Source organism: Bacillus sp. AFS002410, from assembly GCF_002556365.1.
Lineage (GTDB): Bacteria > Bacillota > Bacilli > Bacillales > Bacillaceae_G > Gottfriedia.
Genome location: NZ_NUEU01000086.1, coordinates 1 through 47,138, shown reverse-complemented (window position 1 = coordinate 47,138; position 47,138 = coordinate 1). Strand labels below are relative to the sequence as shown.

Annotated in this window: 53 protein-coding genes and 2 pseudogenes; 15 read left to right on the top strand and 40 right to left on the bottom strand. The window is 31.2% G+C overall.

What is annotated here, in order from left to right:
• Positions 1-152: pseudogene (locus CN692_RS27255) on the top strand (hypothetical protein); the annotation flags it as partial.
• Positions 153-216: 64 nt separating this feature from the next.
• On the opposite strand, the gene CN692_RS21990 reads toward CN692_RS27255, so the two are convergent.
• The 3 genes from CN692_RS21990 to CN692_RS21980 all read right to left on the bottom strand — a co-directional run bounded on the left by CN692_RS21990 (position 217) and on the right by CN692_RS21980 (position 4,551).
• Positions 217-1,101, bottom strand: a complete 885-nt coding sequence (locus tag CN692_RS21990; protein WP_098121264.1) for a DUF3307 domain-containing protein — start codon at positions 1,099-1,101, stop codon at positions 217-219.
• 31 nt (positions 1,102-1,132) lie between these two features.
• Positions 1,133-1,900, bottom strand: a complete 768-nt coding sequence (locus CN692_RS21985) for a hypothetical protein (RefSeq protein ID WP_098121263.1) — start codon at positions 1,898-1,900, stop codon at positions 1,133-1,135.
• Positions 1,901-2,184: 284 nt separating this feature from the next.
• Entirely contained in the window at positions 2,185-4,551 is a 2,367-nt protein-coding gene (locus CN692_RS21980; protein ID WP_179874514.1) for a glycoside hydrolase family 65 protein, read from the bottom strand.
• A 156-nt stretch (positions 4,552-4,707) separates the two neighbouring features.
• Here CN692_RS21980 and CN692_RS21975 point away from each other — a divergent pair, with 156 nt between their 5' ends.
• Entirely contained in the window at positions 4,708-5,490 is a 783-nt protein-coding gene (locus CN692_RS21975) for a DUF1189 family protein (RefSeq protein ID WP_098121262.1), read from the top strand.
• Positions 5,491-5,514: 24 nt separating this feature from the next.
• Here the strand turns inward: CN692_RS21975 and CN692_RS21970 are convergent, their stop codons facing one another.
• The gene (locus CN692_RS21970; protein WP_098121261.1) at positions 5,515-6,540 is read right to left on the bottom strand and encodes a LacI family DNA-binding transcriptional regulator; all 1,026 of its coding nucleotides are present in this window, start codon (positions 6,538-6,540) and stop codon (positions 5,515-5,517) included.
• Between the two features lie 34 nt (positions 6,541-6,574).
• On the bottom strand, positions 6,575-6,703 hold the full coding sequence (locus tag CN692_RS26845; protein ID WP_257144092.1) for a hypothetical protein: 129 nt from the start codon (positions 6,701-6,703) through the stop codon (positions 6,575-6,577).
• Positions 6,704-6,833: 130 nt separating this feature from the next.
• Between CN692_RS26845 and CN692_RS21965 the strand changes: the two genes are divergently transcribed.
• The 4 genes from CN692_RS21965 to pgmB all read left to right on the top strand — a co-directional run bounded on the left by CN692_RS21965 (position 6,834) and on the right by pgmB (position 10,653).
• On the top strand, positions 6,834-8,117 hold the full coding sequence (locus CN692_RS21965; protein WP_098121260.1) for an ABC transporter substrate-binding protein: 1,284 nt from the start codon (positions 6,834-6,836) through the stop codon (positions 8,115-8,117).
• 80 nt (positions 8,118-8,197) lie between these two features.
• The gene (locus tag CN692_RS21960) at positions 8,198-9,142 is read left to right on the top strand and encodes a carbohydrate ABC transporter permease (RefSeq protein WP_098121259.1); all 945 of its coding nucleotides are present in this window, start codon (positions 8,198-8,200) and stop codon (positions 9,140-9,142) included.
• Between the two features lie 23 nt (positions 9,143-9,165).
• A complete protein-coding gene (locus CN692_RS21955; RefSeq protein ID WP_098121268.1) occupies positions 9,166-9,981 on the top strand; it encodes a carbohydrate ABC transporter permease in 816 nt (271 codons plus the stop codon).
• A 15-nt stretch (positions 9,982-9,996) separates the two neighbouring features.
• Complete coding sequence (gene pgmB, locus CN692_RS21950; RefSeq protein WP_098121258.1) at positions 9,997-10,653, top strand: beta-phosphoglucomutase; 657 nt, start codon at positions 9,997-9,999, stop codon at positions 10,651-10,653.
• A gap of 147 nt (positions 10,654-10,800) precedes the next feature.
• Here the strand turns inward: pgmB and CN692_RS21945 are convergent, their stop codons facing one another.
• Together CN692_RS21945 and CN692_RS21930 are read right to left on the bottom strand one after the other, a co-directional pair.
• Complete coding sequence (locus tag CN692_RS21945; RefSeq protein WP_098121257.1) at positions 10,801-11,739, bottom strand: uracil-DNA glycosylase family protein; 939 nt, start codon at positions 11,737-11,739, stop codon at positions 10,801-10,803.
• Between the two features lie 1,478 nt (positions 11,740-13,217).
• Positions 13,218-13,913, bottom strand: a complete 696-nt coding sequence (locus CN692_RS21930) for an ATP-binding cassette domain-containing protein (protein ID WP_098121254.1) — start codon at positions 13,911-13,913, stop codon at positions 13,218-13,220.
• Positions 13,914-14,476: 563 nt separating this feature from the next.
• On the opposite strand from CN692_RS21930, the gene CN692_RS26840 reads away from it, so the two are divergent.
• Together CN692_RS26840 and CN692_RS21920 are read left to right on the top strand one after the other, a co-directional pair.
• Positions 14,477-15,829 carry a L,D-transpeptidase family protein gene (locus CN692_RS26840; protein ID WP_142317564.1) on the top strand — a complete coding sequence of 451 codons (1,353 nt, stop codon included), beginning with the start codon at positions 14,477-14,479 and terminating at the stop codon, positions 15,827-15,829.
• Between the two features lie 324 nt (positions 15,830-16,153).
• Positions 16,154-17,269, top strand: coding sequence for an RNA-guided endonuclease InsQ/TnpB family protein (locus tag CN692_RS21920; protein ID WP_098121266.1), 1,116 nt, complete (start codon positions 16,154-16,156; stop codon positions 17,267-17,269).
• A gap of 423 nt (positions 17,270-17,692) precedes the next feature.
• Here CN692_RS21920 and CN692_RS21915 read toward each other — a convergent pair whose 3' ends face one another.
• The 7 genes from CN692_RS21915 to CN692_RS21885 form a co-directional block, all read right to left on the bottom strand.
• The gene (locus CN692_RS21915) at positions 17,693-18,169 is read right to left on the bottom strand and encodes a GNAT family N-acetyltransferase (RefSeq protein WP_098121253.1); all 477 of its coding nucleotides are present in this window, start codon (positions 18,167-18,169) and stop codon (positions 17,693-17,695) included.
• Positions 18,170-18,250: 81 nt separating this feature from the next.
• Positions 18,251-18,742, bottom strand: a complete 492-nt coding sequence (locus tag CN692_RS21910; protein ID WP_098121252.1) for a hypothetical protein — start codon at positions 18,740-18,742, stop codon at positions 18,251-18,253.
• Positions 18,743-18,763: 21 nt separating this feature from the next.
• Positions 18,764-19,381 (bottom strand): hypothetical protein, encoded by a 618-nt coding sequence (locus CN692_RS21905; protein ID WP_257144091.1) that lies wholly within the window; start codon positions 19,379-19,381, stop codon positions 18,764-18,766.
• A gap of 74 nt (positions 19,382-19,455) precedes the next feature.
• Entirely contained in the window at positions 19,456-19,659 is a 204-nt protein-coding gene (locus CN692_RS21900; RefSeq protein WP_098121250.1) for a hypothetical protein, read from the bottom strand.
• Between the two features lie 493 nt (positions 19,660-20,152).
• A complete protein-coding gene (locus CN692_RS21895; protein ID WP_098121249.1) occupies positions 20,153-20,500 on the bottom strand; it encodes a DUF6054 family protein in 348 nt (115 codons plus the stop codon).
• 24 nt (positions 20,501-20,524) lie between these two features.
• Positions 20,525-21,052 carry an orotate phosphoribosyltransferase gene (gene pyrE, locus CN692_RS21890; RefSeq protein ID WP_098121248.1) on the bottom strand — a complete coding sequence of 176 codons (528 nt, stop codon included), beginning with the start codon at positions 21,050-21,052 and terminating at the stop codon, positions 20,525-20,527.
• A gap of 1,061 nt (positions 21,053-22,113) precedes the next feature.
• Positions 22,114-23,022 (bottom strand): DMT family transporter, encoded by a 909-nt coding sequence (locus CN692_RS21885; protein WP_098121247.1) that lies wholly within the window; start codon positions 23,020-23,022, stop codon positions 22,114-22,116.
• 155 nt (positions 23,023-23,177) lie between these two features.
• Between CN692_RS21885 and CN692_RS21880 the strand changes: the two genes are divergently transcribed.
• Complete coding sequence (locus CN692_RS21880) at positions 23,178-24,062, top strand: LysR family transcriptional regulator (protein ID WP_098121246.1); 885 nt, start codon at positions 23,178-23,180, stop codon at positions 24,060-24,062.
• Positions 24,063-24,235: 173 nt separating this feature from the next.
• On the top strand, positions 24,236-24,703 hold the full coding sequence (locus CN692_RS21875; protein WP_098121245.1) for a hypothetical protein: 468 nt from the start codon (positions 24,236-24,238) through the stop codon (positions 24,701-24,703).
• A 147-nt stretch (positions 24,704-24,850) separates the two neighbouring features.
• Here the strand turns inward: CN692_RS21875 and CN692_RS21870 are convergent, their stop codons facing one another.
• A complete protein-coding gene (locus CN692_RS21870; RefSeq protein WP_179874513.1) occupies positions 24,851-25,513 on the bottom strand; it encodes an O-methyltransferase in 663 nt (220 codons plus the stop codon).
• A 123-nt stretch (positions 25,514-25,636) separates the two neighbouring features.
• Here CN692_RS21870 and CN692_RS21865 point away from each other — a divergent pair, with 123 nt between their 5' ends.
• Positions 25,637-26,524, top strand: coding sequence for a LysR family transcriptional regulator (locus CN692_RS21865; RefSeq protein ID WP_098121243.1), 888 nt, complete (start codon positions 25,637-25,639; stop codon positions 26,522-26,524).
• A gap of 218 nt (positions 26,525-26,742) precedes the next feature.
• On the opposite strand, the gene CN692_RS21860 is transcribed toward CN692_RS21865, so the two are convergent.
• Both CN692_RS21860 and CN692_RS21855 read right to left on the bottom strand, forming a co-directional pair.
• Complete coding sequence (locus tag CN692_RS21860; protein ID WP_098121242.1) at positions 26,743-27,705, bottom strand: aldo/keto reductase; 963 nt, start codon at positions 27,703-27,705, stop codon at positions 26,743-26,745.
• 25 nt (positions 27,706-27,730) lie between these two features.
• The gene (locus tag CN692_RS21855; RefSeq protein WP_218923566.1) at positions 27,731-28,186 is read right to left on the bottom strand and encodes a MarR family winged helix-turn-helix transcriptional regulator; all 456 of its coding nucleotides are present in this window, start codon (positions 28,184-28,186) and stop codon (positions 27,731-27,733) included.
• Positions 28,187-28,389: 203 nt separating this feature from the next.
• On the opposite strand from CN692_RS21855, the gene CN692_RS21850 reads away from it, so the two are divergent.
• Positions 28,390-29,241 carry a hypothetical protein gene (locus CN692_RS21850; RefSeq protein ID WP_098121241.1) on the top strand — a complete coding sequence of 284 codons (852 nt, stop codon included), beginning with the start codon at positions 28,390-28,392 and terminating at the stop codon, positions 29,239-29,241.
• Positions 29,242-29,443: 202 nt separating this feature from the next.
• Here CN692_RS21850 and CN692_RS21845 read toward each other — a convergent pair whose 3' ends face one another.
• The 20 genes and pseudogenes from CN692_RS21845 to CN692_RS21755 form a co-directional block, all read right to left on the bottom strand.
• Positions 29,444-29,761 (bottom strand): hypothetical protein, encoded by a 318-nt coding sequence (locus CN692_RS21845; RefSeq protein WP_098121240.1) that lies wholly within the window; start codon positions 29,759-29,761, stop codon positions 29,444-29,446.
• Positions 29,762-29,811: 50 nt separating this feature from the next.
• Entirely contained in the window at positions 29,812-30,150 is a 339-nt protein-coding gene (locus CN692_RS21840; RefSeq protein WP_098121239.1) for a hypothetical protein, read from the bottom strand.
• Between the two features lie 405 nt (positions 30,151-30,555).
• Entirely contained in the window at positions 30,556-31,056 is a 501-nt protein-coding gene (locus tag CN692_RS21835; protein ID WP_257131575.1) for a DUF3916 domain-containing protein, read from the bottom strand.
• A 145-nt stretch (positions 31,057-31,201) separates the two neighbouring features.
• Positions 31,202-31,393 carry a hypothetical protein gene (locus CN692_RS21830; protein ID WP_098121237.1) on the bottom strand — a complete coding sequence of 64 codons (192 nt, stop codon included), beginning with the start codon at positions 31,391-31,393 and terminating at the stop codon, positions 31,202-31,204.
• A gap of 6 nt (positions 31,394-31,399) precedes the next feature.
• Positions 31,400-31,687 (bottom strand): hypothetical protein, encoded by a 288-nt coding sequence (locus tag CN692_RS21825; RefSeq protein ID WP_142317563.1) that lies wholly within the window; start codon positions 31,685-31,687, stop codon positions 31,400-31,402.
• A 326-nt stretch (positions 31,688-32,013) separates the two neighbouring features.
• Complete coding sequence (locus CN692_RS21820) at positions 32,014-32,247, bottom strand: CPCC family cysteine-rich protein (RefSeq protein WP_098121235.1); 234 nt, start codon at positions 32,245-32,247, stop codon at positions 32,014-32,016.
• Between the two features lie 146 nt (positions 32,248-32,393).
• Complete coding sequence (locus tag CN692_RS21815; protein ID WP_098121234.1) at positions 32,394-32,714, bottom strand: hypothetical protein; 321 nt, start codon at positions 32,712-32,714, stop codon at positions 32,394-32,396.
• A 384-nt stretch (positions 32,715-33,098) separates the two neighbouring features.
• Positions 33,099-33,488, bottom strand: coding sequence for a hypothetical protein (locus tag CN692_RS21810; protein ID WP_098121233.1), 390 nt, complete (start codon positions 33,486-33,488; stop codon positions 33,099-33,101).
• Positions 33,489-33,511: 23 nt separating this feature from the next.
• Positions 33,512-34,114, bottom strand: coding sequence for a hypothetical protein (locus CN692_RS21805; protein WP_098121232.1), 603 nt, complete (start codon positions 34,112-34,114; stop codon positions 33,512-33,514).
• A 402-nt stretch (positions 34,115-34,516) separates the two neighbouring features.
• Entirely contained in the window at positions 34,517-34,975 is a 459-nt protein-coding gene (locus tag CN692_RS21800) for a hypothetical protein (protein WP_098121231.1), read from the bottom strand.
• A 258-nt stretch (positions 34,976-35,233) separates the two neighbouring features.
• Positions 35,234-35,488: pseudogene (locus tag CN692_RS27250) on the bottom strand (CPCC family cysteine-rich protein); the annotation flags it as partial.
• Positions 35,489-35,754: 266 nt separating this feature from the next.
• Positions 35,755-35,913, bottom strand: coding sequence for a hypothetical protein (locus CN692_RS26300; RefSeq protein WP_179874512.1), 159 nt, complete (start codon positions 35,911-35,913; stop codon positions 35,755-35,757).
• 392 nt (positions 35,914-36,305) lie between these two features.
• Positions 36,306-36,698, bottom strand: a complete 393-nt coding sequence (locus CN692_RS21790; protein ID WP_098121229.1) for a hypothetical protein — start codon at positions 36,696-36,698, stop codon at positions 36,306-36,308.
• A gap of 94 nt (positions 36,699-36,792) precedes the next feature.
• Positions 36,793-37,101, bottom strand: a complete 309-nt coding sequence (locus CN692_RS21785; RefSeq protein ID WP_098121228.1) for a hypothetical protein — start codon at positions 37,099-37,101, stop codon at positions 36,793-36,795.
• Positions 37,102-37,269: 168 nt separating this feature from the next.
• Entirely contained in the window at positions 37,270-38,109 is an 840-nt protein-coding gene (locus tag CN692_RS21780) for a hypothetical protein (RefSeq protein WP_098121227.1), read from the bottom strand.
• A gap of 172 nt (positions 38,110-38,281) precedes the next feature.
• Positions 38,282-38,593, bottom strand: coding sequence for a hypothetical protein (locus tag CN692_RS21775; protein ID WP_098121226.1), 312 nt, complete (start codon positions 38,591-38,593; stop codon positions 38,282-38,284).
• Between the two features lie 146 nt (positions 38,594-38,739).
• Positions 38,740-39,132 carry a hypothetical protein gene (locus tag CN692_RS21770; RefSeq protein WP_098121225.1) on the bottom strand — a complete coding sequence of 131 codons (393 nt, stop codon included), beginning with the start codon at positions 39,130-39,132 and terminating at the stop codon, positions 38,740-38,742.
• Between the two features lie 166 nt (positions 39,133-39,298).
• On the bottom strand, positions 39,299-39,613 hold the full coding sequence (locus CN692_RS21765) for a hypothetical protein (protein ID WP_098121224.1): 315 nt from the start codon (positions 39,611-39,613) through the stop codon (positions 39,299-39,301).
• 55 nt (positions 39,614-39,668) lie between these two features.
• The gene (locus CN692_RS21760) at positions 39,669-40,034 is read right to left on the bottom strand and encodes a hypothetical protein (RefSeq protein ID WP_098121223.1); all 366 of its coding nucleotides are present in this window, start codon (positions 40,032-40,034) and stop codon (positions 39,669-39,671) included.
• A gap of 170 nt (positions 40,035-40,204) precedes the next feature.
• The gene (locus CN692_RS21755) at positions 40,205-40,474 is read right to left on the bottom strand and encodes a hypothetical protein (protein WP_098121222.1); all 270 of its coding nucleotides are present in this window, start codon (positions 40,472-40,474) and stop codon (positions 40,205-40,207) included.
• A 431-nt stretch (positions 40,475-40,905) separates the two neighbouring features.
• Between CN692_RS21755 and CN692_RS21750 the strand changes: the two genes are divergently transcribed.
• Together CN692_RS21750 and CN692_RS21745 are read left to right on the top strand one after the other, a co-directional pair.
• Complete coding sequence (locus CN692_RS21750; RefSeq protein ID WP_098121221.1) at positions 40,906-41,766, top strand: RCC1 domain-containing protein; 861 nt, start codon at positions 40,906-40,908, stop codon at positions 41,764-41,766.
• A gap of 175 nt (positions 41,767-41,941) precedes the next feature.
• Complete coding sequence (locus tag CN692_RS21745) at positions 41,942-42,871, top strand: LCP family protein (protein ID WP_098121220.1); 930 nt, start codon at positions 41,942-41,944, stop codon at positions 42,869-42,871.
• Positions 42,872-42,966: 95 nt separating this feature from the next.
• Here the strand turns inward: CN692_RS21745 and CN692_RS21740 are convergent, their stop codons facing one another.
• The 3 genes from CN692_RS21740 to CN692_RS21730 all read right to left on the bottom strand — a co-directional run bounded on the left by CN692_RS21740 (position 42,967) and on the right by CN692_RS21730 (position 45,722).
• Entirely contained in the window at positions 42,967-43,773 is an 807-nt protein-coding gene (locus tag CN692_RS21740) for a protein phosphatase 2C domain-containing protein (RefSeq protein WP_098121219.1), read from the bottom strand.
• Between the two features lie 383 nt (positions 43,774-44,156).
• Positions 44,157-44,921, bottom strand: coding sequence for an SDR family NAD(P)-dependent oxidoreductase (locus CN692_RS21735; RefSeq protein ID WP_098121218.1), 765 nt, complete (start codon positions 44,919-44,921; stop codon positions 44,157-44,159).
• Between the two features lie 51 nt (positions 44,922-44,972).
• A complete protein-coding gene (locus tag CN692_RS21730; RefSeq protein ID WP_098121217.1) occupies positions 44,973-45,722 on the bottom strand; it encodes an SDR family NAD(P)-dependent oxidoreductase in 750 nt (249 codons plus the stop codon).
• Between the two features lie 112 nt (positions 45,723-45,834).
• Between CN692_RS21730 and CN692_RS21725 the strand changes: the two genes are divergently transcribed.
• Positions 45,835-46,743: a LysR family transcriptional regulator gene (locus CN692_RS21725; protein WP_098121216.1), complete on the top strand. Its 909-nt coding sequence runs from the start codon at positions 45,835-45,837 to the stop codon at positions 46,741-46,743.
• The last annotated feature ends 395 nt before the right edge of the window (positions 46,744-47,138 follow it).

Sequence of the window (47,138 nt, the reverse complement as noted above, 5' to 3'; positions counted from 1 at the left end):
CTTTTGTGGGTGTTAGTACATTGATTCCATGGGCGTTGATTCCTGCGGCTGCTATTTGTAATGTTAGTCCGTTTGAGTTAGCTAGACGGAATTTGTTTCCTGTTTTAATTGGGTTGGCTGTTACTACTGTTGTTGCGATTTTCTTGATTTAACTTAAAAATATAAATACCCCATCAATGTAAGAAACACTACATTAATGGGGTATTTACTTTTTGTTTATTTAAGCACACCTTTTAAAATAAATCCAAAAGTGATTCCAAATAGCATTGATGTTAATGTTCCAAGTAAAAAATATTCTGCCCAATCTCGATCATCCATTTGTTTAAATCTTGCAATGGATTTTGCTGTTACGATAAATGCAATTGCTGGAAATGCATCATTAAAAGTTAATAAAACTACTAAAATCCTTTCAATATAGCCAATGACCTTTCCTCTTGTTAAATCATGGTTTTTAATAATCATATAGTTATATTCTTCAACTAAGCTTTTTGAGAAAATTGGACTTTCTTGTGCGACATCTTCTTTCCTCTCATTTTTAAATAAATACTTCCCCTCAAAAGTCGCTAATTGATTTGGCATACTTCCTAAAAGAAATTTTATAATATGACCACTAACACTTGTAGTTAAAATCAATATAATGACAATCGTTATAAACGTATTCATTTGATTTAATTGATACCCATTATTTGTAAATATCTCTATTACTCTATTAATAAAGAAACTAAATTTCATACCAAAATATAGTTTACAAATAACGATAATTGTTAAAAGATGCAATATTTGATCGATAATAAAAAAATACAAATCACTATTAAAATGTTCAAAATATTTTCGAGTCTTTCCTAAATCTAAGAGTTTAATCTTTATGTAATCTATTAAATAATGCAGTACTACTATTGAAAGAACTGGAAGCAAAAATAGTCTTGTGAAATTTGAAAAATTAAAATGTAAAAACCATATTAAGCCAAGTGTGATTAGCGTTAATATAAAGTGATGCATTATATGAAGGTTTAAATATTTATTCTTATTCCGAACCATTTTATCCGTTTGAAAGTAAAAATCAGCTATTAAATGTGATAGAAATAAGCTTAAAAAAATCATATTTCATTTTCCTTTCTAAAGGTAAACCAAATTACAATAATTCAACAATGTTCTCACTTATTAAGCTTTTAATTTTTATATTTAAATCGTTGCTAATAGTTTTCAAGTCTTGCGTTTCTTTAGGATTTGTTCGTTTTTGTATCGAATTAAGTACTAATTGAATTTCGTCAAATGTATTCAATATTTCTCCACTATTCCCTTTTCTAAAGTGGCTGGAAATCGTTGCAGGAGTTTTATCTAAAATTGAAGCAATTTTCTTTTGCCTCATAAATATTAAGTACAATGAACAAATAATCTCCTGTAGATCAGTTTGATTCTCAATTAATGTATTTTGTAATGTTAATAACAAGTTAAACATCTTTTCAAACTCAAATAGTTCGTCCTCATTATTTAAATCGGTTAATTTAAAACTAAACTTAGGTCTATTTGAGGTTCTTTTTAAACTCTCATTTGCTAAACGTGCCTTTTTTAACAAAGGATGAATCCATGTTTCTAAATCAATTTCATCTAATTCCAAATTTATATTTCCAAACGTTAAACCAAAATATGGTTGATTGTCTTTATATTTCCAAATTCGACTTATATAGAATGCAAGAACATATGCACTAGAATAGTGATTACTAACTAATACTATTTCATCTCCCATACGGTGCTTTACGATTGTTTTTACAACCCCGTCTGTCCACTCGTTAATCATTTCAACTATTTCTTTTAAATACATAGATAATTCTTGACCAAATACCTCATCATAAGATGAATTACTTACATCCATAATAAAAATAGACACAGGAGTTTTCATAAAAATTCCATCCTTTTCAAATTAAGCATTAATAATAAATCAGATTAAATAAACTAATTATTTATAAATTAGACTATTTAATCTAATTATATCTTAATAAGATAATATAACCTAATTTTTCTGGTAGGAATCTATTTAAGTAATTGTGAAATTTCTATGAAACTCTACCAAATTTCATTTGATAAATAGTCGTAATTGAAATCATAATTTAAAAAAGAGAACTAACCCCACAAAAATAATGAATATTTTTTGTTTGATCAGATCTCAATTAAATTAATATTTACTTACTGATAAACCTTCACACATATCCGACTCCTCAAAACATACTCCTCATCAAAAACTCTCAATCTAATAAACTCATTTACAGAACTAACCTTCTCAACCCACACTTCCTCATGAGTAGCAACCACCTTCAAATCATCCCCATGCCAATTAAACGAAAACTCCAAACTCTCCCAATCAACCGGTATCCTAGGTGAAATTCTTAATTCCCCATTCAACATACGGACTCCCCCAAATCCATTTACTACGCATTGCCAAATCCCACCTAGTGATGCCGCGTGAATCCCATGATCGCTTGTTTTCATATTAGGTCCAAGATCTATTTCCGCTGCACGTTTAAACAGTTCATATGCCATTTGGTCATCCTTCATATCACATGCCAACACACAATGAGTAGATAATGATAAAGAAGAATCATGTAATGTCTTCGGTTCATAATAGTTCCAGTTAGCTCTTTTTACATCTTGATTAAATAAATCTTCCAGTAGATAAAATAAAATCATAATATCTGCTTGCTTAGAAACTTGTAATTGATTTACTTGATCGAGGTTGTAATCCTTAAACATCGATCCTATGTTTTCTTGATTTTTATATTTTGATAAATCAATTGTCTTTAACGTTAAATATGTATCATCCTGTGGAATTACTAAATCCTCTTCCCGAGGGCCCGGTAAATATATTTTTCTAGCCTTTGCTTCCCATATTAAATAGTTCATCCCTAAATCTAGTTTTCTGCTAAGCTCAGAAAATAAAATTGGTTCGTTTTTCTCAAGTTTATTGAAGTATTCCATTGCCTTTTTTATATTCCAATAAGCCATATAATTCGTAAATGCATTATTGTCCACGTGCTCTTTATATTCATCTGGACCAACAACTTGATTAATATGATACTCCTCTGTTTCGTCATTCCATTCTAAACGCGAAGACCAGAAGATTGCTGTGTCAAAAATGATCTCATAACCGTATTTCTGCATAAAATCAACATCATTTGTGATTTGGAAATATTGCCATGTTGCATATGCAATATCAGCTGTAATATGTTGTTCAATGAAACCAGACCAAATTTTTGTGGCTTCTCCTGTTATAATATCCGCGGCACCCCAAATTGGCGTCACTTCTCCGTCCTCTAACCATGCAGATTCCCAAGGATACATCGCACCTTCATATCCATTTTCCTCGGCTTTTCTACGAGCACCTTCAATCGTATGATAGCGATATTCTAATAAGCTTCTCGCTTTAGTTGGATTCGTATAGATAAAGTATGGTAGGACGAAAGTTTCTGTATCCCAAAAAGTGTGACCTTTATAGCCTTCACCTGTTAATCCTTTTGCGCCAATATTCATTCGGTTGTCATGTACAGGTGTTGAAACAGTCAAATGATACTGCGCAAATCGAATCGCTAATTGATCAAAATCATAATTTGAATTGATTGTAATTGGCGTATTGTCCCATACTTGTTCTTTCCAAGCTTTTACATGGGATTGAAACAGTTCATCATAATTTTGTGTTCCCAATTCTTTTATATGATTTAAGGATTTAGTCATTAAACGATCCAAGCAATAGGATTCTTCCATCCACTCTCTATCACGGCTTGTGAACACATTCGTAATTTTTTCAAATACGATTTTCTCGCAATTATTCACTTGTATTGGTTTAAAGTCTTGAAAGATTTTTCGCCTTTCCATCGAAATCATTGCATCACTCTCGATGACTTCATCACCTATTTTCACTGAATGGTAAGAATTGAAAACAAAGTCAATTTCTGACTCAGTTGTTGTTTGTACTAATTGCATATACTTCCCATCGTACAAACGCTTTTGTCCTTCAGTAAAATGCTGTGCACCGCTATTCGTCACTTGTGCATTAATCCCAGAAGTGACCACTACCTCAGCACAATTATTCAAAGGAGTAATTTCAACTTTTTGAGCAATTACATGCAAATCATCCAATGAAACAAATCGTCTAAAGACTATCTCAAAAACGCTACCTAATGGTGAAACCCATGTAATTTTACGAACTAATTCAGCGTTTTTAAGATTCAATGAACGTTTATATTCAACGATTTTTCCTTGTTTTAAATCAAACACTTCATTATTTAATTTTAGATCAAACCAAAGAACATCGGCTGCATTTGGAAGCTCGGTCACCTCGTTTTCATCAAACTTATTAAACGTACCAGCAACAAATAAATTACGAGTTTCATTTACATACCGTTCCTCCATCGCTGCCCGCTGACCCATATAACCATTTCCTAAAGCAAAAATAGCCTCACATTTCCCCAAGTACTCAGGATGAAATTCCGTCTCTGTAATAATCCAATTTTTGTATTCACCAGAACCGCTTTGATAATCCATAATCTTATTCGTCATCAACATACTCCTAACTTTAAATTAATCGATAAAATCAAATTCATCTTAATCAAAACGTTTTGGAATAACAATGGATATTTATTGAACTTTTTAATTTTTACTGTTATATAATTAAATTATTAACAAACAAAACGTTTTGGAAAAAGGTGAAAAACTATGACTCTACTTGATCAATTTATTGCTAGTTTAGGTTTTCAAATTTCAAAAATAGCAAGTTTTCGATTTCAATCATTTTGGAAAGCTCTCTTTTATTTACTCATTTTGATTTTACTTTCAGGCTCTATTATTGCTGCCACAAAACTTTCAAAATCAGAGTCGATTGCTAAACAAATTCAAAATTTGCCGAATGATTTCATAATCAATTCAGAAGGGGCTACATCATTAAACGAAGTCCTTCAAATCAAATTACCTCAAGTCGATACAGTCATTGTCTTAGGAGAAAACTCCTCACAACAAGTCTCGTTACAAGGCTTTAAAAATGTAATTTATTTAGATGCGAAAAACTGGTCGGTTGGTAGAGTTAGTTATCCAACAAAACAATTGAACTATGAATACTTCCCTTTTTTGAAAGATAAAGAATTAACTAAAAGTGACCTTATTCAAATTAGTAAAAATCTCGATGAAACAATAAAAACTTTTACTCCACTCTATCAATATGTTCATCTATTTTTAAATTTGATTGTTCACTTGCTTCTCATCAGCATACTCGCTTTCGCAGGAAGTAGTTTCAGAAAACTTCTGCCAATTACATACAAAGAAGTTTGGATTATAACTTGTTACGGTATAACTGCTCCAATTCTCGTTAAAACTTTCATCGAACTTTTAGGCTTTACGATTCCGATGTTGACAACTTTTTACTGGATTGTAGTCGCCCTCTTTTCAATATTGACTATTAGACATATTCATCTTTCAGAAGAAATAGTTAATCAAGCATCATAAAAAAAGAGATTGATCAATTATTGATCAATCTCCTTTTATTAAAGTAACAACGGATTCCCTTAAAATTAAATCATTTTTTACTTCAATGACTCTTTCTGAATCCTTTTCTTCAAAAATATCAATTAACAGATTGGCTGCAGCAACTCCCATCTTATACGGGTACTGCCCTACAGTCGTCAAACTTGGCGTCACATATTGTGATAGTAAAATATTATCAAATCCAATAATCGATAATTGTTCAGGAACAGCTAAACTCAATTCCCTAGCAGCTTGCAATGCTCCAAGCGCCATTACATCACTTGCACAAAAAACTGCTGTTACTTCAGGGAAATTCAAAAGTAATGTAATCATTGCTTGCTTCGCTTTATCTTCTTCAAATTCTCCGCTTACAATCAATTCTTCACGCAATTCGATACCGTGTTCTTTTAATGCCGCTTCATATGCTTGCTTTCGAACTTTACTAACATGAGCGTGTTCAGTTCCGTTTAAATAAGCAATGTTTTTATGACCAACTCGAAGTAAATATTTTACTGCATTTTTAGCACTTTCAAATTGATTGGATGTGACGTAACCGTTCTGTTCTCCTTCACATGGTATATCTATTAGTACGCAAGGAGTTGAACTATTAACTGCTTCTTCCAAATATGGATCATTCATTTTTAACCCTTGAATAATGACCCCATCCAACTGTCTTTCGGCACAAATTTGTTTATACGTTTTATTTCTTTGCTTTGTAGTTGTCGTACTTAATAACACAAACTCGTATTCAGTTTTTGCGAGATAATCCGACACTCCACATAATATTTCAAACATAAATTGATCTTTAATACTCTCACGTTTTATATCCGATACAATAAATCCAATTGTTTTCGATTGTTTCATGACTAAACTACGAGCCAATATATTTGGGCTATATCCTAGTTCATCTGCAACTTGAAAAATTTTATTTCTCGTTTCTTCATTTACATCAGAATAACCATTTAATGCTCGTGAAACTGTCGTAATTGAAAAGCCAGTTGCTTTAGAAAGATCTTTTAATGTAACTGCCAATGCTAACACTCTCTTTTCAAGTTAATCTTGTATTTTAAGTAAATTGACCTAAAGGTTTTGAATCAATAATTTTTACTAAATTGTTATTTCTATACTTACTAGAATAAATGATTTCATCGTATTCTTCAATGACATCTAATTCATTTTGTAAAAAAATAGACATAAATTCACGAAATATCCGAAACGTTTTGGATATATAATGAAGTTGCTTAATGACAGTGATTGCGTTTTCAATCCCACCATTTTAAGCAATTAATTTTTTACTAAAACATATATTTCAGGAGGTTTTTTTAATGAGATTTTGGAAACCTGCAACAACTTTATTAGTATCCTCAATGCTTCTAGTTTCTGCTGGATGTGGTAACAAAAGTGACAACGAAACTAAGGATTCAGGCACCAGTTTAAAAGGGAAAACAATCTCGGTTGGTTCGTGGAAAGGAACGGAAGCCGAAGTAACGACTTGGGATAAAATTCTTAAAGACTTTGAAACAGATACTGGTATTAAAGTTCAAAAGAAAATTTATAACGACTACGCAACTCAATTACAAACTGACTTAATCGGCGGTACTGCTCCAGATGTATTTTATGTTGATTCAATGTTAGTTCCAGAATTATCCGCACAAGGTGTATTCGAACCTCTAGATAGCTACATAGATAAAACAAAAGATTTTAATAAAGATGATTTCTTCAAACCAGCTTATGATGCTTTCACAGGTAAGGATGGAAATCAGTATGGTATCCCGAAAGATTTCTCAACATTAGGCCTCTATTATAATGAAGATTTACTGATGAAAGCTGGTTTAACACCTGATGATATTCCAACTGATTATAGTAAATTACCTGAATTCTTAAAAAGCTTACAGCAAAAGCTTCCTAAGGGCGTTGCAGCAGGAACAACAGCCGCTGAGTTAGCACGCCATCTATTTATTCTCCAATCAAACGGCACTGATATTACCGATGACAAAGGCTATGCAGTTTTAACAAAACCTGACCAACTCGCTGCAATTGAGCCACTAATAACTGCATACAAAGATGGATCAATTAAACGTCCCGCTGACCTTGGACAAGGCTGGTCTGGTGATTCATTTGGAGCAGGAAAAACAGCTTTAATGGTTGAAGGAAACTGGGCGATTGCTCACTTAAACCAAAACTTCCCAGATGTAAAATTCGGTACAAAAGAAGTACCTAAAATTAATGATAAAAACGGATCAATGATGTTTACAGTAAGTTACTCTATGAACTCAAACTCAAAAGAAAAAGATGCTGCATGGGAATTTATTAAATACGCAACTGGTAAAAAAGGAATGAAAACTTGGTCTGAAGGTACTAGAACATTACCATCAAGAAAATCAGTTTCAGAAGAACTAAAATTCGGTGAAGATAAAATACTTAGCCCATTTATTGCCGCTGGTACATATGCAACACCATGGCAAAAAGGTGACACACTTTCAATTATCGCGCGCGAATATAACAATATGCTTCCATCTGCATTAAAAGGTGAAATGACTATGCAAGAAGCTATGAAAAAAGCTGAAGATGCTGCAAATAAAGATATTAAAACACAGTTAAATAAGTAATTTGAAAATCACTTGAGGGGGCAGATTTAAAAGTCAGTCCCCTCTACCTTTATAAGTAAATTTTAGTAAAGGAGTTCATTATGTCTAGTACCGAAATCAGTTCACCTAAACGTTCAAGGTCAAGAAAAACAAAAGTAAAATATAAAGCCCATGAAACAATCCAAGGTTATGGATTCATGCTTCCAACTTTAATCGTTTTACTTGTTTTTACTTTATTACCAGTTTTATATTCTCTATTTCTATCCTTCACAAAAGTAAATTTATTCGGCGGAATTAGCTATGATTGGGTCGGCTTTAAGAACTATTCAAATGCCTTAAAAGATGAAAGATTGTGGATTGCCTTTAAAAACACTCTACGATATGTAGTGTGTGTAGTACCGATTCAAACCGCAGTTTCACTTGTCATCGCCGCTGTACTGAACTCAGGCATAAAATTTCAAAAAACATTTAGAACAATCTTTTTCTTACCTACCCTTACATCAAGTTCAGCACTAACAATGATCTTTATGTTCTTATTCAGCCTAAATGGTCCATTTAATAATATACTCGTCAAAATTGGTATCCTAGCTGAGCCAGTTAACTTTATCAACGAAACAAACTTTGCCTTAACAACCATTATGATCATGAATATTTGGTCAACCGTTCCTTTTTTCATGACGATTTATCTAGCAGGACTCCAAGACATCCCTCATTCACTTTACGAATCAGCAGAGATTGACGGAGCAAACGCATGGCAAAAACTAATTAAAATTACGATCCCAAACTTAACACCTATCACAAACTATGTACTATTGATGGGAATCATCGGGACATTCCAGCTATTTGACCAAGCCTATATCATCTCAGGCGGATCAGGTGGACCGAGCAATGCAACTTTAACATTCTCACTAATAATCTATCAATATGCATTTAAAACAATTGGCACAATGGGCTATGCATCTACCCTAGCCATCCTATTAACGATCCTTATCTTTGCAGTCTCAATGCTCGCCCGCAAATTAAACAAAGAAGAATCTTTATATTAAAGGAGTGAAAAGTGTTGAAGAAAATGAAATTCACTAGAGTATTAACCTATACCGTTCTAATCATCTATGCCCTAGTCACACTTTACCCATTCCTTTGGGCAGTCCTAGCAGCATTCAAACCATACAAAGAAATCGTCGGTGGAGGCCTAGCCTTACTACCAAACGAACCTACTTTTGACAATTTCAAATATATATTCACAAGAGACCCATTATTTACAAGATGGATCTTCAACTCATTCCAAATCGCTGCAATTGGAATGATCGTAAATGTCATTTTAAACACAATGTCCGGCTATGCTCTTGCAAGAATTCGATTTCCCGGAAGACACTATATCTTCCTATTAATCTTGGCCTTAATGATGGTACCTGGACAAATTCTATTAATACCAAACTATCTCATTATGAAATCACTTGGATTACTTGATAACTATTCTTCACTAATCATTCCAGGTGCAATTAACTTCGCCTACATATTTATGATGAGACAATTCTTCGTAAATTTCCCAAAAGAAATCGAAGAAGCAGCCTACGTTGAAGGCCTTAGTAAATTCGGTACGTTTTGGAGAGTCGTATTCCCTGTTGCAAGAGCATCGGTTGCAACACAAGCAGTATTCGTATTTTTAGCATTCTGGAACGAATTCATGAAACCATTGCTTTATATTACTTCACCACACAAATACACATTAACACTTGGACTTCAGTCGTTTCAAAGTCAAAACGTTACACAGTGGAATTACATAATGGCAGCTTCAGTAGTTTCAATCATTCCAATTATCATTATTTATATCTTATTAAATCGATACTTTATGCAAGGCTTCAGAGTCGGCAGTGATAAATAAAATGGAGGTATTTTCATGGGAAAAATAGAGGCAGTAATTTTTGATTTGGATGGTGTTATAACTGATACAGCAGAGTTCCATTATATTGCTTGGAAGCAACTTGCGGAAGATTTAGGGATTTCGATTGATCGGGATTTTAATGAAACATTGAAAGGCGTTAGTCGAACGGAGTCTTTGGAAAGGATTCTTGAGCTTGGTGGACGCCAAGATGATTTTAGTGCTGAAGAAAAAGATGAGTTGGCGACTAAGAAGAATCTTCATTATGTTGAGTTATTAGAGCAGATTACGCCGGCTGATTTACTTCCCGGTATTGAGGATTTTTTGAAGCGAATTAGATTAGCAGGTTTGAAGATTGGGATGGCTTCAGCTTCTAGAAATGCTTTTTTGGTTGTTGATAAGTTGGAGATTGGTGATTATATTGATCATATTGTGGATGCTGCGTCTGTGAAGAATTCGAAGCCTGATCCGGAGGTGTTTTTGCGGGCTGCGGAGGCTTTGGGGGTTTCTCCTGATAGGTGTGTTGGGATTGAGGATTCTGTGGCTGGGGTTGAGGCTATTAATAATGCGGGGATGTTTTCGGTTGGGATTGGAGATTTGAAAATTCTTAGTCGAGCAAATCTTGTATATAATTCGACAAATGAATTGAATATAGAACGAATTGTTGAGTGCTAAGTTTAGATAAAATAGATTATACTACAGTTCAAAAACTTGATAACTTTAAACTCGAAAAGGCAACTAACTCTTAAAAGGAGTTAATTGCCTTTATATTATATCTTTAAACTACAACCTTCATATATTGAGTGATAATCTGTCATACTATTATTCTTTGAAACAATTCTTACATGCTCTCCATCCATCTGTTTTACTTAATTCATCGGCCCTTTCAGATAGTTTGATTAAATCATTCGAACAGTATTTTGGATGAAATGTATATCTTCCTTTGCGTGCTTGAACGTTTAAATGGTAACACCCTACACGATGAAGTACATTCCCTGTCGTACCTTTTGCATAATTAAAAACAAATCCATTTGTATTCACTTTACACCAATTTTCAAACTCATTATCTTGGTGCTTAATTTCTACAATCCTCTTATCCTCTAAAATTGGAACGTGCTCTTTTATACGGTCCCAATCTTTGAATTGTAGTTCACTATTTCTGTTTACTAGTCCGAGTTGACCACAATGATATACAGGAAACAATTTAAAATAAAAATCATTACTATGAATAATATGAGGATCTTTCTGATTTACGATTTCTTTAAATGGCATGATCTTTTCATTATACACTTTAACTACAGCTTCATATGCTTTTCTACCAAGCGTAATAGTGATTTCCGGTTTAATTGTATCCAATAATGGTCTCAGGAAATGTGAAGCACAGTTATTAAACCATTTAATTTTTACGTCTCCGGATAATCCTCCCTGTTTTAAACATAGAATTGCATTTGTAAAAAATAATTTATCATTTTCAACTGATACTCCAATTGATTCTAATAGTGCTACTAACCTTTGATTTGTGGCGTTATTAGGGTCACATACTCCTTTTGAAGATATATAACTATTTTCATCGCCCCAGTCTTGTCCAACCACGACTATCTTAGCATCAAGATCACCTTTCCATTTTGACCAAGCTCCAATCTCATTTACATCAAATTGTTTTTCCACCTCAAATGGATTTTTTAGCCCAACACATATTTTGCAATCTTTTCTTAAATTGATTAACTGATTATACTGTTTAGTAACATCACTTGTTCCCAATTAAACACCTCTTTTTGGTTACCCATTAGAAATTAAATAACAAGTTATAAATTTCTATTTTCAAGAATTTACTAATTTACAAATTCAACATTATAAACTCTTTGTCCTACTTATTATTTATCTTAAAATAAAAAATAGGATCTTTTATTAATGACTATTGTCTAATTCGGAGACACGATTTTTTCAAAAACAAAAGTCCTACTTAGTACTCTAGCAGGAGTTTTTATTTTAATAGTCTATTTACAAAAATCAAAAATTTAGAAGAATGTAAAACCCATCTCTTCCCTAATTAAAATATTATGAATTCAATATATGGTAAAAGATAGATAATTCCTCCAATTATATAAATAAATGCCTTCATAACCTTATTTTCTAAATAGTTATATAGTAGATTTTTCGAAGGTAATATTATCAAAAAAAGTAGAAATGAGATTGGAAATCTGATCATTATTTGGAAACTTAATAAAATAAGTATTAGAACTAATATTAATTGGCAAATGTACTTCATCTTAAAAAAAATTGATAAATTCACCTTAAACATCAAGCTTTTTTTTAAGAAATCCATTTCATATTTATTCAATTTTGTTAAGATGTTGTCGATTACAAATAAAATAATAAATATTATACCTATTTGATAATATACGTTACTCAATTTAAAGAATAATAGATTTAAAATAAGGATAAAAGTAATTCCTCTAATAATATCTCTGTGGTAGTACCTTATTTTTAATAGTTCTTTTATCAAATAAAATCTATATTCAGGTTCGTAATGTTTATATAATAATTTTGTTGTAGAGGTATTTTTTCTTGTGGAGGATAATAATATTTGTTGGGCTTCTACTATTTTACTAAAATTTTTATTTAATAAACCTTCTCCTACTTTAGACATCAATAGATAGTAATTGTACAATATCGAGTAATTTAAATTATCTACTTTCAACATCTGAATGAATAATAGTAGAGAAATAATTAATGGGATCAAGATAGAATCCAAATAAATAGAAAGAAATGAAAGAACGCTAGAAATCATTATAAATACGGAGAATATTAAATTTTGATATTTATATCGCATAAATCAAATTAGATTAATCATGCTATTTATCAATAATGCAATGATAATTCCATTACTTATCGTTTTCATAAAAAGAAAATAAATTAACAAAAAGATTAAACTTGGTAAGATCATTTTTCTTATTAAATAAAATTTAAATTTATTAAAATCAAAATATTTATGTTGAAAAACATACATAGGTATATTAATAATGGGATTATTTTGAAATATCTTTAACAATCCATATATATAAATAGCAAATGGTAAATATAATTCGATATATGTATCGTAATACTTAATTTCATCTTTAATAATTAGACTTAAAATTAATGTACCAAAAACAAATATAAAAGCATTTAAAGGATACTTTTTTATTGTTCTAACTATCTTTCTTTTTTGATTAATCAATATGAAGTAATAAGGTGAACTAATCATAGCTATCACCAATTAATTTAGAAATTGTTTGTCGATTCAATTCATTTGGGGCAAAGCTAAGCAAACTTGAATCTTTTATTATCAAATATTCATTACAAATTTCTTCTAAACTATCAATATCATGGCTTGAAACAATGATAATTTTATCCTTACTCTTTTGTGAAATTAACATTTCTTCTAAAATATTTACTTGTACTGGATCAAGCGTAATAAATGGTTCATCTAATAACAAAAGTCTACTTGCTCTTAAACAGCCAAATACAATTGCAAATCTTTGAATAGTTCCTCTCGACAAGGCATATGGAAAATAATCAACATATTCTTCTAACTTAAAAAGTCCAACAATCTCGTCAATTTTCTGTCTTGCAATTTCTTTTTTATAACCCTTAAGTCTACATAAAAATAACATTTGTTCATACATAGTTAAATCTTGAAAAAGTGAATGCTCATCACTAATAAATGTAGCGTCCAAGTCAAAATAATCCGTATGATTTATTGAAGTGTTATCTAATAATAAATCACCTGATGATTCTTTTTTTAATCTCATTATTGTTTTAAGTAAGGTTGTTTTCCCCGAACCATTCTTACCTATCAATCCATAAATTTTATTAGTATCGAATTGAAAATTTATTTTATTCAATATGTATTTTTCTTCATATTTTATGGTAACATCTCTTAACTCAAGCATCTTATCACCATCTTTATTTAATTTTGAAAAGAATACTAGTTTTACTTATCCAAAATAAAAAGACCTAACAATGCACTTAGAAAAATAATTGGTAGAAATCATAACTTATCTTTTTGTTTATCGTAGATATTGAACATATACATAATCTCGTGGATTTTTTAGTAAACATTTACATCTATCTTAACATTTAAAAAGGTAAATTTTACTAATAGCCCTTGTCATTTTTGTGAATAATTTCACATTATTAGATTCGCACTCTTTCTATTACTTTGCATTAGATTTTAATAAAAGCCCTAGCGAATTACCAAGTTCTTTAGAATTTCTTAAGTAATGAACATTATACTTACTTAAGCCGAGCACTTTATCTTCGTATTTTACATAAAGTTTTTTTGCCACAAAAAAACAAATTGTTTACAAGTTAGAAACATCCAATGACATAAATAGAGACAATTAAAAAGTACGATACAAATATAAGATTTCAGGAGAGTGATTTGAGGAAAAAGAAAGTTGGAGTTCACAGATTTAATAACCTATAAATATATACGTAAATAAGGAGAGAAACCATGTCTAATAAGATTATTTGGGTACTTTTGGGAATGTTTTTAGTTCTCTTACCAACAGCAAATGCAACAACTTTTAAAGTAGGTTTTAACAGTAATAAGTTCTCTCATTATATAGATGATCTAAATTTAAATACTTCACATTCTACTTATGGTCAGACAATTGATGTAAGTTTAACGACTAAAAAAAATGTTGATACAGTTTCGTTATCTTTTTTAAATGGTACGAATCAAAAAAATGTTACTTTATCTAAAACATCGGCGCATCAATTTTCCGGGAAAATAAAGATTACAAGTTCATTTACTAAAGGTGAATATAAACTTAAATCAATTAAACTAGATCATAAAAATCTAGTAATCTCTGATAAAAAAATCAAGTTTGCAATTTTAGATTTACCGACTCCAAACATTGATCAAGTTACAAATCAATCAACATCCATTAATGGGTCATTTTTACCAAATAGTCATGTAGAAGTGTATAATGATTCTACATTAGTTAGCACTGTGAAAACAGACGAAAATGGTGAATTCAATTCTGTAATAAAACCAGTCAAAGAATTTACCAAGTTAACAGTCATAGGTGTTAGCGAAGGAATTCAAAGTAAACCTATTACAATCGATGTAAAGGATACGATTGCACCAATCATTTCTTCTGTTTCACCTTTAACAGATCAATCTCAGTATGTTAATGGAAAATCTGAGCCTTCTGCATCTGTAAAAATTTATAACAATGAAACACTAATCGGTGAAGGTATCGTTAATTCAACAGGAAAGTTCAATGTTAATATCGGTAAACAAACAGCGAATTCATCGCTTAAAGTAATTGTTGTTGATCAAAGCAATAATCAAAGTAAACCATTTACTGTACGCGTATCGCATTACACTCCACCAGTAGTACAAACTCCGGTAAAAAGTAATTCAACATTATCAACTGGACAACTGATTATTATCAATTCACAGACAAATAAGTTAACTTACTATAATAATGGTAAAATTATTAAAACCTTTAATGTTGCAACAGGCAAGTCGGCAACTCCAACACCTACTGGAAAGTTTACAATCGTAAACAAAATTAAGAACCGCCCATGGTACAAAGGGAATATTCCTGGTGGTGATCCTAGAAATCCACTTGGAAAACGTTGGATGGGATTAAGTGTTGGTGCTGCATATGGAATTCACGGAAACAGTAATGAAAGTTCGATTGGCAATTCAGTAAGTTCAGGTTGTGTTCGTATGCATAATAGTGATATCCAATGGCTATTTGAACAAATTAATGTTGGCACAACTGTTATTATCGCTAAATCTTCAAATTCTAATATGGCAATTGCCCATTCTTATGGTATTTCGATTGCATAAATAAAGAAGAGGCTGTCTCTTTGGTCGTTTTTGTGACTAAGGGACGCCTCTTTATTTTTGTCATTATTGTATACAGTTCAAAGTTTTCGTCCCAAACTCAAAACCGTCAAAATCTACTAGCTTTCTATTATTTAACAGTGACTATCCACCACTAGCTATCGGAGGTATACAACAGTTTAATTTTATCTATTAAAATTTATAAAAATATCACAATTTGTTCTAATTGAACATCACCTATCGTGTTTAAATGTACATGAGGTGATTAAGTTGAAATTTGAATTGATAAGTGGAACTAATCAATCGATTAAAGGTTGGTACAAAACAATGATCCTTGCGAAGAAAATCAGATTAAGACCAACTAACGAACAAGAAATACAATTATGGAAATCAGTTGGTACAGCTCGGTGGGCATATAATTGGGCATTGGCTAAGCAGGAAGAAAATTATAAAACTGGTGGGAAATTTATTTCTGATGGCATTTTAAGAAAGGAATTAACTGTATTAAAACAAACAGACGAATTTGCTTGGTTGTATGAAGTATCAAATAATATTACCAAACAGGCAATAAAAGATCTTTGTGGAGCGTATAAAAAATTCTTTAAAGGGTTAACTGATCACCCCCGATTTAAAAGTAAAAGAAAATCAAAAGCATCCTTTTATAATGATAATGTGAAGTTGAAAGTAAATGAAAATAAAGTGTTGATTGAAAAAGTCGGCTGGGTTGTAGTTTCTGAAACTATTCCAGATGAAAAATACTATAATCCTAGAATTAGCTACGATGGAAAATACTGGTATCTGTCTATAGGAATAGAAGTATCAAAACCAATTGTTGAGCTAAGGAATGTCTCACTTGGAATTGATGTAGGAATTAAAGAGTTAGCCGTTTGTTCTGATAACACTAGGAAAAAAAATATTAACAAAACAGGCACTGTTAGAAAGGTAGAGAAACGCCTACGTAGGTTGCAACGTCAAGTTTCTCGTAAATATGAAATGAATAAGGAGGGAAACCGTTTCGTCAAAACAAGCAACATACTAAAAATCGAAAAGAAGATACAACACCTACATAGAAGGTTGACAAATATCAGACTAAATCATCTTCATCAATCCACGAGCGAAATCGTGAAAACCAAACCTTATCGCATCGTAATGGAAACATTAAATATCAAGGGAATGATGAAAAATAAGCATCTTTCAAAAGCATTTGCGAAGCAGTGTTTATGTAAATTCAAACGCCAAGTTCAATATAAATGTGAAAAATATGGTATTGAATTTGTTGAAGCTGATAGATGGTTCCCATCTTCTAAAACGTGTTCAAGTTGTGGACTTAAAAAAAATGATTTAAAACTATCAGACCGGATATACCGATGTAAATGTGGTCATGAAATAGATCGAGATTTTAACGCTGCGATCAACTTGTCACGATATAAATTAGTAATCTGACACTTAGACGTCATTACTGATATGTAGGATTCGTTGTATCCGAATTTACGCCCTTTGAGTGTTATATCAAACGAAAGTAGCTTCGGCAAAATCGAACACGTAGAACAGGGAAGTAAACAAAATCTATAAAAATAATAGGTTTTTATTGATTTTTATAAATTTTTGGCAACGGTTTAAATCATAATGATCCAGCGATTCGTTCCAGTGCAATTCATGACTTAATCGTACTATCAGATGTAGATAACTTACAATTTAATTTATTTACATTAGAATGGTTAGCAAAAGAGGCTAAGAAGTCATTCGATACATAACCGATTTTGATGGAGAAGAGTATGAAGTAGCAATCTTGGAGTTAATTAAACAATATATTCAGCAACAATAATTAATAATAGAGATGCCGTTGCAATTGGCATCTCTATTTTATTAACTTAATCGAAACTCCATTTTCCTATTTTTCGTCGCCATTCCAATTGACTCATAAAAATAGATTGCATTTTGATTACTCTCAGAAACTCCTAACTCAATGCTATCAACATTCAATTCCTTAGCGAAATTAAATACAAATTGCATAAGCTTCCTTCCGATTCCCATTTTCCTTTTCACATCATCAACACATAAACTATTTACAAGTAGAATCTTTCTCGCATTAACAAATGAATTTTCATGTACTTCTTCTTCCTTTAATACTGCCACTCCTACTATTTCCGTTCCTAGTGTGGCCACATAAATATGTTGTTGATCATCTTTCAGTTGATGATGAAAATCCTCTTCCCCTACTGGAGTCGAGTTCTCTTTGTATAGGTCAGGTCTCTCCAAAACGTGCAAATCATGAACTTGTCTAAATAAAGATAATAATGAATCGTAATCTTCAGTTTTAGCATTTCGAATTTGAATCTCCATGCTTCTCACCTCTTCAGTTGTTTATCATTTGACTTAAATATTATCTTATCCTAAAAAACTTTTTTAGTTTCATTGATTATTCTATTCATTATAAAAGCCTTTAAAGTAACCGTTCCTTTTGAAGTATTTATACGCTTTTTCATGTTTATTTTTCATTTCTTTTAGACCCTTATTTAAGTAATCTAATGTTTGTTTAGCAAATTCTCCATTTCCCTTCGAGTCACTATCACTTGCATTCATCACATCCATTATATAGGCATCTTTAGAAGCAAAAGCATAATTAATCCATAATATCAGACCTTTATCAGGGGTCTTTTTAAATTTGAAATTCTCTAGTAATTCATCTAACTTCCCTAAATCTTCCATCGCTTTTTGTGCCAATTTCTCTTTTTCATTTGATTGATTTAACTGTTTTAAATCAGCTTTTACAAGCAGTAAAGAAGAACTTATTTTTTCTACTTTATTTTCATTCGTTTTTGATATTGGATATGAATTCGATTTTTGATAAATAAAAATACCTATTCCAATCATAATGATCGCAAAAAATATGACAAATATTTTAGTAGATTTCATGCTAGGACTACTCCTCCGTTTTTAATAAGAACCAACAAAATACCAATCTTTATCTAACTTTTCAATTTGTTTAAAGTCACCGCCAAAATCATTTAAGGACGGCTTCGTATGTGGAGAATAGACAAATCCAGAGAAATTGTCTAGTACGCCTCGAAAAGTATAGAATAAGATTTTTATATTATTCCCATCACCTTCAACTACGATATCTCCACCACCTTTAGATAGCGGAGCATATTTCTTTGGAAGGTGGATTAGCGTTTTGTTATATGAAACATTTGGCTTTAGAGATCCATTCGATACCATCTTCACTACTTTTTCTCTTTCAGATTTATGTTCTTTAAATTCCGCGTTTAAAACGATTTGATTAAAAGGTACGAAAATTAATAATAAAATAGTAATCATTTGTACTACTACCGGCTTCCAATTCTTATTTTTAAATAAGAATATGAAACTGATAACTGTAACAAATAAAAAAAATCCAAATACAATTAACCAAACAAAAGGCATTAGAAATACTGTTAAAATGTCCTCGATGTGCCACTGTGTAAATTCAAAAATGATAACGATTATGCTACTAATAATTGATAATAGTAAAAGACTTTTCTTCAACTTCTTTAAACCTTCCTTACGTTCTTTCATTCTATTAAATACGCATCAAAAGGAAGAACAATAATGTTCTTCCTACATACACAAGTCTTGATTTTTTAAGCAAACTAATTAGTTGATTTATTTAATTGATCAATTCCCTTTTCAATTGAAGTATATAGCAGACCTGCTACTACTAATCCGATAAAGGAAATTACTGCTACTAATATTGTGTGTAGTATATGATTCTCCACAAAATTTGCTAAGAATCCAATACTTATAGCGATTAAAATTAAGATTGAAACTTTATAACTTCTTTTTAATTGTTCCAAGAACATTCGCCTCTTTTCTAACGATCAAAGATGCTTGTGTATGTATATGTAGTTTATCTTGTCCTCAAACAAATAGATACATTTTTTTCCAATTTTATTATTCCTCTAAACCCTCTTCTGAAATTTGCTTACCATTTTTATCAAAGTATTCACAATTAAATTCAAATCCACTGTCTTTTCGTTTAGGCATGTTTTTGAATTTAATATTTTCTTCATTATTTCCGTTCAATTAATGTGACTGATTAATGATTAAGTATAGTGCGAAAAGTATAAGGACTGAAAAGACTAAAACTCCTACTTTGGATTTAAGCATATTATTACTCCTTACTCGAAAAATGAGATTTTGATTCTCCTAATAAGATGACTTCTACAATACTATTCAAATACCCTCTAATACTGAGTTGGGTTATTTTCAGCCTAATATATATTAAAAATTAACTCCCGCACGAAAATAGGTATAGTAAAAAGACTGCATTTAAACAGTCCTTTAAAATTAATTATCTTCAATGATGTCCAGTATATGATTTTCCAATATTTCTCTAATTGGTCTGATAAAACTTTTTCCTGCTCCCCAACCAAAATCAAGTAATCCTTCTCCATTACCTGAGGAAATACATTTCACATATGTCACACTACTAAAGTCATCAATTGTAACTGTTAATGATGCTGTACTATTGTTTCTAAAAAAGAATTTCTCGAATACTAGAATTACAATTACTTTCTCACCAGCTACTTTACGATCCTGAAAAATCAAATTAGATGTTAAATCTGAGTCTTCCAAAATAAATTTAGTAGCTTCATCTGGCTTTACATTTACGGTGAATTCTAAGTAATGTTTCATCGTGTTTCCTCCTATATATAAGATTTAATTTGAAACAGTGACTAAGTCTTCCATCGTTAGTAATGAATGAAGAATTAATCCCGCTTCATATAAGTTTTCTTTCCCATTTTGTTGACGGTCAATTACACATAATACATCTGTTACATTTGCACCAACTTGTTTTAAATCTTCAGCACTAAGCTTAATCTGCCCACCGGTTGTGACTACATCTTCTATAATACAAACCTTCTTATTTTTTATATCGGCACCTTCTGCAAGTTTACAAGTTCCATAGGCTTTTGCTTCTTTTCGAACAAACACTACTGGAATTCCCGTTTTTAGAGATAAAGCAGTAGCAATCGGAATCCCACCCATCTCTAAACCTGCCAATACCTCAGTTCCTTCGGGTATATAGTTTGCTAGTTGTTCTGCTATTTCTTTTAAAAGTTTGGGATTCGATTCAAACAAATATTTATCAAAATACTCATTCGACACTAATCCCGACCTTAATGTAAACTCGCCTGTTAAATGGGCAATATTGTATATTTCTTGCGCTAATTGAGCTTTATCCATTATTAAATCCCCCTTAAAAGTTAAAACATTTAGTTTCAATTAATTTTAGCGATTCTTCTGTCTAAGTTTCAAAAGCAAATTATCCTATTTTATTTGAAGTGAAAAAGACAAAATTTTCCCAAGTTACAGTTAATGAAGTTGATATATAATTGAGTAATGAACAATATTATTTATTTTTCTTTTTATATACATTAACTTTTACATTTTAATGTATAAATCAATATAAATTTATGGAGGGATTAGAACTGTCGTTATTAAAGAAATATACAAAATGGCTTTTTAAAAATAATGTTAGAAAAAATGATTTAGCTGAATTCCTGACTGAGATGATTTTCCTTTTGATATTTTTTTTGTTGCTTTCGCATATGAAGATTTCTTTTAAATTATTCTTATTAATATGTTTTTTAATGGTAAATCTAGCTGTATTGTGTGAGGATCATACTAGAAAAATATTAGGTAAATTTAATGTGCCATTTCCAAGATGGATCAGTGCTTTGATGTTTCCAGTATTTTTGATTTTCATTTTTACCTATAGACATTAATTTTTAAAATTATATTTCATAGTTTATTGGACGCATTAGTTACACAGCATGATTGATTGTATAGACACAGACATATTTTTTATTCAGATAGAAGGGATTGCGTTAAATGACATTTAGCAATCGTTTTTTTAAGAACAGGGTAAAGCCTATCGTAATTACTCAAATGATATTGGGAATTCCAATCACAGTATTTTTTATTTTTTCTTTAAAATCATATCCGGTTAATTTTTTCTATTCTGGTCTTATAGGAACAACCCTTGCGTTATCTATGTTTTTATCGGGAATAGAGCAATATATTTTAAAAAAGAAAAGTCGGTCAATTGCCTTCTTTGTCTTATCGATAATTATAATTTTAGTTGCAGCACAATCCTTTTTCATATCACAACTACATAGGTAACTCTTATTAAGCTAACACGTGCGTTAGTTACATAAAATCTAGAATGAATTTACATGATTCAATACATAACCATGTGCTGTATTAAAACACATAAAATACAAAACAGTGAGAAACGAATGCTCTCACTGTTTATTAATTAATTCAGCTGTTTTTCTCATTTGTAGTCTAGAAAATTTCTTTGATTGATATTCGCTAACAAATGTGGAACCTAGTAGCAATGCTCCACCAATCATTAGAACAACAGTCATTTGTTCTTGTAAGATAACCCCTGAAATCAATATAGCTACAAAAGGATCTACATAGCTTAACATAGCTATGCTCTGCCCCTTTAAATTTTGCATACCCGAGAAAAATAACCAAAATCCAACTCCGGTGTTTATAATGCCTAATAGGATAATAAAGAGTATAGATGATCTTGGTACTTCTAAGATGCCGAGTCCCTCCGTAAACAGAACATAAGGCAAAAGAAGTATGGCAGTTATTCCAAGTTGGATGATTGTAATCTCTAACTTGGCTATGTGTTGAATAAATTTATTTAATAACATTAATGCAGCATAAAATGCTGCTGCCACTAATCCAAAAATGATTCCAAGTAGGTCGTCTTTTCCAGATGCACTTATACCGTTTCCAACAATCAATAACATACCTATTATTGCAACGCCAATACAAATAACCTTTTTGATAGATAATTGTTCTTTAAGGATTACAGGTGAGAGAATCATAACAAATACTGGTGCAAAGTAGTATGCTAATGTTGCATTTGTGACTGTCGTATAGTCGTATGATTTATAGAGGAAAATCCAATTTCCACCTAGTGCAATTGCAGAAAGCAATATGATGGAAGCACTTGCTTTTACTAATTTCCACGGAATACTTTTTTTCATCACAAAAAACACGAACACTAAAAATACACATCCGATTGAACTACTTAGTAAAGCCGTCTCACTTGAAGATAGATTAATAGATCTTACAACTAAACCAATCGTACCAAAAATAATCATTGATAATATAAACTGTATTTTAGATTTCATCGGTCAATCAAAGTACTTTCCCCATAATCATCACTACCCCATCCCTTTCAAACTTGAATTTTGAATAGGGTTAGAATAGCATAATTATATATATTACAAAATTGAATGTTTATCATGTTATCTATGACAAAATCGAATGGTAATGAGGTCGAGTTATGAATATCCAAAAATATATGGCATTTGTCAAAGCAGTTGAGTATGGAAGTTTTACAGGAGCTGCTGATGCATTAAATTATACACAATCTGGCATCAGTCGTATGATTAGCGATTTAGAAGCAGAATGGAAAGTTACTCTTTTTGAAAGAGGACGTACCGGAATCACTTTAACATCTGATGGTTTAAAATTATTGCCTCAGTTAAAACGAATCTGTAATGAGCATGAAATTTTACGTATGCAGGTTGAAGACTTGCATGATATGAAATCAGGAATGATCCGGATCGGAACTTTTTCAAGCGTGGCAACTCATTGGTTACCCAATATGATTAAATTCTTTAAAAAGGATTATCCAAATATTGATTTTGAACTCCTTTTAGGCGATTATTCTGAAATTGAAAACTGGATTGTAGAAGGACGTGTTGACTTTGGATTTTTAAGGTTACCGACAAAAGTAGAAATTGAAACAATTTTTGTGGAGGAAGATCGTTTGCTTGCAGTAATTCCTAAAGACCATCCACTTGCTAATTGTGACAAGTTTCCACTCAGCGAATTAGAGAACAGTCCATTTATGTTACTAGAAAAAGGAGGAAAAGCAGATATATCGGAAATTTTTGAAAAAAATCAAATATCACCTTTAATACATTTTACAACATGGGATGATTATGCGATCTTATCTATGGTAGAAAACGGTTTAGGCATCAGTATATTACCAGAATTAATTTTACAACGTATCCCTTACAAAGTAATATCGAAGGAGCTAGAAGTACCTGCCTTTCGAAATATTGGTGTTGCTATGCGAGAGGAAAAATCACTGTCACTTGCAGCCAAGAGATTTTTAGAATATTTATCCTATAGAAAATTACCAATTGAACAGTCTGATTAAATCACATGATGCTTATGAAAAGTCAGTTCTTTAATTTAACTAGAAAATCGGCTGAAAAGTCGATTTTTTTATTGAAGTAAATAGTAGATTATCTGAAAGGAGTTTATAAAGAATCTAGCGAATATACTACTATTATTCTATTTCAATTTAGGTTTTAGAAAGAGGGAAAAATTTTGAAACTAAAATACAAACAACATTCAAAAGCAAAGTTGGTTGGATATAGTATTTTATCAAGTATTTTTATATTTTTCTTACTCATAGTATTTTTGGTATATGCAAATTGGGATGTATTCCGTTATACATATCTTTTCTTCTTAATACCTTTAATACCGATCATGATTCTTTTTTTGTTATTTATTCCAAAATCTTTATTTTTTATCAGACTTAATTCTATTGATTATTTGAATTTAGAGAATAATATACTTACGATCCATCATCAAGGTATATTTAGTTCAAGAAAAGAAATAAAAGTTGAAGAAATAGAAAGAGCATATGTTATTAGTGAAAAATTTATCTTAGCAATGCATTCTGAGGAAGAAGTTGTTATTTACATTGATAATCTATTAATGAAAGATTTTGAGAAATTGATAAAGGAATTAAGTAGCTCTTTCACTATTACTAAAAATTTTGATTTATTGTAACTAAAATAAGGATTTGTTGCTCAGTTAAGGAGCGCTCAAGCCTTACTAGTTTTTTAGTTGTACAACAATCGACTGCTTCGGCGGTCATAGGATTAAAGTAGATAGTAAAAGGCTGTGTCCAAATAAATTTTGGCACAGCCTTTTACTTTATTTTACGATACTGATCACAAAACCATCGTATCCTTTAGTACCAACTGTTTGTATAGCCGTAGATTCAATACGAGGTTCTTTTTCTAATAGATCCATAAAATTACGTACACCTTGGACTCGGTCATCCTCACTATTTTCGTCAATAACTTCACCATTTCGAACGACATTATCGCTGATGATTAGTGCCCCGTTATTGGCTAATTCTAATGCCCATTTTATGTAATGGGGATTATTTGGTTTGTCTGCATCAATAAAAATTAAGTCAAAAGATTTACCTATTTCTTTGAGGCTAGGCAAGGTTTCTAATGCTTTTCCTACAATTATTTCAACTTTGCTCGTACAACCAGCGTTCTCTATATTTTTTTTAGCTATTTTTGCATACTCCGGTTCAATTTCAAGCGTGTATACTTTACCAGTTTCAGGTAGTGCGCGTGCAAGCCATATACTACTATATCCACCTAGGGTACCGATTTCTAATATGTTTTTAGCTCCTTTAATTTTAGCTAATAGGTATAGAAGTTTACCTTGTGTTGGTGAGACATCAATTTCTGGAATACCAGCCTCTTTATTAGCTTTCAATACTCCTTCAAGTGTTGCATCAGATGGTATTAGTTTATCAATAAAATATTCATCTACATCTTTCCAAACGTCATTCATCATAATGGTAACCTCTTTTCTATATTTTCTAATTCTTCTAACAAAAGTGTATAATAAAATAAATCATAATAAAAATATATAATTTTTATTTATCCATAACTATAAGTTATAGGTAGAGGTGAAATGATGAATATACATGGATTAAAATTATTTTATCAAGTAGCACTCACAGGTAGTTTCACAAAGGCAGCCAAATTGTTGTGTATTAGTCAACCTGCAGTTTCTAGCCAAATTAAAAAGTTTGAACATGAAATTGGCGTTCCTTTATTTAAGCAACAAGGTCGAGGAGTTGTTTTAACTGAATTCGGAATCGCATTAGCAGAAAAAGCAAAAAATCTTGTTACTCTTGAAGAGAATATCGAATCTTTTATTGAGGATTATCGACTTGCCAAGAAAGGAACAATTAAAATTGTTGCTACATATCTCCCTGCAAATTTTTTAATTCCTAAATGGGCAGCTACGTTTAAAAGTGCAAATGAAGATGTAAATTTAGTCATTACAACCGCTAATACGAAAGATGCATTTGAGCAACTCATACATTATAAAGCCGATATTGCAATTTATGGTGGTGGGGTATCGGAAAGACCAGAAGAAGTAACGTGGGAAGATTTATTTGAAGATGAACTTTGGTTCGTTGTATCTCCTACTCATCCGTTTGCTAATAAAACTATCTCATTAGTCGAGATGGTTAAAGAATCATTTATTATGCGTGAAGAAGGAAGTTCGATGAGGGATCACCTTTTTTCTTTATGTCAAACTCACCAAGTAAGTCCACCAAAAATCTCCCTTCAATTTAGTGGGATTAATGAAACAATTCGTTCCGTAATGGCTGGATATGGCGCAAGTTTTATTTCATCTCTCGCTGTTAGTGAGTATGTAGATAATGGACAATTGGCAAGAGTGTATGTACAGGATATACATATAAAAAATAAAATCGCTATTTGGACAAGAAAAGCTGAGAAGCATAGCTTACTTGTGGAAAAATTCATAGAAATTGTTAAAAATAGTCTGTGAGTTGAAGAATATAAATCCCTTTTTTTGTTTGCAATTTTTCAAAATAAATTGCATCGCTCGAATTGAAAATTGCAATGAAAGGTCGGCCACTAATGATTACTATTTTCGCATCAGTTTGGCTAGACCAAAAGCTGCAGCTGCTTTTAATATAATAAAATCTTGAACAACAAAAAAGCACACCAATTGTTTACTAAAATAAACTTTTGGTGTGCTTGATATTATGAGTTAAATCTTACCCCATTTTTAAATTCCATTTTTGGAAAGCTACTTCCAGCGATTTGGTCTTCAGGTATTGCTTTTTCAATTCTTGCTATATCTTCGGCACTTAATTTAATGTCTACAGACTTTAGAGAATCTCTAAGAGTAGTACGTCTTGATGCACCAACTAAAGCGATAATGTCATCACCTTTTGATGATAGCCATGCAAGTGCCAACTGCGGGATTGTGACGTTTTTCTCATCTGCAATTTTGCGTAATTGTTCTACAAGTTCAAGATTTTTGTCTATATTTCCTTCAGCAAACATCGGGATATATGATTTTGAATTGGTTTTTGAGAAAGTACCACTAAGCAGTCCATGAGCAAGCGCGCCAAATGCTACTACACCCACGCCAAGCTCCCGTGCAGTTGGTAAAATTTCTTTTTCCATACTTCTATTGAAAAGCGAATATTCCGTCTCGATGAAGCTTATCGGATGAACAGAATTTGCTCTTCTTAATGTATCTGCATCAACTTGCGTAATTCCGATATTTTTTACATAGCCCGCTTTAACCAAGTCAGAAATTTCTCCGATCGTTTCTTCTACAGGGATACCTAAATCAATTCTCGCTGGTTGATACAGGTCAATATAGTCTAAATTTAATCTTTTAAGTGAATACGTTAAATAGTTTTTGATCGATAATGGTCTAACATCTAATCCATAGAATGCTCCATTTGGTTCAGCCAATACACCAAACTTAAGAGAAACAAAAGCATTCTCTCTTTTTTTGCCTTTAAGAACTTCACCAATCACAGTTTCACTTTTTCCAAAACCGTAAAAATCTGCTGTATTTAAATGATTAATTCCGAAATCAAGTGCTTCATGGATGGTAGCGATATTTTCAGACTTATTATCGTCTTTGATCATCCCGCCACAACCTAATCCAATTTTATGAAGTTCTAAGCCATTATTTTTATAAGTCATTTTAAATTCCTCCGCTTCTCCATCTCTACTCTCGAAATTTGTTTGTACTATTAAATATCTTTTTTAAAGATCTCATCGTAATAAGCAATTCTTCCTCAGTTAACTCTTCTGTAAATAAAGTCACCATTTCCTGAATTTTTTCATGAATCTCAGGCAAAATATCTTTAGCTTTTTCCGTTAAATACAACCGATAAGCCCTACTATTACTTTCATGTTGTTCCTTATATACATATCCTAAGTCGATTAGTTTTTTAATCGTCCTTGCCGACATTGCCTTATCGTGACCGATTTCTTCACTCAGTTTATTTTGGCTTATTCCCTCATTTTTTTCTAAAGAAATTATATATAAAAATGAGCCACTACTAAGTTCGTACTTTTTGATAACTTTATCTAAATAAATTTGGGTATTTCTAAAAATCTTGCTGTTTAGCATAATGAAATGCATTGTTTCTGTTTCGATTGTAATCACCACCAATTTCATTGTTGACTAATCAACACCTATTCTATAGATTTATAGTTGATTAGTCAACACCTTGGGTAAAAGGAAGTAGTATCCCTAGTTATGAATAGCTTCTTCAAAACGAATAATCCCTTATATTCCCAATTTTTTTATAGCTATTTTTTCTAAAAAATTAGACAAAATAGATGTATTCAATTATTAGATATCGGAGTTGACTTATAGCTGTGAAAAAAGCTTTTTTTATTGTCATTTTGTCACTTGCATTATTTTTCTCTTCAGAACTTACATTCGCTATGATCGCTACGACAGACGAAACAGTCCATTGCCCAATTAGCTTTCATATAGAAATTCAAGATTGGGAAGCTGTCAACAAAATAATCCCAAAATACTCATTGTTCACTGTAATCGATGTAGAAAGTGGAAAGAGCTTTAATGTACAACGCAGAGCTGGTAGTAGACATGCAGATGTTCAGCCATTAACAAGGGAAGATACTAGGATAATGAAGGAAATATACGGTGGGGAATGGAGTTGGCGCAGGAGGGCTGTATTAATTTTAGCTCAAGACAACCTAATCCCTGCATCCATGCACGGAATGCCACATGGAGCAGGTTCTCTTCCTAACGGTTTCCCTGGTCACTTTTGCATTCATTTTATGGGAAGCTCAACACATAAGACAGGAAAATCAGACTTATCTCATCATCTGATGGTCCTTAAAGCTGCTGGGAAGTTTGATGAATATACGAATAACCTCTCACCTTCCCAAATGCTAAATGTAATATTATTTACGATTAAAAACGGAGATAAAGGTTTGATAAAAAAAATTGCCATAAGTGATCAAAAAAATTTCAAAGAAGAACTTAAGAAAATTGAAAAAATAGATGCTATACAGTGGACTTCACCACAAACAAGGGAAGTAGAAACAAACTCTATTGCATCTGAAATACCAGTTGAGCTTAATCTCTTTATAGAAAATAAAGGTCGGGTTAGAACCAATATTACTTTTACATTGGTAAGAACGTCACCTCTATCTCCATGGAAAGTGAATATTGATCCTTTACTTTCAAGAATTAATTAGTTGTTTAGTTACAGGCTCTGAGGAATTACTTGATAATGATTTTTCTGCACATTTAAAAAGAGGCAATTTTTAGTTGCCTCTTTTTTAAATGCTGATGTTTGAACTAAAAAAGTTGTCTAATTAGACAACTTTAGGAAGTCTTATTGAACTAAGATATGCGTTAGTTCAATAAGTAATTTATTTCATTTTTAATCTCTTTTTATTACTGTTTACTTTTAGTAGTATCTATCCAAATTCCAAAAATTTTAATTGCAGATACTTCCATTATTTTTTTATTTGGTTTAATAAAGGTATAATCATAACTTACATAAATAATTCTATAAAGCTCTTCGCTTGAGTCCCAATCAAGTTTTTCGTTATTCGGACCTGTCCATCCTTCTGTATGGTTAGTTCGATCAGAATGAATGTTTTTATTCCTTGCTAAAAAATCCTCAAAAGTTGAACCACCTACAAAAGTCGATATTAAATAAAAAATAAATAATAATACTATTAACCAACTTACACTAATTTTCTTTTTCATTTTAAGTCCCTTCAATAAGGTTAAACTATAATCTCTAACTTACGAATGCTCTAGTTGAACAGCGATAATTCATTTAATCTTAAAGAAACTAAATATTGTATAACTGGCCCAACTACGCATATGCCAAATACAATGGCAGCAAATTTCATTTTTTTACTCAGTTTTAATGAATCATTGAGTTTAAAAATAATAAAAGCTAGAATGGCTCCAAAAAATGAACCAACAATGCCACGCTTTAAAATTAATATTAAGTAATCAAATTTGTTTAAATAAATAATCTCATTTCCTTCAAATGTTGTGGTAATTTCATAATGTTTAATAAATAAAATAGCAATTGCTATACCAAACAAAAAGCCATAAATGAGACCTTTTCTAATAGCTTTTTCCAAATTATTTCCCCCAAGATATCAATATGTATTTACGAACCTATTAATATTATATCAGAATTAAAAATGGAAACTGATTCATTCAGTTCCCATTTTTATAACTAGTGCATGCGTTAGTTGCATTAGTGGAAAATATAATGGCTTAACAATGGAATACCAAAATAGCCTATTAAAATACCAATTAAGATACCAAATATAAAAACTAATATTAAATTTTTGTTATTTTTCATAGATAGAACCTCCAAAAATTAATTACTGGATTAATTTATTTTACCATAAATTGGAATTTATTTCGTTGTTTTTTGAAAGCTCTTATTGAACTAACCTGCCATTTTGTTGAATAAAAAAATCGACTAAATAGCCGATCTTGTTGTTCAACTAATGCACTGCGTTAGTTGCATAAGATTTTTATTTAATTTCATGTATAAACCAAATCTCGCCTCCAAAAATATCTTCATCTACTAATTCTTTATCTTTTATTTCTTCTTTAATTCCAGTTACTTTTAAACCGTTAGGAATAACTAATCCCAATTCATCAACTAAATTCCTATTACTTTTCATTTCAACCCATTTAGTATATTCATCTTCTCTTTCTGGAGAAAAACCTTTATAGTTTTCATCTACTGAACATATTTCGATTTTTGAAGAATACCAGTAATGAAAATCAAGCATTAATAATACCCTTAAATCTTGTCGATCATCAGGTTTATTTTTTATTAGATAATCAGTTTTATCAATCAATTCTTGAATACATTGTTTTTGAACTTTTAATGGGGTTTTTACTGAGTTTAACCATTCTGAACCGTTGCCTGGTAGATGCAATTCCCAATATCCATTAAAAGGTACATCTGGGAATACTAATGCCAAATTACTTAGTTCTTTTTTGAATTGATTAATTCTTCTTTTCAAACCTCTTATCTTTTTTCTACCTTTCATTAATATATATTCACTCACTTTACTGTTATATTGTTGTTGAACTATCGTATTGCTTTAGTTGAATAAGAAAAAACTATATTTAAATTGATTTATTCGAAATTTAAAGGCTATACCAACATTAATCCCAATAATTAAACATTACATCACCAATTGTTATTGGGCCCCAATATTTTACTTGTTCTTTAATAGTACGAACATTTCTTAACTCCTCATGTTCTTCTATATTAAATTGCTTGTTCAATTCTATTACTTTCATAACTGTATAACCCGAAAAATCTTCTGCCAACTCTTCAAAGTCGATAAAATCCAATGGGAATTAGTTTCCAAATTTACCGTTTTCATCAGAAAGACAGAATGCTACAAATGGATGTGCTACATTTACAACTACATATATAGGTTTAGGTTGAAAGAAAAACTTTACTGCATAGAAGTTTTTATAATCTTCTTCTAAATCTCTTAATATCTCATATTTAACATGTTTTTTTAATGCTATTTTTTTACATCTTTCATAAAAATCGAACTTATTTATTGAGGGTGGCTCAGGGTCCTCTCCAGGCATGTAATATCCCCCTGTTATTCCATATGGTAAATTCATTTTAGTCATATTTAACCCCTTTATTAAATTGTATTTTAATTAAAATTAATTCTATATGATTATACCAATTAATTTGGCCTTAATTGATACACAATAGTGAAATATTCTTTTCTCTTATTGAACTATACTGTCATTTTGTAGAATAAAAATAGAGCTACCAAAGTAACTCATGTTGTTCAACTAATGCATTCGTTTAGTTGCATAGCTCAATAAATTAATAGACATCGTCACATTGAACACTAACAGTTTGCAAATTCTTATTTTTGATGGCAATATAATCCTCTGTTCCCCAAATTATTAGTAACAAACATTTGAAACTTTAAGATAATTATCTTTTACATTTTGGATTTAACTTTATCAGTAAACCGTAAATCACTAACACGGTATTTTTTAAAGTTTTCCTTGGCCTGCTTTAAAGATAACTTATTAGCTCCACCTTCATATTCTTCGTCTTCATTTTGAACTATATCATCTTCCCAAAAACATACTTGACATATCTCATAACTTTCACGTTCCTCTTCCTCAAGAGTCTTATTACCACAACATGGACAAGGATACAATTTTTTCATTTGAAATCCCCCTATCAATATTGGCTTATCATATCATATTTATTGAACTGAACTGTCATTTAGCTGAACAAAAAAATCGACTTTTCAGCCGATTGTGTAGTTCAACATATGCATGCGTTAATTGCATAACAAATACGCTATTTTCATTAATTAAAAAAGTTCCATGTAACCCAGTAATACATAAATATAGTTAATGGAATTAAGATTAAATGTGATATAAAAATTGACCAAGTTTGTTTATTATTCCTCGTCAATTTCAGGGAATTCTTAAAATATGAATTCAAAATAATAGCACCTACGATTGTTACTAAAGCGCAAATAATATAAGAAACCACATTTGCTTTACTTTCGCTAAGACTTGCTGTTGCTAAACCAATAATTACGACTAAAGGAAAGCTACAGGGATAAACAAGTAAATAGGAAAAGAAATAAGGTAAATATTTATTTGTCGTAGTTTTTTTATCCATTAAGAATATGCTCCGTTTCTACTTCCTCTTGGTGTTTAAAAATATTACTAATAGTATAACATGTCCTTGTTCAACAAAACTGCCATTTAGCTGAACAAAAAAAACGACTTTTCAGCCGATCGTGGAGTTCAACATACGCATGCATTAGTTACATAAGATTATTTTTACTCAAGATACTCTTGATGCCATGTTTGTTTATCTTCCTTAATTTTTGCCAATGCTTCAACCTTTGCAATATCTTGTAATTTCAATAGATAATGTTAAGCAGTCTGCGGGGGAATCTTTTAGGAGAGTTGAGTAGATTTTATCTATGAGGAGCTCGGCTAGCTTTGCTAAGGGCATGACAAAAGGAGAGAACACAATGTTCTCTCCTTCTATTCTCGTTTAATCAAATTGTTTACTTCTAACCAGAAAAAACACCATTGATCCTATTGTAGTAATTGATAAAATTTCGAATGAAAATAGATTATAATCATAACTCCCATAAAGTGGTTCGTGGAATAACTTTTTAAGGATCAATACACCATATAACAATCCTAACAACACGAAATAATAATATTTAGCAGACTTATTAAAGATAAGGAATAAACCTTCACCTATAGCACATCCACCTAATACAAAAATTAATCCGAATATAGCATATGAACCGGTTGAACCCACAAATTCCGCGTTGTTAAATACTCCATCTGAATCGATAAGATTAGGTATAGAAATACCGATTATTAGAATAAGATAAATGAAAAATGATGAAAAGTAAGCTTTTAAAAAGTTCATTTGTACCTACTCCCTTGTAATGATTATTGGTCAAATAATTGTTTTCCATTTGCATCGTAATATCTATAAAGTAATTCATACGAACTAGATGTTTCATGAGAAGTGAGTATACTAGCAGTAGCTTTACCTACGTTAATTTCATTTTCTGTACCACCAAAGGCTGCGTTTTGAAGCCTAACACTTAGTTTCGTTGCAATGTTTTTGTGGTTACTTATCACAAGTTGCACAAGCTCTCCATCTTTAGATTCTCTGAATAGTGGATAAACTATAATGTTGTATTTAAGTTTATTTTGAGGTTGAATACCAATATACCCAAATTCAGCTTCGCCTACATTGTAATTTCCAAGTTCATCTTTTGAAAAGAATACATAAGCAGGTATATCATCATGCAAATAAGCAACATATCGTCTATCTTTAAAATCTAATATTTTAATAATTTCGATGGACTGTTGCCGACTATCTAGGGATTTAATTGTTTTTAAAATATTTCGTTTATTGTTCCCATCCGGATGACTTTGACTTTTATCTATTGTTGGTCCACCGTAATAAGTGGCAATACCCAATACTATTAGGCATAGAAAAACTATGATTAAAGTCAATATCATTCTTAATTGTTTGCTAATCATCACTTATCCTCCTTATATTAATAACAATAAACTTATAAATCAAAAAGCAAGGCATTTATACCTTTTTTTTGATATGCCTTTCATCTATCAGAAATATAGAAAGTAAGTACTCCTTTTGAATGACCGTCCATAGTATGACTAATCTTAACACCTAAGTTACCTGAAGTATTATAAACTTAAATTCCGGGTTGTGTTACAAGGTCACCCTCCTTAAACACTTGAAGAGATCTATACATCCAATAAATAATTCTCCACTGGAAAGCTTCTTTCCTTGTTCAACTAAACTGCCATTTTGTTGAATAAAAATAGAGCTGCTAAAGCAACTCTAGTAGTTCAACTAATGCATATGCTAGTTTAATAGGCTAATCATAGATTAATTGATAGATACACCGTAGAAACTAACTACTTATTTATCATTTTTATATATTTGATCATTAATACATTAAAATATATTTCTGTTCCAACAGAAGTAACTAAATCGAACCAGTCGGTCTCATCCAAGGAAATTGAAGGATCAATATAAGGTAGAACTAAATAACCAACAGTCATAATAACCGCGATTAGGACAAAAAATCGGAGTGTGAGTGGAAGGTACAAACTAAAATAGCGAAATACAAATTCCTTCTCATCCCCTTGATGATTTATTTTATATGCTATATAAATTCCAATTAGATTGATAACCAGATAGCTAATCAAATCAATAATATCTAAGATGTTAAAAGTTTCAGTTAACAATAATAACGGAAAAGAAAATATTGCGAATAAAGAAATACCTATTATTTTTTGGTATCTTTGTGCCTTACTGGACATACTCTCTTCTTTTAAAGCTTGAACGAGTCCCTTTATATTCCAAATGTACATATGTTAACTCCTTAATGATTTACAAGATAATAGCTATTGAACTAAAGATATTTAATGATATACCTACTCTTTATATTTTTGTTTCCGTATTTGATTTGTGTCCCCACCAAAACCCCAACCATTGCTTTCAAGAAAATCCTCAAATCTATCTAAAAATTCATTCATATCCACAGATTGTTGGAAACCATTCTTTAAAATTATTCCTTCAATTTTTAAATTAATAAATTCGTCTTCATTAAGTGTCGCTTCTTTTTCCCATACAGGTTTCCACAAAGGATCTTTCTCAAAACTCCCATTAACCACTCTACGTTTTAATCTTTTCTCACTTGCCCCAAATGAAATAAAGTTTCTCTGTGCCTGCCTTAAACACACACTATTAGCGCCACCCCAACTATCTGGCTTATCTTCCATTACATTATCTTCTTCCCAAGAACAAACATTGCAGATTTCAAAACTACCTTCTCCTTCTGAAAGTGTTTTAAAACCACAACATGAACAAGTATACATTTTCATCGTTCGCACCTAATTTCTAATTGTTTTTATAGCTTTATCTTAACATTCCTTATTCCACTAATCTGCCATTTTGTTGAATAAAAAAAGCGATCTTCTATTGAAGAATCGCATGTGTTAGTTGTACAACATCACCAATCAAAAAATAAGCAGATCTATGATCGACTTAAGTTTTTATTAAAGCCCCGTTAGTTCAACAAAAAACTATTTTCTCTCTTTTCACGCTTCTCGCTATAATAACTTATATCAATTATTGTGAATATGTAGTGTTACTGTCTCTTTTCAACAAATAACAAAATTAGTGTTGCTAATGGACCTAATACAAGAGAAAGTAAAAGCCGATTTAACCCCGTTCTATTCTTCCCTTGAGCTAGTGCAGCATTTATCAATGCCAATGTACCCCAACCTACGAAATATTGGTTATCCATCATTTGACCCCCGCATGCGTTAGTTCATAAAAACTATAAATATTTCTTGTAAATATTACTTCGATTGATTCTTTTTTTTACTAAAAAACATTATGACATCAACAATTAAAAGAACTATAAAATATATCGAAGCTGCTTTTTGGTTAATTAAATATGTAAGAACACACATGACAAATGCTAATATCCCGAGCCATAAGTATAAATTTGAGTTATTATTTTTTTTCTTCATTTTTTCTCCAAGTTAATCCATACAAAATATTTTAATAATAATAATTATTATTAAGTATAACATGTTTTCGGTATGTCTTATTGAACTAATCTTCCATTTTGTTGAACAAGAAAAAACCGCTTCATTTGGCAGCTTCTATTCAACTCATGCATACATTTGTTCATTAAATATCGTAACAACTTATTTGTAAAGGAATTCCTATTCCTCCAATAGTATTAATAGCCTTTGGATCTAAAACAAAATTACACTGCCCTTCATAAAACACTCCAATTACCAAGTCGATATTCTCTGCTCCGCACTTTTTAATTAGTTCGATATGCTTGGACAAATTCTCCGCAAGCCATAGCAATCCGTAATCGTCTATTTGTTTGTGTTTTTCAGGTGGATATAATACCCAATCACCATAAGGAGAAGGTTTATCTTTGTATACTCCTTTTGTTCTTATGTCCCCAATTTCAATCTTATTCATAAGAGTAAGACCAGTTAATTGTTCTACTTTATTAGGCGAAAAATTATTACCGTATAAATGACAAGCAATATCCATTTTATTTATCATCATTAATACCACTTTTCTTATATTTTAAAAATCTTTTATTCAACGAAAGCATGCGTTCGTTGTATAGGCGTTAAAATTTAATTATGTACTTTATTTAATATTCATAAAAAGGTCCGTAATACGTTTCCATACCAAATAAGAACAATAACAAAGCAACAATTGTTAGAATAAAAGAAATTATTGTAATAAAACGAGAAACCTTAATTCCCTTCTTGATTAAATAAAAAACCAAAGCATAAGGTAAACAGGCTACAAAAAAAGGTACTCCTCCAGCGAAAGCGGAAAAGAGAATTAATCCCCCGACGAAATTAACAACTTCATCAACTCCAACTATAAATATAGTTAAAATACTAATTATAAAAGGCAAACATAAAAACAATGTTTTTATACTTATTGACTTCAAACACTCACCCCCAAATATTAATTATATACCTTTTCTAATAGTGCCTAGTAGATGTAATTGACAAAATAAAAAGCTGCATAAATGCAGCTCTGGATCTTCGACAAACTTAATGCGTTAGTTGAATAAGAATTCATTTAAACTCTTATTAAAATTCATTTTTAATTAAACTTATTGCAATTCTTTAGGTGTCGGAATGATGGAGTACTCCCCTGAGGCATTTACCTTAAAAAGGACATTACTATTAAGTTCATCCTCTTTCCAGATATCCCCGTTAATTGTTTCAATTGTAATTCCATAAATGCCTTCTGATAAAACTTTACTATTTTTGTATTCTTCCATTAGTTCATCTGCCTTTGGAACTTTATTTTTATTCTTATTTAAATCGAATTGATAATTAAAATTAATAGTACCGATATGGAAAATGTTTTCTCTAGGTTTGCTTAGCCCTATTGCAGGTAAAATTTTATTTGTATCAATCAGACGTGTTTTTTTTAAATCTTCTACAAGATTTTGCTCTTGAGATTCATTCATATTTACGTTTAAGTAATAATAATAGTTTCTTTTTTTATGAAAATATGGTTCGTCAGACCTTTTTGCTAGTCCAAATTTATTAATTAAATGATTGGAAAAATCGGTTACTTCAGGATGTTGTTCAATATAAGCACCTTTAAACAATTCAAAATATATATTATCACTAGCACTATCATTTCCTTCTATAACGTCTAGCGAATTCCGTTCAATAATTAGATTTATATATGCTAGATAAGGTTTTTTTAATTCAATAAAGGTATTATGGTCTAAACCATTAACTGAATCGTTCGTTGTTGACAATATTTTAAAATTCTCTGTTATTCCATAATTCTCAATTAAATATTCTTTGATTGGTTTCCTTAAAACCTCTTTAGAAAAATTGGAATGAGAATTTGTTTTAGAATTGCTACAACCACTAAATATTAGGGTAGACACAATTAATAAAATGATTAGTACTAATTTACTTACTTTTTTCATATTAGCATCCTACTATTCTTAAATTAAAATTATAACATTTCTATTCAACTAATATGCCATTTACTTGGCTATCCTTCCATTTTGTTGAATGAGAAAAAGCCGCCTCAATTGGCAACTTCTATTCAACTCATGCATGCGTTAGTTGCATAATGTCAATGTCTCAAAAATCTTTTTAATCACCTGCAATAGTAATATTATCAAATTCCTTATTTCGTAAAATTATTACTAATTCATCTATTTCATTTTTATATTTATCTGGTATAAACTCCTTAATAGATAAAAGTTTTTTTATTAATTCATCAATTTGACTCCTATTTAAGGTAACTACCGAATCAGCACCATAATATTCTTTTATTTTACTGAGAATACCCCATTCTCCTGGATGTATGTTTCCGTAAAATATTTGGATATGTAAACCTTCACTTATTTCTGCAAGAAAATGTTCTTCCTTCTTTTTATCATAATAATATATATCTAACCCCATTTGATTCACTCCCATCAGCTTATAACACTCATAATTTTATCATTTCTTATACAACTAAACTGCCATTATGTTGAATAAGAAAAAGCGTTCTTCTATTGAAGAAACGCAATGCGTTAGTTACTTAAGAACCATCGTATATAAATAAATTAATTATTCCTTACTATCTTTTTTAGAGCCATTGTATCTTCTTTATTTAATTCACCATATGATTCGTCTGAATCACTACTTGAAAGTTCTGCCTCTTTACCTGAGAACCAAACACCATATTCTGTTTTACTCGTTTTTGAACCCTGCTTATATGTTACTACGATTTTACAGTCTTCTTCTTTTGCCCAACTTACTTGTGTGTTTGGATTCCATTTAACATTTGTAAATATTGATTCAATTTTATTTATTGCTGTTTCATCAATTGTTTTCACAGGAAGTCCTTCTCTTATTACACTAATGTGAACGATTTCTTTATTTTTCTGACAAGCTGATAACCCAATACATAAGAACACAACTAAAATAGTCATTCTAGAAACGAATTTTTTTTTCAAATTTACGCCCCCTTGCTTGTACTATTTTAATAATGAATTCTGTACTTTATACCAGTTTCTTTATTAAGCTCTCCTGCAAATACTAAATTAAAAAAACAGCCAATGGCTGCTCTTGATCTTCAACTAACGCATGCGTTAGTTGCATAGCCGTGGTTAAATAACTTTATCAATCTCCTAAGAATTTCACGTAATTTATTTCATTTGGGTTATATATACTTTTCAAATCCATCAATAATTTTTCATATTCATTTCTAAGTGGAACTGATATCCATTTAGAATATTCTTCCCATTCTTCAATGAATTGTAAAAAATCGCTTTTATTCATTTTCAAACCGTAAAGATAATAATCACTTATCTTAGAAAGTTGTTTATACGATTTCCACACAGTGTTTTTTTCAAATATTTCATCATGAATATGTTCTTCTATACTAAAACCTTTAACCGTATTATCTTTAAAATAAACTTTAGCATCTAAAGCCATAATTTTCTCCTTTCCTTTTTAAAAATCTTGTTCAATTATCGCATCAGTTAGTTACTTAATGGTTTAAAATTTCGATATTCACACATATAATTTGGCAGTCCATCATTGGTATTACCATTGAACATTTATAAAGTTTTATTCCATTAATTTCTGTATCTTCTATCTCTATATCATGAAAAAAGAAGTCTAACTCTCCTGGTTTTTTGGGAACAGTTCCCTTCATTCCCTCTAGCCAAGTATTTAAATTAACCGAAAAACAGTCTTTAAAAATCACTGTACAATCGGGTTCATCGTTGTTATATTCACCATATTTCATTACCACAGTATGAGATAAATGGTCATACGATAAGTCCTTTAAATTTACATCAATATATTCTGTATCAAGTAGCTGTTTCATTATTTCTTCAGATTTTAATCTCAATAATGAACCCTCCTTATTAGAGTAACGTGTTATCTAAATTTATATAAAAATCATGGTAGTAATTACGATAATTATATCATTCCTTATTCCACTAAACTGCCATTTTGTTGAATAAGAAAAAGCGATCTCCTATTGAAGAATCACATGCCTTAGTTATATAACATAATAAATTAAAGAATCCATAATAAAATAGCAAGTCCTAACATAAATAGTCCAAATGCAAATGAAAATATTTTAAAAATAATAATATGATATCTTTCTGGAAATATTTTTTTTGAGATAAATTCTAAAATTCCAAAGACTAGTTCGCAAAACTCTCCTGTGGCTGTGCCCCCAGAATAATCGCCCTCATCTTCAAACTTCTTAAAAGTAACGTAAAAAGCATTACCACTCAAAAAAAGTAAAAGCAATGTGCATAATATTAGAAAATATATATTCATTTAAAAGCTCTCCTAGATATCTAATAATACAATTTAAAAATACTTGTTACTCAGTAACAATAATTGATTTTCTTATGCTACTAAATCTCAACTATTTGATTCTCGTTAAATCAATTGCCTTTTTTATTGATTCTGTTATATGTCTCTCTCTGAGGTTGAACCCTAAATAAATAACATCTAATCCAAAACTTTTAATTTTAAAATGTTGTTATAATATCAAACATTCTAAACTCCTTACATCAAAAAGGACATTAAGTCTAAGATTCTATTTTTACTAACAATGCCATCCCACTTTAATATACTCTTCGTTTAAACAAATTTTTTTTATTCTTTTTACCGACTTTTAAATCATTATCTCAATTGACATCCTGCTGAACCGTTCCTTATACTTGACACTAATTACAGAGTTTCTCGAGTATAAGGAGGTAAACATGGAAATTAATACACCGAAAAAAGATACTATAGCTGTTGGATATCGTCATACTGTTGGACTTAAATCAGATGGCACTGTCATGGCGGTTGGGGAAAATAAATATGGTCAATGTGATGTAAACAACTGGGACGATATTATTGCAGTTGCAGCAGGTAATGGTCATATTGGTAATTCTCATACGATTGGACTTAAATCGGACGGAACGGTGGTGGCAGTAGGTTGGAATAAGCATGACCAATGCAATGTAAGTAACTGGAGTGATATTGTAGCAATTGCAGCGGGTTGGCGTCGATCCGTCGGGCTTAAATCGGATGGTACGGTGATGGCTGTGGGTCGAAATAATGATGGCCAATGTAATGTAAGTGATTGGCGGGATATTGTGGCAATTTCAGCTGGGGATTGGCATACTGTTGGGCTTAAGTCGGATGGCACAGTAACGAGTGCAGGAAATAATCGGTATGGCCAAGGTAATGTTAAAGGCTGGCAAAACATTGTAGAGGCTGATGCAGGTTATCTTCATACAGTTGGACTTAAATCTGATGGTACGGTTGTAGCAGTAGGTTTGAATAAACATGGCCAATGCGATGTCAGTGACTGGAGTGATATTGTGGCGATTTCTGCTGGTAGTAATCATACTATCGGACTTAAAGCGGATGGTACAGTGGTAGCGGTAGGTCTAGATAAGCATGGGCAATGTAATGTCAGTGACTGGCACGATATCGTCGCGATTGCAGCGGGTTGCGCGATTTCAATTGGACTTAAATCTGATGGAACCGTGGTGGCTGTGGGCGATCATGCAATGGGCCAATGCGATGTAACTAACTGGAGTGAAATCCAACTGCCTAAAGTACAAGTTTAAGAACAATTCTTCCTTTCAATAACGAGGCTCAAAAAAGTCTTCAAAAAATACATATTCATCTTAAAAAAAGCCTTTGTATCACAGGTTCATCAATTCGTAACATTTTATTAGTGAAATAGTTCGGAAATGCTCCGATTAAATAAATATCACTTATAAGGAAATGGTAACGGAGATTATGAGTAGATTGCAAAGGAAGAAAATTAAAAAGAAGAGATTTATATTAAAGTTGAGTTTGATTCTTGTCATTCTATTATTAGGTACTTTGTTTTATGGAGTCTATCAATATAAAAAAGGCTTTCAGTTAGGAAATCAGAATCGGAATAATAAGCAATCTAATGTAGAATTTAACGCTAAAAAAATACCAAATAAAACAAATATTTTATTACTAGGAGAAGATGCACATAAAAAAGATGAAAAATCGCGTACAGATTCTATTATGATCTTACAATACAATAATCAAAACGAGACAAAATTAGTTTCAATAATGCGAGATAGCTATGTTTCTATATCCGGTATTGGTCATCAAAAAATTAACGCAGCCTATTCATTCGGTGGCGTTGAACTCCTGAGACAAACGATTCAACAAAATTTTGGAATTGATATCGAGTATTTTGCAATAATTGATTTCAAAGGTTTTGAAGAAATGATTGATGAAATTGCTCCAAACGGAATTACAATAGATGTAGAAAAACCAATGAAAAGTCATATTGGAGTAAGTATTCAACCCGGAGTTCAACAATTAAATGGTAAGGAACTTTTAGGATATGCAAGATTTAGACACGATGCTAGAGGTGACTTTGATCGAGTAATACGACAGCAAAAAGTACTTAAAGCAATTAAATCCCAAGTCCTTACATTTAAAGGATTTGCAAGCCTACCTAAAACTTTGGGTATTATACAGCCATACATTCAAACTAATATGTCTACAATAGATATTTTACAATTAGTATCTGATTACTTAGTAAATGGTAAAGATAAAGACTTAGAAACACTAAGAATTCCCGAGGATCATACATTCACCCCAAAAAGAGTTGAAAATGCGGGAGAAGTTTTGGAGTTAGATATTGAGAAAAATAAGGAAGCGTTACAGAGGTTTTTGAATTAAATTAAAAAAGGATAGAGATTGTAAAATTCAATTCCACTTTTCTATCCTTTTTTATGTAGTTACCAAATGTATATAATAGACTTTTTAATCATGATCTAAAACCGAATGAAAATCCCCGTCTTATCATCCGAATGAGTACTATTTTTCAACTCTTCCTTTTCTAATTGGACTGAATAATCCTCCAACCCAATTGCATTGATTAGCTTAAATGCATTTATCAAATCAACCTTAGGATGAAATAAACCATCACTGATTAATAAAATCGACTTTAAATCCTTAAAATCTATATATCCCGATTGGATATAACTTCTGACTGCTTCTTTTCCATTTGCAACAGAATAACCATTAACCGTATTAGCCATGCTTCGATTATAAATCAGTTGATTTTTAACCGAATTGAAATGCGATTCTTCTGGTAATATTATTCCTTTCTTTCGATCATTCTCACGTTTTACTTTTGCCCTGCTACTGATGCCCTTTACAGTATCTTTCGTTAAAGTTTTTATATGGCCATTATGGTACTCTGCTAAAATCATACAATCACCAAGTTGAGCAAATGATATTTTTTGTTTATCAACTCTTACAATGGCAGCGCATGTTGTCCACAACTCTTCTGGGCGGGTAATATCTATATAATTTAATATCATTTCTTCCATCAGTCTTCTGTTTGCTTGAATAATTCCTTCTGCAAGAGTCAGTTTAGATAGAAAATGATTTTCGAAATACTTTCTAAATAAATTTGAGGCTAAATATGCTCCATTCTTACCATCTGCATTTTTAAATGAACTTATTGGTGTTGCCCCATCAAAAACTCCATATACATTTAACTTTTTGTTTACTACCATTGCATCCTCGGCTACTTTTTTGGAAAGTGAAACTCTCGCACTAGTTCGAATCTCCATACTTTTAGTCACCACCTAAATTTAGAACATTACTAAGTAATACGTTTTAGATAGCGTTTCATTCTAAAAAAACAAAAAAAATAAACAACCATTAGTAATTGGCTGCTTATTTCTGAACTTTTCTATTTGTTGACATATTGAATCCCATGGATTAAAACTTCAAGTCCCCAGTGAAAACGTTCCATTGACTTCGTATCTCCTGAAAACATTTCTTCACCTAGACCAAAATGAATTGGAAAAACTTTAACTATAATAAACATGAATTCACTATCGAAAATTTTTAACCTTAGAAATAACAAATCAAAAAAGCTAGTCTCCCATATTAAATAGAAAACTAGCTTTTTTTATACTTATTACAATTTTTAAAATGAAATCTAATCGTCTTAATTCATATGAGCTTTAAACCCTGTAAGCCCATCATCCAGCATTACAGTACTTCCATTAACAACATTTGCTTCTTCCATCGCTAATAAACAAACCATTCCGGCGATATCTTCTGGTTCAATAAATTCTTTTCTCATTTGGAAATTTCTATATATTTCTGTTAAACCTTTATCTTTTAAACCATCAATAATTGGAGTGTTAACAAATCCTGGAGCTATGCCGACTACACGGATTCCATAAGGAGCAAGATCTAGTGCTGCAGTTTTCGTCATCATAACGACTGCACCTTTTGAAGCATTATAAGCAAATGCTCCCACGTTTGCTAAATATCCGTATACTGAAGCAGTGTTTATAATTACACCTTTCACTCCAAGTTCGATCATTTTTTTGCTCGCACTAGCAATTCCGTAAGCAACTCCATGTTGGTTTACAGCAATTACTTTTTGATACATTTCTTCATTAAATTCATTAATTAAATTCGATCCACCAATACCAGCATTATTAAACATTACGTCTACCGTTCCATAAGTTTCTACTGTAAATTCAACTAATGATTCTACTTCTGAAAATTTTGAAGCGTCAACTTTAAAAACTACACTTTCTCCACCAAGCGCTTTAATTTGTTCAACTGTTTCGGTAGCATCAGCTTCATTAAAATCTGCAACTACAACTTTGGCACCTTCTTTAGCGTACTTCAATGCAGTAGCTCTACCGATTCCTGAAGCTCCGCCTGTAATAATAGCAACTTTGTCTTTTAATAACATGGTAAATACCTCCACAATTTATATTTTTACTAAAACTTACACATCATATTTTTAAGCAGTCATTCCGCCATCAGCAACCATTTCAGCTCCAGTTATGAAACTAGATTCATCAGATGCTAAAAAGACTACAAGGTTCGCGATTTCTTCTGGTTTTCCTAATCTTTTTAATGGAATTGACATGGCTAATTGTTCATTGGAAGCTTTTACGCTTGTACCAACTTCAGCCCCCATCGCTGTATCAATGATACCTGGATGAATTGAATTGACACGGATTTGATCAGCAGCAACTTCTTTTGCTAAATCTTTTGTCATGATGCGGACTGCACCCTTACTTGCACCGTAAAGAGTATTATTTGGCGATCCTTTTAATCCAGCAACTGATGATGCATTAATAATTGATCCGCCGTTTTGTTCACGCATATGTGGAACTGTGTGTTTCATTCCTAGGAATACACCAGTTACATTTATACTTAATAGGCGATTCCATTCTTCTACTTCATATTCAGTTATAGGTTTTGAACTAAAAATGCCAGCATTATTAAATAAAATATCAATTGAACCGAACTGTTCCTTTGTTTCATTTACTACTTTAATCCAATCTTCTTCAAGCTGAACGTTATGTTGAATGAAAATTACTTGATCAGAAATGGCTTTCATTTCAGCTAATGTTTTTAGGCCAACTTCTTCATTAATATCAGTAAATACTACTTTTGCGCCTTGCTCTAAAAACTTTTGAACAGTAGCTTTACCAATACCATTTGCTCCACCTGTAACAATTGCAGTTTTATTTAATAATCTCATTTATAACATCCCCTTTTCTTATTACACTTTTATTTTAACTCCAATCTTTGTTAAGATATATTTAAACATTCTTATGTATCCATTAGCTCAACTAATGTAAAGAGGAGTCAAAATGAATATCGAACAAATCCAATATGTAGTCGAAGTTGCGAAAACGAAATCAATTACGTCAGCTTCAAATAATCTTCATGTAACTCAATCAGCTATTAGCCAAGCGATTTCAAATTTAGAATCCGAATTGAATATAAAATTATTTACTAGATCAAGGCACGGAGCAATTCCAACTTCAGAAGGCCAAAACATCATCTTAAAAATGTTGGACTTAGTTTCAAAACTGGAGGAAATTAAGGAAGAAGCGAATAGTCAAAATGATGTAATTGTCGGTGAACTTAGCATTGCTTCGATTCCAATTGGAATGGACATTTTAATCAATACAATTACAAAATTTAAAAAAGATTATCCAAATGTTCAATTCCAAATTTCAGAAAAAGGTTCCGGCGATATTTTAAAAGATATTCGTGATAATAAAGTAGATATTGGACTAATTGGATTAAATGATGACCAATTGAAGAAAAATTCCGGGCTTATTTTTAATAAAATATTTGAAGGCCGAATCGTAGTATTTGTTGGTAAAAAATCACCATTATCCTCTTTTAAAAAAGTTCCAGCCAAGGAATTATTAAAGTATCCATTTGTACTTTATAATGAGGAATATGTTCATGAATTCGTTGATCATTTCAATCAATCAATTGGTAAAATTGATGTTTGGTTTAAAACAAATAATACCGGTGCATTAGTAAGAGCTTTAAAAAATGACTTAGCAATTTCTGCAGGATATGACCTTTCTTTTCTTGGTTTAACTAGCGATGAAAATTATGAGCTAGCCATTCTTGAAATAGAAGATTTTGTCCAAGAACCAAAATCTGTAGGCTGGATTCAAACTAAAAATAAGAGCCATTCACTAATATCTAAGGAGTTTATTAAACGATATTTGAATGAATTTCGTGAAAGATATTCTTGATATCGAAATAATTAGAGGCACCTCCTCTTTTTAGAGGGTGCCTCTTCATTTTGATCATGGTTCAAGCATTATATCAACGGAGTTCGCTACTTTATCAACGAGAATCATTCATTTATTAACGGAGTTCACTACTTTATCAACGAGGATCAACCATTTATCAACGGAGTTCAGCGATATATCAACGAGGATCAACCATTTATCAACGAAGTTCAGCGATATATCAACGAGAATCAGCCATTTATCAACGGAGTTCACTACTTTATCAATATTGTTCAATTTATGTTCGCGTTTCCGCATACCCTTTTTTAGGTAGATGCCTCTTAAAATTGGTCTAAAACAATATATCAACAAATATTGCTATTATATCAACAAAAATGGACTTCAGTCAAGAAAGT

Bases quoted from the DNA above. Each gene is read 5' to 3' on its own strand.
- CN692_RS21990 (WP_098121264.1), bottom strand. From the start codon at position 1,101: ATGATTTTTTTAAGCTTATTTCTATCACATTTAATAGCTGATTTTTAC.
- CN692_RS21985 (WP_098121263.1), bottom strand. From the start codon at position 1,900: ATGAAAACTCCTGTGTCTATTTTTATTATGGATGTAAGTAATTCATCT.
- CN692_RS21980 (WP_179874514.1), bottom strand. From the start codon at position 4,551: ATGACGAATAAGATTATGGATTATCAAAGCGGTTCTGGTGAATACAAA.
- CN692_RS21975 (WP_098121262.1), top strand. From the start codon at position 4,708: ATGACTCTACTTGATCAATTTATTGCTAGTTTAGGTTTTCAAATTTCA.
- CN692_RS26845 (WP_257144092.1), bottom strand. From the start codon at position 6,703: ATGTCTATTTTTTTACAAAATGAATTAGATGTCATTGAAGAATACGAT.
- CN692_RS21965 (WP_098121260.1), top strand. From the start codon at position 6,834: ATGAGATTTTGGAAACCTGCAACAACTTTATTAGTATCCTCAATGCTT.
- CN692_RS21960 (WP_098121259.1), top strand. From the start codon at position 8,198: ATGTCTAGTACCGAAATCAGTTCACCTAAACGTTCAAGGTCAAGAAAA.
- CN692_RS21955 (WP_098121268.1), top strand. From the start codon at position 9,166: ATGAAATTCACTAGAGTATTAACCTATACCGTTCTAATCATCTATGCC.
- pgmB (WP_098121258.1), top strand. From the start codon at position 9,997: ATGGGAAAAATAGAGGCAGTAATTTTTGATTTGGATGGTGTTATAACT.
- CN692_RS21930 (WP_098121254.1), bottom strand. From the start codon at position 13,913: ATGCTTGAGTTAAGAGATGTTACCATAAAATATGAAGAAAAATACATA.
- CN692_RS26840 (WP_142317564.1), top strand. From the start codon at position 14,477: ATGTCTAATAAGATTATTTGGGTACTTTTGGGAATGTTTTTAGTTCTC.
- CN692_RS21920 (WP_098121266.1), top strand. From the start codon at position 16,154: ATGATCCTTGCGAAGAAAATCAGATTAAGACCAACTAACGAACAAGAA.
- CN692_RS21915 (WP_098121253.1), bottom strand. From the start codon at position 18,169: ATGGAGATTCAAATTCGAAATGCTAAAACTGAAGATTACGATTCATTA.
- CN692_RS21910 (WP_098121252.1), bottom strand. From the start codon at position 18,742: ATGAAATCTACTAAAATATTTGTCATATTTTTTGCGATCATTATGATT.
- CN692_RS21905 (WP_257144091.1), bottom strand. From the start codon at position 19,381: ATGAAAGAACGTAAGGAAGGTTTAAAGAAGTTGAAGAAAAGTCTTTTA.
- CN692_RS21895 (WP_098121249.1), bottom strand. From the start codon at position 20,500: ATGAAACATTACTTAGAATTCACCGTAAATGTAAAGCCAGATGAAGCT.
- pyrE (WP_098121248.1), bottom strand. From the start codon at position 21,052: ATGGATAAAGCTCAATTAGCGCAAGAAATATACAATATTGCCCATTTA.
- CN692_RS21885 (WP_098121247.1), bottom strand. From the start codon at position 23,022: ATGAAATCTAAAATACAGTTTATATTATCAATGATTATTTTTGGTACG.
- CN692_RS21880 (WP_098121246.1), top strand. From the start codon at position 23,178: ATGAATATCCAAAAATATATGGCATTTGTCAAAGCAGTTGAGTATGGA.
- CN692_RS21870 (WP_179874513.1), bottom strand. From the start codon at position 25,513: ATGATGAATGACGTTTGGAAAGATGTAGATGAATATTTTATTGATAAA.
- CN692_RS21865 (WP_098121243.1), top strand. From the start codon at position 25,637: ATGAATATACATGGATTAAAATTATTTTATCAAGTAGCACTCACAGGT.
- CN692_RS21860 (WP_098121242.1), bottom strand. From the start codon at position 27,705: ATGACTTATAAAAATAATGGCTTAGAACTTCATAAAATTGGATTAGGT.
- CN692_RS21855 (WP_218923566.1), bottom strand. From the start codon at position 28,186: ATGAAATTGGTGGTGATTACAATCGAAACAGAAACAATGCATTTCATT.
- CN692_RS21845 (WP_098121240.1), bottom strand. From the start codon at position 29,761: ATGAAAAAGAAAATTAGTGTAAGTTGGTTAATAGTATTATTATTTATT.
- CN692_RS21825 (WP_142317563.1), bottom strand. From the start codon at position 31,687: ATGACTAAAATGAATTTACCATATGGAATAACAGGGGGATATTACATG.
- CN692_RS21820 (WP_098121235.1), bottom strand. From the start codon at position 32,247: ATGAAAAAATTGTATCCTTGTCCATGTTGTGGTAATAAGACTCTTGAG.
- CN692_RS21815 (WP_098121234.1), bottom strand. From the start codon at position 32,714: ATGGATAAAAAAACTACGACAAATAAATATTTACCTTATTTCTTTTCC.
- CN692_RS21810 (WP_098121233.1), bottom strand. From the start codon at position 33,488: ATGAACTTTTTAAAAGCTTACTTTTCATCATTTTTCATTTATCTTATT.
- CN692_RS21805 (WP_098121232.1), bottom strand. From the start codon at position 34,114: ATGATTAGCAAACAATTAAGAATGATATTGACTTTAATCATAGTTTTT.
- CN692_RS21800 (WP_098121231.1), bottom strand. From the start codon at position 34,975: ATGTACATTTGGAATATAAAGGGACTCGTTCAAGCTTTAAAAGAAGAG.
- CN692_RS26300 (WP_179874512.1), bottom strand. From the start codon at position 35,913: ATGGATAACCAATATTTCGTAGGTTGGGGTACATTGGCATTGATAAAT.
- CN692_RS21790 (WP_098121229.1), bottom strand. From the start codon at position 36,698: ATGATAAATAAAATGGATATTGCTTGTCATTTATACGGTAATAATTTT.
- CN692_RS21780 (WP_098121227.1), bottom strand. From the start codon at position 38,109: ATGAAAAAAGTAAGTAAATTAGTACTAATCATTTTATTAATTGTGTCT.
- CN692_RS21775 (WP_098121226.1), bottom strand. From the start codon at position 38,593: ATGGGGTTAGATATATATTATTATGATAAAAAGAAGGAAGAACATTTT.
- CN692_RS21765 (WP_098121224.1), bottom strand. From the start codon at position 39,613: ATGGCTTTAGATGCTAAAGTTTATTTTAAAGATAATACGGTTAAAGGT.
- CN692_RS21755 (WP_098121222.1), bottom strand. From the start codon at position 40,474: ATGAATATATATTTTCTAATATTATGCACATTGCTTTTACTTTTTTTG.
- CN692_RS21750 (WP_098121221.1), top strand. From the start codon at position 40,906: ATGGAAATTAATACACCGAAAAAAGATACTATAGCTGTTGGATATCGT.
- CN692_RS21745 (WP_098121220.1), top strand. From the start codon at position 41,942: ATGAGTAGATTGCAAAGGAAGAAAATTAAAAAGAAGAGATTTATATTA.
- CN692_RS21740 (WP_098121219.1), bottom strand. From the start codon at position 43,773: ATGGAGATTCGAACTAGTGCGAGAGTTTCACTTTCCAAAAAAGTAGCC.
- CN692_RS21735 (WP_098121218.1), bottom strand. From the start codon at position 44,921: ATGTTATTAAAAGACAAAGTTGCTATTATTACAGGCGGAGCTTCAGGA.
- CN692_RS21730 (WP_098121217.1), bottom strand. From the start codon at position 45,722: ATGAGATTATTAAATAAAACTGCAATTGTTACAGGTGGAGCAAATGGT.
- CN692_RS21725 (WP_098121216.1), top strand. From the start codon at position 45,835: ATGAATATCGAACAAATCCAATATGTAGTCGAAGTTGCGAAAACGAAA.